This window comes from Ruegeria sp. YTSC199 (genome assembly GCF_059609725.1).
The window spans coordinates 1-56,038 of the sequence record NZ_JBXWMF010000018.1 but is presented as its reverse complement, the minus strand read 5'-3'; the positions used below and the strand labels follow the sequence as shown (position 1 = coordinate 56,038).

General features: G+C 59.2%; 54 protein-coding genes and 3 tRNA genes (1 of these 57 cut by a window edge). 33 read left to right on the top strand and 24 right to left on the bottom strand.

Features of this window, described 5'->3' with window-relative positions; all coding sequences use genetic code 11:
• On the top strand, positions 1–65 hold the 3' portion of the coding sequence (locus AC2FEE_RS17190) for a disulfide bond formation protein B (RefSeq protein WP_496866548.1). 403 nt of this gene lie to the left of the window's left edge; 65 of the gene's 468 nt are visible here — the last part of the coding sequence; its start codon lies beyond the left edge, outside the window; the stop codon is at positions 63–65.
• On the opposite strand, the gene AC2FEE_RS17185 is transcribed toward AC2FEE_RS17190, so the two are convergent.
• On the bottom strand, positions 62–649 hold the full coding sequence (locus tag AC2FEE_RS17185; RefSeq protein WP_496866547.1) for an HNH endonuclease: 588 nt from the start codon (positions 647–649) through the stop codon (positions 62–64). The genes AC2FEE_RS17190 and AC2FEE_RS17185 overlap by 4 nt on opposite strands.
• A 213-nt stretch (positions 650–862) precedes the next feature.
• Between AC2FEE_RS17185 and AC2FEE_RS17180 the strand changes: the two genes are divergently transcribed.
• Entirely contained in the window at positions 863–1,468 is a 606-nt protein-coding gene (locus AC2FEE_RS17180; protein WP_496866546.1) for a pseudouridine synthase, read from the top strand.
• A 31-nt stretch (positions 1,469–1,499) separates the two neighbouring features.
• Positions 1,500–1,925 carry a VOC family protein gene (locus AC2FEE_RS17175; RefSeq protein ID WP_496866545.1) on the top strand — a complete coding sequence of 142 codons (426 nt, stop codon included), beginning with the start codon at positions 1,500–1,502 and terminating at the stop codon, positions 1,923–1,925.
• 4 nt (positions 1,926–1,929) lie between these two features.
• Here the strand turns inward: AC2FEE_RS17175 and AC2FEE_RS17170 are convergent, their stop codons facing one another.
• Genes AC2FEE_RS17170 through AC2FEE_RS17155 form a run of 4 tightly spaced genes read right to left on the bottom strand, consistent with a single transcriptional unit; the run spans position 1,930 to position 4,026 of the window.
• Complete coding sequence (locus AC2FEE_RS17170; protein WP_496866544.1) at positions 1,930–2,232, bottom strand: putative quinol monooxygenase; 303 nt, start codon at positions 2,230–2,232, stop codon at positions 1,930–1,932.
• Positions 2,226–2,729, bottom strand: coding sequence for a GNAT family N-acetyltransferase (locus tag AC2FEE_RS17165; protein ID WP_496866543.1), 504 nt, complete (start codon positions 2,727–2,729; stop codon positions 2,226–2,228). Before AC2FEE_RS17165 ends, AC2FEE_RS17170 begins: the two co-directional genes overlap by 7 nt.
• A gap of 2 nt (positions 2,730–2,731) precedes the next feature.
• Entirely contained in the window at positions 2,732–3,397 is a 666-nt protein-coding gene (locus AC2FEE_RS17160; RefSeq protein WP_496866542.1) for an alpha/beta hydrolase, read from the bottom strand.
• Entirely contained in the window at positions 3,394–4,026 is a 633-nt protein-coding gene (locus AC2FEE_RS17155; protein WP_496866541.1) for a DNA-3-methyladenine glycosylase family protein, read from the bottom strand. Before AC2FEE_RS17155 ends, AC2FEE_RS17160 begins: the two co-directional genes overlap by 4 nt.
• Before the next feature lie 98 nt (positions 4,027–4,124).
• On the opposite strand from AC2FEE_RS17155, the gene AC2FEE_RS17150 reads away from it, so the two are divergent.
• The gene (locus AC2FEE_RS17150) at positions 4,125–5,351 is read left to right on the top strand and encodes an MFS transporter (protein ID WP_496866540.1); all 1,227 of its coding nucleotides are present in this window, start codon (positions 4,125–4,127) and stop codon (positions 5,349–5,351) included.
• Positions 5,352–5,354: 3 nt separating this feature from the next.
• On the opposite strand, the gene AC2FEE_RS17145 is transcribed toward AC2FEE_RS17150, so the two are convergent.
• From AC2FEE_RS17145 to cysS, 3 genes are read right to left on the bottom strand one after another with little or no spacing between them, the layout of a single operon-like run.
• The gene (locus AC2FEE_RS17145) at positions 5,355–6,131 is read right to left on the bottom strand and encodes a squalene/phytoene synthase family protein (protein ID WP_496866597.1); all 777 of its coding nucleotides are present in this window, start codon (positions 6,129–6,131) and stop codon (positions 5,355–5,357) included.
• Between the two features lie 2 nt (positions 6,132–6,133).
• Positions 6,134–7,768, bottom strand: a complete 1,635-nt coding sequence (gene cimA / locus AC2FEE_RS17140; RefSeq protein ID WP_496866539.1) for a citramalate synthase — start codon at positions 7,766–7,768, stop codon at positions 6,134–6,136.
• Positions 7,768–9,165 (bottom strand): cysteine--tRNA ligase, encoded by a 1,398-nt coding sequence (cysS, locus tag AC2FEE_RS17135; protein WP_496866538.1) that lies wholly within the window; start codon positions 9,163–9,165, stop codon positions 7,768–7,770. The genes cimA and cysS overlap by 1 nt, the downstream gene beginning before the upstream one ends.
• Positions 9,166–9,430: 265 nt before the next feature.
• Here cysS and AC2FEE_RS17130 point away from each other — a divergent pair, with 265 nt between their 5' ends.
• On the top strand, positions 9,431–10,621 hold the full coding sequence (locus AC2FEE_RS17130; protein ID WP_496866537.1) for a pyridoxal phosphate-dependent aminotransferase: 1,191 nt from the start codon (positions 9,431–9,433) through the stop codon (positions 10,619–10,621).
• A 6-nt stretch (positions 10,622–10,627) separates the two neighbouring features.
• On the opposite strand, the gene AC2FEE_RS17125 is transcribed toward AC2FEE_RS17130, so the two are convergent.
• Positions 10,628–11,146: an outer membrane protein gene (locus AC2FEE_RS17125; protein ID WP_496866536.1), complete on the bottom strand. Its 519-nt coding sequence runs from the start codon at positions 11,144–11,146 to the stop codon at positions 10,628–10,630.
• Between the two features lie 418 nt (positions 11,147–11,564).
• Here AC2FEE_RS17125 and AC2FEE_RS17120 point away from each other — a divergent pair, with 418 nt between their 5' ends.
• A complete protein-coding gene (locus AC2FEE_RS17120; RefSeq protein WP_496866535.1) occupies positions 11,565–13,106 on the top strand; it encodes a trimethylamine methyltransferase family protein in 1,542 nt (513 codons plus the stop codon).
• Between the two features lie 52 nt (positions 13,107–13,158).
• Here AC2FEE_RS17120 and AC2FEE_RS17115 read toward each other — a convergent pair whose 3' ends face one another.
• Both AC2FEE_RS17115 and AC2FEE_RS17110 read right to left on the bottom strand, forming a co-directional pair.
• Entirely contained in the window at positions 13,159–13,404 is a 246-nt protein-coding gene (locus AC2FEE_RS17115; RefSeq protein ID WP_496866534.1) for an EF-hand domain-containing protein, read from the bottom strand.
• Between the two features lie 543 nt (positions 13,405–13,947).
• Entirely contained in the window at positions 13,948–17,568 is a 3,621-nt protein-coding gene (locus tag AC2FEE_RS17110; RefSeq protein WP_496866533.1) for a vitamin B12-dependent ribonucleotide reductase, read from the bottom strand.
• A 534-nt stretch (positions 17,569–18,102) separates the two neighbouring features.
• Here AC2FEE_RS17110 and AC2FEE_RS17105 point away from each other — a divergent pair.
• Positions 18,103–18,537 (top strand): hypothetical protein, encoded by a 435-nt coding sequence (locus AC2FEE_RS17105; RefSeq protein WP_496866532.1) that lies wholly within the window; start codon positions 18,103–18,105, stop codon positions 18,535–18,537.
• Between the two features lie 10 nt (positions 18,538–18,547).
• Here the strand turns inward: AC2FEE_RS17105 and AC2FEE_RS17100 are convergent.
• The 4 genes from AC2FEE_RS17100 to pdxH form a co-directional block, all read right to left on the bottom strand.
• A tRNA-Pro gene (locus tag AC2FEE_RS17100) sits at positions 18,548–18,624 on the bottom strand.
• A gap of 43 nt (positions 18,625–18,667) precedes the next feature.
• The gene (locus AC2FEE_RS17095; protein WP_496866531.1) at positions 18,668–19,135 is read right to left on the bottom strand and encodes a DUF192 domain-containing protein; all 468 of its coding nucleotides are present in this window, start codon (positions 19,133–19,135) and stop codon (positions 18,668–18,670) included.
• 6 nt (positions 19,136–19,141) lie between these two features.
• A complete protein-coding gene (locus AC2FEE_RS17090) occupies positions 19,142–19,648 on the bottom strand; it encodes a cold-shock protein (protein ID WP_496866596.1) in 507 nt (168 codons plus the stop codon).
• 142 nt (positions 19,649–19,790) lie between these two features.
• On the bottom strand, positions 19,791–20,396 hold the full coding sequence (pdxH, locus tag AC2FEE_RS17085) for a pyridoxamine 5'-phosphate oxidase (RefSeq protein ID WP_496866530.1): 606 nt from the start codon (positions 20,394–20,396) through the stop codon (positions 19,791–19,793).
• A 135-nt stretch (positions 20,397–20,531) separates the two neighbouring features.
• Between pdxH and fabI the strand changes: the two genes are divergently transcribed.
• The 5 genes from fabI (at position 20,532) to trpE (ending at position 26,500) form a co-directional block, all read left to right on the top strand.
• Positions 20,532–21,338 (top strand): enoyl-ACP reductase FabI, encoded by an 807-nt coding sequence (gene fabI, locus AC2FEE_RS17080; protein WP_496866528.1) that lies wholly within the window; start codon positions 20,532–20,534, stop codon positions 21,336–21,338.
• Between the two features lie 5 nt (positions 21,339–21,343).
• Positions 21,344–21,853 (top strand): xanthine phosphoribosyltransferase, encoded by a 510-nt coding sequence (gpt, locus tag AC2FEE_RS17075; RefSeq protein WP_480589168.1) that lies wholly within the window; start codon positions 21,344–21,346, stop codon positions 21,851–21,853.
• A 27-nt stretch (positions 21,854–21,880) separates the two neighbouring features.
• The gene (locus tag AC2FEE_RS17070) at positions 21,881–23,056 is read left to right on the top strand and encodes an aminotransferase (RefSeq protein WP_496866526.1); all 1,176 of its coding nucleotides are present in this window, start codon (positions 21,881–21,883) and stop codon (positions 23,054–23,056) included.
• A gap of 79 nt (positions 23,057–23,135) precedes the next feature.
• The gene (locus AC2FEE_RS17065; protein WP_496866525.1) at positions 23,136–24,977 is read left to right on the top strand and encodes a SurA N-terminal domain-containing protein; all 1,842 of its coding nucleotides are present in this window, start codon (positions 23,136–23,138) and stop codon (positions 24,975–24,977) included.
• Positions 24,978–24,988: 11 nt separating this feature from the next.
• Positions 24,989–26,500, top strand: a complete 1,512-nt coding sequence (gene trpE / locus AC2FEE_RS17060) for an anthranilate synthase component I (RefSeq protein WP_496866524.1) — start codon at positions 24,989–24,991, stop codon at positions 26,498–26,500.
• Positions 26,501–26,545: 45 nt separating this feature from the next.
• Here the strand turns inward: trpE and AC2FEE_RS17055 are convergent, their stop codons facing one another.
• Positions 26,546–28,159 (bottom strand): divergent polysaccharide deacetylase family protein, encoded by a 1,614-nt coding sequence (locus AC2FEE_RS17055; protein WP_496866522.1) that lies wholly within the window; start codon positions 28,157–28,159, stop codon positions 26,546–26,548.
• Between the two features lie 75 nt (positions 28,160–28,234).
• On the opposite strand from AC2FEE_RS17055, the gene AC2FEE_RS17050 reads away from it, so the two are divergent.
• The 6 genes from AC2FEE_RS17050 (at position 28,235) to lexA (ending at position 33,060) form a co-directional block, all read left to right on the top strand.
• Positions 28,235–28,816 carry an anthranilate synthase component II gene (locus AC2FEE_RS17050; RefSeq protein WP_496866520.1) on the top strand — a complete coding sequence of 194 codons (582 nt, stop codon included), beginning with the start codon at positions 28,235–28,237 and terminating at the stop codon, positions 28,814–28,816.
• Positions 28,813–29,832, top strand: a complete 1,020-nt coding sequence (gene trpD, locus AC2FEE_RS17045) for an anthranilate phosphoribosyltransferase (RefSeq protein ID WP_496866519.1) — start codon at positions 28,813–28,815, stop codon at positions 29,830–29,832. The genes AC2FEE_RS17050 and trpD overlap by 4 nt, the downstream gene beginning before the upstream one ends.
• A complete protein-coding gene (trpC, locus tag AC2FEE_RS17040) occupies positions 29,829–30,641 on the top strand; it encodes an indole-3-glycerol phosphate synthase TrpC (protein ID WP_496866518.1) in 813 nt (270 codons plus the stop codon). The genes trpD and trpC overlap by 4 nt, the downstream gene beginning before the upstream one ends.
• On the top strand, positions 30,641–31,114 hold the full coding sequence (moaC, locus tag AC2FEE_RS17035) for a cyclic pyranopterin monophosphate synthase MoaC (RefSeq protein ID WP_496866516.1): 474 nt from the start codon (positions 30,641–30,643) through the stop codon (positions 31,112–31,114). The genes trpC and moaC overlap by 1 nt, the downstream gene beginning before the upstream one ends.
• Positions 31,111–32,283 carry a molybdopterin molybdotransferase MoeA gene (locus AC2FEE_RS17030; protein WP_496866514.1) on the top strand — a complete coding sequence of 391 codons (1,173 nt, stop codon included), beginning with the start codon at positions 31,111–31,113 and terminating at the stop codon, positions 32,281–32,283. The genes moaC and AC2FEE_RS17030 overlap by 4 nt, the downstream gene beginning before the upstream one ends.
• A 78-nt stretch (positions 32,284–32,361) precedes the next feature.
• The gene (gene lexA, locus AC2FEE_RS17025) at positions 32,362–33,060 is read left to right on the top strand and encodes a transcriptional repressor LexA (RefSeq protein WP_480589188.1); all 699 of its coding nucleotides are present in this window, start codon (positions 32,362–32,364) and stop codon (positions 33,058–33,060) included.
• On the opposite strand, the gene AC2FEE_RS17020 is transcribed toward lexA, so the two are convergent.
• Entirely contained in the window at positions 33,054–35,105 is a 2,052-nt protein-coding gene (locus tag AC2FEE_RS17020) for a ComEC/Rec2 family competence protein (protein WP_496866513.1), read from the bottom strand. The genes lexA and AC2FEE_RS17020 overlap by 7 nt on opposite strands.
• A gap of 78 nt (positions 35,106–35,183) precedes the next feature.
• Between AC2FEE_RS17020 and gltX the strand changes: the two genes are divergently transcribed.
• Positions 35,184–36,584: a glutamate--tRNA ligase gene (gene gltX, locus AC2FEE_RS17015; RefSeq protein ID WP_496866512.1), complete on the top strand. Its 1,401-nt coding sequence runs from the start codon at positions 35,184–35,186 to the stop codon at positions 36,582–36,584.
• Positions 36,585–36,705: 121 nt separating this feature from the next.
• Positions 36,706–37,998, top strand: a complete 1,293-nt coding sequence (gene gltA / locus AC2FEE_RS17010; RefSeq protein ID WP_496866511.1) for a citrate synthase — start codon at positions 36,706–36,708, stop codon at positions 37,996–37,998.
• 48 nt (positions 37,999–38,046) lie between these two features.
• Here gltA and AC2FEE_RS17005 read toward each other — a convergent pair whose 3' ends face one another.
• Positions 38,047–39,111: a PA0069 family radical SAM protein gene (locus tag AC2FEE_RS17005; RefSeq protein ID WP_496866510.1), complete on the bottom strand. Its 1,065-nt coding sequence runs from the start codon at positions 39,109–39,111 to the stop codon at positions 38,047–38,049.
• 300 nt (positions 39,112–39,411) lie between these two features.
• Here AC2FEE_RS17005 and AC2FEE_RS17000 point away from each other — a divergent pair, with 300 nt between their 5' ends.
• Positions 39,412–40,110 carry a corrinoid protein gene (locus AC2FEE_RS17000; protein WP_496866508.1) on the top strand — a complete coding sequence of 233 codons (699 nt, stop codon included), beginning with the start codon at positions 39,412–39,414 and terminating at the stop codon, positions 40,108–40,110.
• A gap of 102 nt (positions 40,111–40,212) precedes the next feature.
• Positions 40,213–40,878 (top strand): DUF1638 domain-containing protein, encoded by a 666-nt coding sequence (locus AC2FEE_RS16995; protein ID WP_496866507.1) that lies wholly within the window; start codon positions 40,213–40,215, stop codon positions 40,876–40,878.
• 6 nt (positions 40,879–40,884) lie between these two features.
• Here AC2FEE_RS16995 and AC2FEE_RS16990 read toward each other — a convergent pair whose 3' ends face one another.
• The gene (locus AC2FEE_RS16990) at positions 40,885–41,295 is read right to left on the bottom strand and encodes a SufE family protein (RefSeq protein WP_496866505.1); all 411 of its coding nucleotides are present in this window, start codon (positions 41,293–41,295) and stop codon (positions 40,885–40,887) included.
• A 139-nt stretch (positions 41,296–41,434) separates the two neighbouring features.
• Here AC2FEE_RS16990 and AC2FEE_RS16985 point away from each other — a divergent pair, with 139 nt between their 5' ends.
• The gene (locus AC2FEE_RS16985; protein WP_496866504.1) at positions 41,435–41,962 is read left to right on the top strand and encodes a hypothetical protein; all 528 of its coding nucleotides are present in this window, start codon (positions 41,435–41,437) and stop codon (positions 41,960–41,962) included.
• Positions 41,963–41,968: 6 nt separating this feature from the next.
• Here AC2FEE_RS16985 and rnd read toward each other — a convergent pair whose 3' ends face one another.
• The 3 genes from rnd to purM all read right to left on the bottom strand — a co-directional run bounded on the left by rnd (position 41,969) and on the right by purM (position 44,882).
• Positions 41,969–43,126, bottom strand: coding sequence for a ribonuclease D (rnd, locus tag AC2FEE_RS16980; protein ID WP_496866503.1), 1,158 nt, complete (start codon positions 43,124–43,126; stop codon positions 41,969–41,971).
• 116 nt (positions 43,127–43,242) lie between these two features.
• Positions 43,243–43,839, bottom strand: a complete 597-nt coding sequence (gene purN, locus AC2FEE_RS16975; RefSeq protein ID WP_496866502.1) for a phosphoribosylglycinamide formyltransferase — start codon at positions 43,837–43,839, stop codon at positions 43,243–43,245.
• On the bottom strand, positions 43,836–44,882 hold the full coding sequence (gene purM / locus AC2FEE_RS16970; protein ID WP_496866501.1) for a phosphoribosylformylglycinamidine cyclo-ligase: 1,047 nt from the start codon (positions 44,880–44,882) through the stop codon (positions 43,836–43,838). Before purM ends, purN begins: the two co-directional genes overlap by 4 nt.
• A gap of 107 nt (positions 44,883–44,989) precedes the next feature.
• Between purM and AC2FEE_RS16965 the strand changes: the two genes are divergently transcribed.
• Positions 44,990–45,066 (top strand) — tRNA-Ile (locus tag AC2FEE_RS16965).
• Positions 45,067–45,360: 294 nt separating this feature from the next.
• On the opposite strand, the gene AC2FEE_RS16960 is transcribed toward AC2FEE_RS16965, so the two are convergent.
• Positions 45,361–45,546: a hypothetical protein gene (locus tag AC2FEE_RS16960; protein WP_496866499.1), complete on the bottom strand. Its 186-nt coding sequence runs from the start codon at positions 45,544–45,546 to the stop codon at positions 45,361–45,363.
• Positions 45,547–45,874: 328 nt separating this feature from the next.
• On the opposite strand from AC2FEE_RS16960, the gene AC2FEE_RS16955 reads away from it, so the two are divergent.
• The 7 genes from AC2FEE_RS16955 to AC2FEE_RS16925 all read left to right on the top strand — a co-directional run bounded on the left by AC2FEE_RS16955 (position 45,875) and on the right by AC2FEE_RS16925 (position 53,596).
• The gene (locus AC2FEE_RS16955; protein ID WP_496866498.1) at positions 45,875–46,891 is read left to right on the top strand and encodes a GlxA family transcriptional regulator; all 1,017 of its coding nucleotides are present in this window, start codon (positions 45,875–45,877) and stop codon (positions 46,889–46,891) included.
• Positions 46,892–47,023: 132 nt separating this feature from the next.
• Positions 47,024–48,163: an aromatic ring-hydroxylating oxygenase subunit alpha gene (locus AC2FEE_RS16950; protein WP_496866497.1), complete on the top strand. Its 1,140-nt coding sequence runs from the start codon at positions 47,024–47,026 to the stop codon at positions 48,161–48,163.
• A complete protein-coding gene (gene betC / locus AC2FEE_RS16945) occupies positions 48,160–49,695 on the top strand; it encodes a choline-sulfatase (RefSeq protein WP_496866496.1) in 1,536 nt (511 codons plus the stop codon). Before AC2FEE_RS16950 ends, betC begins: the two co-directional genes overlap by 4 nt.
• Positions 49,692–50,486, top strand: a complete 795-nt coding sequence (locus tag AC2FEE_RS16940; protein WP_496866495.1) for an SDR family NAD(P)-dependent oxidoreductase — start codon at positions 49,692–49,694, stop codon at positions 50,484–50,486. Before betC ends, AC2FEE_RS16940 begins: the two co-directional genes overlap by 4 nt.
• Positions 50,487–50,511: 25 nt before the next feature.
• On the top strand, positions 50,512–51,930 hold the full coding sequence (locus tag AC2FEE_RS16935; RefSeq protein WP_496866494.1) for a gamma-aminobutyraldehyde dehydrogenase: 1,419 nt from the start codon (positions 50,512–50,514) through the stop codon (positions 51,928–51,930).
• Between the two features lie 26 nt (positions 51,931–51,956).
• On the top strand, positions 51,957–52,670 hold the full coding sequence (locus tag AC2FEE_RS16930; protein WP_496866493.1) for an SDR family NAD(P)-dependent oxidoreductase: 714 nt from the start codon (positions 51,957–51,959) through the stop codon (positions 52,668–52,670).
• On the top strand, positions 52,670–53,596 hold the full coding sequence (locus tag AC2FEE_RS16925) for a 3-hydroxyacyl-CoA dehydrogenase NAD-binding domain-containing protein (protein WP_496866492.1): 927 nt from the start codon (positions 52,670–52,672) through the stop codon (positions 53,594–53,596). Before AC2FEE_RS16930 ends, AC2FEE_RS16925 begins: the two co-directional genes overlap by 1 nt.
• Before the next feature lie 11 nt (positions 53,597–53,607).
• Here AC2FEE_RS16925 and AC2FEE_RS16920 read toward each other — a convergent pair whose 3' ends face one another.
• Positions 53,608–54,927 carry an ATP-binding protein gene (locus AC2FEE_RS16920; RefSeq protein ID WP_496866491.1) on the bottom strand — a complete coding sequence of 440 codons (1,320 nt, stop codon included), beginning with the start codon at positions 54,925–54,927 and terminating at the stop codon, positions 53,608–53,610.
• A 44-nt stretch (positions 54,928–54,971) separates the two neighbouring features.
• Here AC2FEE_RS16920 and AC2FEE_RS16915 point away from each other — a divergent pair, with 44 nt between their 5' ends.
• Positions 54,972–55,886, top strand: coding sequence for an MBL fold metallo-hydrolase (locus AC2FEE_RS16915; protein WP_496866490.1), 915 nt, complete (start codon positions 54,972–54,974; stop codon positions 55,884–55,886).
• Between the two features lie 77 nt (positions 55,887–55,963).
• Positions 55,964–56,038 (top strand) — tRNA-Asn (locus tag AC2FEE_RS16910).

Sequence of the window (56,038 nt, the reverse complement as noted above, 5' to 3'; positions counted from 1 at the left end):
GGAACGCCATACTGTCGGGCATTCTGGTGCTGGTCTGGATCGCTGCGTGGCGGGCGGGCCGTTAAAGCTCGTCCAACTCCGCATCCCAATAAAGAAAATCGATCCAACTTTCATGCAGGTGGTTCGGCGGGAACTTTCGCCCGACGTTCCGCAAAGCTTCTGCATCTGGCTGGCGCGGAGGCTTGCGCAATGTCATTCCTGCCTGCCGAAGCGACTTCGACCCTTTTTTCAGGTTGCAGGGACTGCAGGCCGCTACAACGTTTTGCCAGCTTGTGACACCTCCCGCAGCGCGCGGAACCACATGGTCAAAGGTCAAATTGTCGCGACAACCGCAGTACTGGCACCGGAATTCATCCCTCAAGAATAAATTAAAGCGCGTGAAGGCCACGCGCTTTCTGGGTTTTACATAGTCTTTCAGGACAACGACCGACGGTATTCGTATCTCGGTACTCGGGCTTCGGACGACCTCGTCGTACTCGGCCACAATATCCACCCTGTCCAGCCAGGCTGCCTTGATCGCCTCTTGCCACGGCCACAGGGACAACGGGTAATAGGACAAGGGGCGATAGTCGGCGTTCAAAACCAATGCCGGATGATGCTTGAGCGCACCGGGTTCCCTGACAAAATCGGTCCTGAAGTCTCCATCCATATCAGAATCGCTCCTCGCTCTGCTCTGCCCGTTTTTGACATCAGAGCGGGGAACACCCGCCCCGGCCTTAACTTAACTATATATCGTGTTAAAACTCTGACAAGCCCTGAGTTTCCACAATATCTCGGGTATTGGTTACGTCGGCTCCGTAACAATTGCGTGACAGTTATCCACAGGTTGCGCCAATGTGGCCTGCGGGCTATGGCGAGGGGCATGAGCTGGTTCATTCGATTCAACAAACCCTTCGACGTGCTGCCGCAATTTACCGACCGCGCCAATACGGATTCGCCGCGCAGCACTTTATCGGATTACATCGACCTGCCCGGGGTCTACCCGGCTGGACGTCTGGACCGGGATAGCGAAGGGCTGATGCTGCTGACCGACAACGGGCGGCTGCAGGCTCAGATATCCGATCCCAAGCACAAGATGGCCAAGACCTACTGGGTTCAGGTAGAGGGCCTGCCTGATGCCGCAGCCCTCAAAGCCCTGCGTGACGGTGTCGTACTGAAAGACGGCCTGACTCACCCCGCCAAGGCGCGCCTGATGGACGAACCTGAAGGGCTGTGGCCGCGAACCCCGCCGATCCGGGTCCGTCAGACGGTTCCGGATTGCTGGATCGAACTGACCCTTCGTGAGGGGAGAAACAGGCAGGTCCGGCGGATGACAGCGACCGTGGGACACCCGACATTGCGCCTGATCCGCGCCCGGATTGGCGACTGGTCGCTAGAGGGGCTGGAGCCCGGCCAGTGGGACAGTTTGCCAACTCCGGCGTTGAACTCGGCACCACAGCGGAAACGGGACCGCCGCCCACGGCGGTGACAAAAACCGCGTGTTGTGATACACTTAAGGAATGAAAGTCTCACCTGACATTCCTACCCCCGCCGGTGTTCTCGAAGCTGCGCTCTACGTCGATGATCTGGATGCGGCGGAACGGTTCTATGGCGAAATTCTGGCGCTGGAGAAAATTCAACGTGTTGCTGACCGGCACGTGTTTTTCAGGGTGGGCGGTTCGGTTTTGTTGCTGTTCAACGCGGAAGAGACCGAGAAACCGCCCGCACACCCCGACCTGCCCGTCCCACCCCATGGCGCGCGCGGGCCTGGTCATGTCTGCATGATCCTAACGCGCGATGAGATTGACGTGATGCGCAAACATCTTCTGGACTGGAACATCCCGGTGGATGCCGAGTTCGACTGGCCCGGTGGCGCACGCTCGCTTTACGTGCGCGACCCGTCCGGCAATTCAGTCGAATTCGCCGAAGGTCATCTGTGGGACTGACCGGTCACCGCAGAGGTTGCTTTTCTCCACCAACAACGCGGTAGATGTCGCTTGAGACGACACCAACCTCGGCCAAAACGGCCTGAAACGTCGCCATGTGCGGCGCGGCAAAATGAGCCTCCAATGCGGCCTGATCCTGCCATTCCTCATAGACTCGAAACCGTGTTGGATGCCCCAGAATCCGGCTGAACTCATAGACCAGGCAACCGGGTTCCCTCATTGTCTCGGCTACCATCGCCTGCGCGGCTTTGGATGCTTTTTCAACACCTTCGGGTGCAACTTCCACGGTTCCGGTCACGATCAGCATGAAGTGTCCTTTCTCAGATCAAACCGTTTGGTGAGTCTGTCGACTGGTCGTCCGTCCCGCAGCGGAACGCCATAAGCGACCGAATAGTCGCGGAACCCCATTTTGTCGTAATAGCTCAGCCCCATCCCGTTATCTGCGCGAATGGTGGCGCTGATTGCATTGAGTCCAACCCCGGCCGCATACTTGGCGGTTTCCGCGAACAGTGACCGCCCGGCCCCTTTAAGCACTGGCGCGCGTCGGGTGAATGTTGCGATATCGGCACAATCTTCGGGCATTGCTTCATGCGTCCCCAGCCATTGGAACCCTGCCACCTCACCCTGATCGTCCAAGGCAACGTGGCAGCAAATCACATCCGCTCCACCCAGGTAACTCTGCGCAAACAAGGCATCGGAAAACGGGATTTCAAACGCGGTCGAGCCTCCGATCTCGATGATATCGTTGAGGATTCGGCAGGCCGCGCTGACATCCTCGGGCATCATGGGGCGGACCGCGATCATGGCTAAAGGCTCAGCTTGTCGCGCATGAAGGCCAACGCGACGCTCAGGCCGTCAGGCGCGATTCCGTGGCCGGTGCCCTTCATGACATGCGCGTAGATTTCCTTGAAATCCGCGGCCTGCAAGGCTTCGGCGGCTTCGGGTAGCGATTGCGGCGGCACCACGTCGTCGGAATCTCCGTGCACCAACAGGATCGGCATCCGGCTGACCGTTTCATCAGGCAGCAGATCAGGTTCCAGCAAGCGGCCGGAAAACGCGACAATCCCAGCCACCGGGTCCTCGCGCCGCGGAGCAACATGTAGGCTTATCATCGTGCCTTGCGAGAATCCGAACAGGACCACCTGCTCGGGCAATACATCTTCGTCCACCATCAGCGCATCGAGAAAGGCGTTGAAATCGTCGGCGGCCATTTCCATGCCGCGCCGCGACTCTTCCTCGGACGAGCCGTCGATCCACGGGATCGGGAACCACTGGAACCCGTTGGGCATTCCGGGGATCTGTTCCGGGGCATCGGGGGCGACGAACAGCGTGTCCGGCAGATGTTCACCGAGCGGATCGGCCAGCCCAAGCAAATCGGCGCCATTGGCCCCATAGCCGTGCACGAACACCACGACTGAGCGTGCATCGCCCGAAACCGGCTCTTTTCGGAGCGCATTCAAAACCCGTGTCATCTGATACCTTCTCGTTCTTTCGCCACCCGGTAATAGGCCCACAGCACCCGTGCCGCAACCGACCGCCACGGCGACCAAGCAACGGCCATCTGTCGCAGTTCCTTATCCGTCGGACGTTTGGGTAAATCATAGAGGATGCGCGCGGCCTCTTGCAGCGCCAGATCACCCGGAGCGATCACGTCGGCGCGACCCAGCGAGAACATCGCGTAAATCTCGGCGGTCCAAACGCCGATGCCCGAAACTTCGGTCAATGTGGCAACAACTTCCGCATCGGTTGCATCACGCAACGCCTTGTAATCAATACGAGCATCGGCCAGCGCGCGGGCATATCGAATCTTCTGCCGGCTCAGCCCCACGGCCCGTAAATCATCATCGGTGGCCCACATGATCTTGCGTGGCCCGGTCAGTTTCGCATCCTGCAATCTCTTCCAGATCGCATTGGCCGAGGCGACGCTAACCTGCTGACTGACGATCGCACTGAGAAGCTGGGCAAACCCGTCCGGGCGACGGCGCAAGGGCAAAGACCCGGTTTGCTCCATCGCCCAAGCCATACGCGGGCAGGCTTCGGCCAGCCATGTGGCACCCTCAGCAACACAGTCGGGAGTCTCGATGATGCGTCCGACAGACATGGGTGCTCCGGGGTGGTTCGCTTTGCGCTCACGTTAGGTTGCTTTGTCGCAGATGCAACCCGCTTGTATGACCACCGTTTCAGAGATACGCATGGCCCATGACATTGACCGCCGCAAACCCGGACAACAGCCAGGCCAAACGCAACGTCGCCGTATTGGTGGCGGCACAGGCCGTGCTTGGGTCGCAGATGCCGATGATCTTCATCGTTGGCGGGCTTGCGGGGCAGTCTCTGGCGACAAACCCGTGTCTGGCCACCCTGCCCATTTCGCTGATCGTTCTGGGCTCGATGCTGGCAGCCACGCCGGTTTCGGCCATCATGCAGCGTTGGGGTCGACGTGCCGGGTTTTTGGTGGGTGCTACCGCAGGTGCCTGTGGCGGGTTCGTAGGTGCGTATGGTCTGTATCTGGGCTCGTTCCCGATCTTCCTGCTGGGCAGCCTGCTGACCGGCATCTACATGAGCGCCCACGGGTTCTATCGGTTTGCCGCCGCTGACACCGCATCGGACGCGTTCCGCCCCAAGGCGATCTCTTACGTTATGGCCGGCGGTCTGGCGGCGGCTATCATCGGGCCTCAGATCGTCAAGCTGACCTCGACCGCCTATGTGATCCCGTTCCTCGGCACCTATATGGCAGTTATTGCACTGAATGTACTTGGATCGGTGCTGTTCTTTTTCCTCGATATCCCGACGCCCGAGAAACCAAAGGAAAACGCGCCCCAAGGGCGGACCCGACTGGAAATGCTCAGGACCCCGCGCATCGCCGTGGCCATAATCTGCGCGATGGTGTCTTACGCGCTGATGAACCTTGTTATGACATCGACCCCGCTGGCGGTTGTGGGTTGTGGGTTCAGTGCGAATGACGCGGCTGACGTTGTCACCAGTCACGTTCTGGCGATGTACGTGCCCAGCTTTTTCACCGGCCAGCTCATTGCCCGTTTTGGGGTCGAAAAAATCGTGGCCCTCGGTCTGGCTATCCTGGCAGGCGCGGGCGTGGTTGCCCTGCAAGGCGTTGAGCTGGGCAATTTCTTCGTCGCCCTGATCCTGCTGGGGATCGGCTGGAACTTTGGCTTTATCGGTGCGACCACCATGCTGGCCGCCTCGCATGATGTGAACGAACGTGGTCGGATGCAGGGGCTGAACGACCTGCTGGTGTTTGGCGGTGTCACACTTGCGTCGCTGGCCTCGGGCGGGTTGATGAACTGCTCGGGTGGTTCGGCGGTCGAGGGCTGGACGGCGGTGAACCTCGCCATGATCCCGCTGCTGACATTGGCGGGCGGCGCGCTGCTTTGGCTGGTCCTGAAACCGTCCGAAGCGGAAACTATCTAAACCCTACCAGCGCCCGCTGGCCACGGTCCACATCAGTGATAATCTGCGCCGTATTTCACCTTGCGAAAGATCCCCCGCGGCCACCCGATCCGGGCGGGCAACGGCCTGACGCAAAACCCACTCTGCCTGCCACCCGGCGTAAAGTGCGGGCCGGGCATCTGCAGAAATAGCGGAGGCATTGGATCGCGCCCGCCGAAGCCTGTCCACCGCCTTCTGTGCAACGGCCCGGACGCCTTCCGGTGTGCCGTCCAGCAAAGGAATACGCCCCCGTGCCTCAAGATCGGGAATGGCACGCAACCAATTCGCCACGCCGACGCCATAGCCAAAGTCGCGCAGCACGGCCTCGTCCGCAGCGCCAACCACCTGTGCCGACGCAACCATCAGAGATCCGGCAGAATGGTTGATATAGGCGTCAAAATGCGCCTCATCCTCAAATGGATCGCGGTAAATGTCCCAACGCCTGACGGCCACATACTCGTCCAACATGGCGGCCAGGTGCGGCGACAGAACCTGTGACAACGGCGTCACGACCTCGTGCCTGCGCACGGGCTTGCCTTCGGCGATCTCCTGCAGCGCGTCACGCCACCATTGCAGCCGCATCTCGGCAATCATCGCTTCTTGCGTAACCCACGGCGCGCGCGCGACCTCGACATTCAGCGCATAAAGCGGAAACAACATCGGTCGCACGGAGACCGGCGCTGCCATGGCTGCCATGAACCGGTCAGGATCGGCGCGATGCACCAGTTCCGCGCAAGCCTTAACGTCGTCGTTGAATTTCACGGTCACTCAGCCACCGCCGTCCGCGATCCGCAATCGCGCACCAACTTCCACTGGATCGCGTCCAGCAGCGCCTCGAACGATGCATCAACTATGTTCGCGCTGACGCCCACGGTCGACCAGCGCCGACCCTGCCCGTCTTCGCTGTCGATGATCACGCGAGTCACCGCCTCGGTCCCGCCCTGCGTTATGCGGACCTTGAAGTCGACCAGCTTCATATCGGCCAGAACCTGAGAATACTGCCCCAAATCCTTGGCCAGCGCCTTGGCCAGTGCGTTCACAGGCCCCCGGTCGCTGCCGTTTTCATCCATGGACTCGCTGACAGAAAGTTTCTTTTCCCCGTCCACTTTCACGACAACCACGGCCTCGGACAGGCTGACCATCTTGTTGTATTTGTTCTTGCGACGCTCGACGGTGACCTTGTAGCGCTTGACCTCGAAAAACTCGGGCAACTGTCCCAGCTCATCCCGCGCCAGCAGCTCGAAACTGGCCTGGGCGGTGTCATAGGAATACCCCTCGGCCTCACGCTGTTTGATCTGATCCAAAATGCGCCCCAGCGCCGGGTCGTTTTTCTGCACAACCAGACCAGCCTCGGTCAGGCGTTTGCGCAGGTTCGACTGCCCCGCCTGGTTCGACATCGGAATGATCCGCGCATTCCCGACCGAGGCCGGGTCAACATGCTCATAAGTCGACGGGTCTTTGAGGATCGCGCTGGCGTGCAGCCCCGCCTTATGCGCAAAGGCCGAAGCGCCGACATAGGCCGATTGCTTGCTGGGCACCCGGTTCAGGATGTCGTCCAGCATCCGGCTGATGCGCGTAAGCCCGCCCAACGCCTGCAAGCTGACACCGGTCTCAAAGCCCGAAGCATAGGGTTCTTTCATCAACAATGTCGGGATCAGCGCCGTCAGGTTGGCATTACCGCAACGCTCACCCAATCCGTTCAACGTGCCCTGAATCTGCCGCGCCCCCGCATCCACGGCGGCCAGAGAACACGCCACCGCATTTTCGGTGTCGTTATGCGTGTGAATGCCCAAACGATCCCCGGGCAAACCGGCGGCGATCACCTCGGACACAATCCGCGACACTTCAGCCGGTAATGCGCCGCCATTGGTATCACACAGCACAATCCAACGCGCGCCCGCGTCCAGAGCAGCCCGGCAAACTTCGACCGCATAGTCAGGGTTGTCCTTATAGCCATCAAAAAAGTGCTCGGCATCGAACAGCGCCTCTCGCCCCTGCGCCACGATATGCGCGACCGAAGCGCGGACGTTCTCGACATTCTCCTCAAGCGAAACCCCAAGTGCGTGGGTGACGTGGTAATCATGTGACTTGCCGACCAGACACACCGCTTGCGTGCCCGCATTCATAACTGCGGCCAATACGTTGTCATTCTCAGCCGACCGGCCCGACCGCTTGGTCATCCCAAAGGCGGTCAACCGCGCCGAGGTCTTCGGCGCAACCTCGAAAAACGCGCTGTCCGTCGGGTTCGCGCCGGGCCAGCCGCCTTCGATATAGTCCACGCCTAACTCATCCAGAGCCTGCGCGATTTGCACTTTCTCGGCGGTCGAGAACTGGACGCCTTGCGTCTGCTGCCCGTCGCGCAAGGTCGTGTCGTAGAGGTAGAGGCGTTCCTTTGACATCACACGTCCTCCAGCTTGGCAGCGTCGAACCCTGCACCAGGCACCAGTTCAACACCATCCTTGCTCATGCGAACCTCCAGACCAGCGGCCAGATACGCGGCTTTCAGACGGTCCACTTCCGAGAAATCCTTGCTTTGCATCGCAACGACCCGCGCATCCGCCAACCGGTCCGCGTGCCCAGACAGGTCCACAGAAGCGGTATCCGCCCATGCACCCATCTCGGCAGACAAAAGACCCATCAACTGCGCACTCGCCAGCAAGCCCGCCGCATCCCCTTCCGCGGCCAGACGGTAGAGTTCGGCCAAAGCGCCCGCTGTATTCAGGTCGTCACTCAGCGCAGCGACAACTGCGGGCGCCGCGCTGGCGGCGGGCTCGATGCCCGCTGTCAGCGCCCGCCACTTGCGCAACGTCGCCTCGGCCTCGCGCGCCTTTTTCTCGGTCCAGTCCATCGGTTTGCGATAGTGGGTTTGCAGGAACACAAACCGAATGACCTCACCCGGAACGCCTTGCTCCAGCAAGTCGTGCACGGTGAAGAAATTGCCCAGCGATTTGGACATTTTCTTACCTTCCACCTGCAGCATCTCATTGTGCAGCCAGACTCGTGCGAATTCGCCTTCGGGATGTGCGCAGCTGCTTTGGGCGATCTCATTTTCATGGTGCGGAAACATCAGGTCATTGCCGCCGCCGTGAATGTCAAAACTCTCACCCAGCAATTCATAGCTCATGGCCGAGCACTCGATATGCCACCCCGGACGCCCCCGACCCCATGGGCTCTCCCATCCCGGCAGTTCGTCACTCGAGGGTTTCCACAGCACGAAATCCATCGGGTTCTTCTTGTATGGCGCAACCTCAACCCGAGCCCCTGCGATCATGTCGTCGACGGACCGGCCCGACAATTCGCCGTAATGCTCTTTCCAACTGTCCACGGCGAACAGAACGTGCCCTTCGGCTGCGTAGGCGTGACCCTTCGCAATCAAATCCTCAATCATCGCAACCATTTGCGCGATGTATTGCGTGGCGCGCGGCATCTCGTTGGGTTCCAGCGCGCCCAATGCACCCATGTCATGCAGATACCAGCCGATGGTTTCATCCGACCGCTCCTGCACCAACTGCTCCAGCGTGCCCTCGGCACCCGCCTTCTGACGCGCCAGCGCAGTCGCGTTGATCTTGTCATCCACGTCGGTGAAATTGCGCACATAGGTCACGTGGTCCGCGCCATAGACATGCCGCAACAACCGGTAGAGCACATCGAACACCACCACAGGCCGTGCGTTACCCAGATGGGCACGGTCATAGACGGTAGGCCCACAGACATACATCCGCACATTGTCGGCGCTGATCGGTACGAAATCCTCTTTCGTCCGCGTCCGGGTGTTGTGCAGTTTGATCGTCGTCATCAGTCGGCTCCTAAAAACAGCGTGGCTTCTCGCGTTGGCGCGGGCTTAGCAACTTGTCTCAGGGATGAAAACGAAAGAAACCGGCCCGCTTGATAAATCAGCAGGTAATGCAGCAGATAATGATGCAGGTCATCCGGTTCATACTGTCCCAGTAGCACGCAGATCGGCCTGCGCCAAGCCCCGAGTTCCGCGTCTCGGCGTTGCTGATTGACATTCCCGAACACCTCTGGCCCAGTCTGCGCAAGACACCAGACGGAGACGGGTCATGAACTTGTCGCAGCGCATCACGCATTTGACCGAAGGCGGCGGTGACGGCTGGAATGTTTTCTATCGCGCCCGCCAGATGATCAGCGACGGCTACGCGGTGACCGAGTTGACCATCGGCGAGCACGACATCCGCACCGATACGTCGATCCTTGAGGCGATGGACCTGTCCGCCCGCCAGGGCCACACCGGCTATGCCATGGTTCCCGGCACCGATCTGCTGCGCGACACGGTGGCTGCCCGGCTGCAAGCCCGCACCGGAGTGCCCACCACGCGCCACAACGTGCTGATCACACCCGGTGGCCAATCAGCGTTGTTCGCAGCCCATGTCGCAGTTTGTGATCCCGGTGATGTAGGGCTGTATCTCGACCCCTATTACGCCACCTACCCCGGTACGATCCGCGGCGCTGGAGCCGTGGCCCGATCGGTTCAAACCACGGCCGAAGACGCATTCCAGCCGCGCGCCGAACAGATCAACGCCGCTGCAGATGGCGCGGTGTCCTTGTTGATCAACACGCCGAACAACCCCACCGGAGTTGTGTATTCCCGCCAGACCCTCGGCGGGATCACCGAGGTTTGCCGCCAACGTGATCTCTGGCTGATTTCCGATGAGGTCTATGACACGCAGGTCTGGGAAGGGAAACATATCTCACCACGTACCCTACCGGACATGGCCGAGCGTACGCTGGTCGTCGGCTCGATGTCGAAATCCCACGCGATGACCGGGTCGCGTTGCGGCTGGATCGTTGGTCCCGAACAGGTGATCTCTCATCTGATCAACCTCGCAACGCACACAACCTACGGTGTCCCCGGTTTTATCCAGGACGCCGCCAGTTTCGCGCTGAATGCGGGCAGTGACTTGGAAGAGCAAATCGCCGAACCCTTCCGCAGGCGTCGCGCGCTTGCGGTTGGCATTCTCGAGGCTCAGAACACAATCGGGCTGGTTCCGGCACAGGGGGCGATGTACCTGATGCTGGATATCCGCGCCACCGGGCTCAACGGTGACGAGTTCGCGAACGCGCTTCTGGATACGCACGCTATCGCTGTGATGCCGGGTGAGAGCTTCGGGGCTGCAGCCGCAGGTCATATCCGCGTGGCGATGACGATTGACGACGACAGTTTCACGACCGCCCTTTCGACGATTTGCGCATTTGCTTTGGACTTGGCGGGAAATCACGCCACCGTCGGCTGAGGTGTGTCAGAATCGGAAGGATGTGCGCAGGTTGAAGACACTCGAATCCAACCCGCCATCGGTCCGGGTGACATCGTCAAAATCCTGCCGCAATGCTTCACCGCTGATCACAAAGCGGTCGTTGATGGGATAGGCCACACCGATCCCGTAGACGGCGGCAGTGTCGTTATCGACCGAGGCATCCAATCGGGCTGCGCCAACCACCACGTAACCCAAGGCACCACCGAAATCATAACCGCCACGCAACTTCAGGCGAGTCATGCTGTCCAGACTTCCCTCTCCGTCGCCCAGACTCAGGGACAGGCGATTATATTCCAGTTCACCACCCAGAACAAAGTTGCCGAATTCCCGGTCATAGCCGATATGAGTGCCAAAGGCCGTGTCATTGCCGCTTGATCCGTTCGGACCGTCGGCTTCTGCATATCCAAAGCTGAATCCGGCATAAGCCCCGGTCCAATCCTCAGCCATTGCGGGGGCTGCGATGCTCGCCACCAAAATGAGACTGAGGGCCTTATGGGCTTTCATTAAACTCTCCTAAAAAACCTATCGTCGGAACTTTGGTCTTTTGGGTCAACGTAACTTAGAAACCTGGTTTGCAATCATTAATATTCAATTGAGATCACGAACCACTCTTAAATAAGTGAAGGAACTATAACAGAATTCTGACTTAACAGAGAAAATTCTTTCAAAACCGAACAATCGCCGTGACACATGCGTCACAGCTTCGTTTTTGGACCCTCAGGTCGCAAACAGAACAGAAAGCACTGGTGCACACGGGAATACTGATCGCCAATATGTGAGGATCCAAATGCATAACGAAGTTTGGAAAATTCGGCTGATCAGTCGCACCATTGGTGCCGACCGTGGGCGCGCGGCGCGAGGGCGACCAATAAAGGCGTAAGAACACTCGCCTTCTGACGCCTTTTCTATTGGAAACTTACCCATGAACGATCAAACCCGAAACTCCTCCCGTAGCGGCGGACGCGCCGCGCGCCGTGCGGCCCGTGCGTCCGCACTGCCCGAACACCTGCGCCCCATCCGCCCCGGTATGGAGGGCGGCGCTCTCAATGTGCTGACCCAGGCACAGATCGAACGCATCCACGAGGCCGCGCTGACTGCATTGGAAACCATCGGCCTGGCCGACGCGCCGCAAAGCGGGATCGATTACCTGGTCGGCGCCGGCTGCGCATTGGGCGATGATGGCCGAATCCGCTTTCCCCGCGCCCTGGTCGAGGACACGATCGCCAAGGCAAACCGCTCGGTCACATTGTACAGCCGGGATGGCAAAACCGATCTGGACCTGTCCGGCACCAAGGTTCACTACGGAACGGCGGGCGCGGCCGTCAGCGTGGTTGATGTTCACGGCAATGAGTATCGGGACTCAACGGTGCAGGACCTTCATGACGCATCCCGTATTTGTGAACAGCTTGAAAACATTCACTTTGTTCAGCGACCGATGGTCTGCCGTGACATTTCCGACAACCTGGAAATGGATCTGAACACGATCTACGCCAGCTGCTCGGGCACGTTCAAACATATCGGCACATCCTTCACGGAACCCAGCCACGTCCCCCCCGCACTGGAGATGATCTACATGATCGCCGGTGGTGAGGATAAGTACCGAGAGCGTCCGTTCGTTTCGAATTCGAACTGCTTTGTCGTGCCACCGATGAAATTCGCCACCGAAAGCTGCGAAGTTATGGAGCTTTGCATAAAGGGTGGAATGCCCGTGTTGCTGCTTTCGGCCGGGATGGCGGGCGCAACCGCCCCTTCGACAATCGCCGGTGCGATCACTCAGGCCACGGCGGAATGCCTGGCCGGTCTGGTTTACGTAAACGCCGTAAGTCCCGGTGCCCCGGCGATTTTTGGCACTTGGCCCTTTGGTCTGGACCTGCGCACCGGCGCCATGTCGATAGGGTCCGGCGAACAGGCTCTACTGACTGCAGGCTGCGCCCAGATGCACCGGTTCTACGATCTGCCCGGCGGTGCCGCCGCTGGAGCATCCGACTCGAAGATGCCCGACATGCAGGCCGGATGGGAGCAGATGTGCTCGAACGTCATGGCCGGGCTGTCGGGTGTGAACATGGTGTACGAAGCGGCAGGTATGCACGCCTCATTGCTGGGCTTCTGCTTGGAAAGCCTTGTCCTCAGCGACGACCTGATCGGTCAGGCGCAGCGCTGTGTGCGGGGAATCGAAGTCAACGATGAAACGCTGGCGTTGGACCAGATCGCCGAGGTCTGCATGGGCGGGCCGGGACATTACCTGGGTACCGACGCAACGCTCAGCCGAATGCAGGCGGACTACGTCTACCCGGTCTTCGGAGACCGGACCTCGCCCAAAGAATGGGTGGAACTTGGTAAACCGGATCTGATCGAGAAAGCGATCAAGCGGAAAGAAGAGATTCTGTCATCCCCGTCTCCAGCCCGGTTTGACCCGCTGCTGGATGCCGAGATTCGCGCGAAGTTCGATATTCACCTCGCCTGATAAGGCATTGTAAAAGCGGCCAGAGTTTCTCTGGCCGCTTTCTATTTCAGGGTTAGCCGTCAGTCGCCGGCAGCAACCCGGCTTCCTGTGCCACGGCGATCTCGGCCTCATCCAGTGCGCCGTCACCGTTTGCGTCCATCGCCGAGAAACCGTCTGCGTCGACCTCAGGCAACACGGCCTGCACTTCTTCGATTGTCAGTACGCCATCGTCGTTGGCGTCAGCCGAGGATTGTGCGACGGCCAACGTCGGCAGTCCAAGTGCGAGAACAGAGATAGCGGTCAGAATTTGCGGTTTCATTGTGATGCCTCCTGATAGAGTTTTTGCGTTTTGCGTCCGGACAGCATCAGAAACACCGCAACGGGATACCATGTCACCTGCATTGAGGATTGTTTCCATTTTCGCGCCAATCTCCGCGTGTTTGACAGAGTCGCGTCTGCGGTCAACCGCCGGAAAAAACTAGTCAATCCGCTTTCGGCGGGTCTTGCCCGACGAGGCATGCACAATCCGGCAAAGCTCTGCTCAAATTCCCACCGAAGCCGCTGCTAAAAAGAAAGGGGGCCGAAGCCCCCTGTCAGTTTCGCCTTCCAGGCTCATTTCGTTGACCGCCCGGTGTTTTTTTGCCTGCGGCCTGGACTGCGCATGGGACGAGCGCACCCGCCCCGTGAGAGAGTGGGAAAGAGCAAATATTCCGCCCCACCCTGTTCCCGGCCAACACGGGCATGTCGGCCGAGTGGACCAAGGCATCGATGGTAAGTCTCAGCGCCTTGCTCCGTATTCGTCGGGGCCGGTTACTTAGGCAGCGTTCCGACCCCTGCGCCCCGGGTTGCCGGGGCGGTTGGCTTAGCTACACCCGCTGGTTGCACCGCAGGTGTTGCATTTCATGCAGGTGCCGTTGCGCACCAGCGTGTAGTTTCCGCATTCGCCGCAAGGGTCACCCTCATACCCCTGCATTTTGGCTTTGGTGCGTGCATCCATTCCGGTTGCAACTGCCGTTTCTGCGACCGGCGCCTCGAACGAGGCTGCGGTCTCAGACATACCGCTGACCTCGACATGACCGCCGTTGAATACGGCCAAATCCTGCGGCAGTCGTTTGCGGAGATAACCCGTCGAGCTGATTTGTTTCAGTACTTCCAGTGATTTGGAGGCCGCACTTTCACTGATCTCCGAGACATTGGACAAACCGTCTTCCTCGCCCCGACCGAGATCGTCGAAGGTTGCGCCTTCGGGTTTCACATGGGCCAGATCGGTTCGGTCCAGATAGGACACGGCCAGTTCGCGGAAGATGTAGTCCAGGATCGACGTCGCGTTTTTGATCGAGTCGTTGCCCTGCACCATGCCAGCCGGTTCGAACTTGGTGAAGGTAAAGGCGTCTACAAACTCTTCCAGTGGCACGCCATATTGCAGGCCGACCGAGACCGCAATGGCAAAGTTGTTCATCATCGCCCGGAAGCCAGCGCCTTCCTTGTGCATGTCGATGAAAATCTCGCCCAGCTTGCCGTCCTCAAACTCACCGGTCCGCAAGTACACTTTGTGGCCGCCAACGATCGCCTTCTGCGTGTATCCCTTGCGGCGATGCGGCAGTTTCTCGCGATGGCTGCGGATCATTTCCTTGACCACAACCTTCTCGATCACTTTTTCAGCCAGAACAACGGCTTTTTCCTGCGCCGATCCGCTTTCCAGCACCTCTGCCGCCTCGTCGTCGTCCTCGACCAGAGCCGCCGCCAGAGGTTGCGACAGTTTCGAGCCGTCGCGGTACAGCGCATTGGCCTTCACACCCAGCGACCAGCTGAGTTCATACGCCTTCTGGCAATCCTCGATGGTCGCATCATTCGGCATGTTGATCGTTTTCGAGATCGCACCCGAGATAAAGCTTTGCGCCGCCGCCATCATTGTGATGTGGCTATCAACTCCAAGGAAACGCTTGCCTTTCTTGCCGCACGGGTTGGCGCAGTCGAAGATCGAGTAGTGCTCTTCCTTCAGATGCGGAGCCCCTTCCAGCGTCATCGTCCCGCAGACATGGTCGTTAGCCGCGTCGATATCCGCCTTGGTAAAGCCAAGATGGCGCAACAGGTCGAAGGTCGGGTCATTCAGCTTTGTTGCCGGAATGCCCAGAACGCCGGTACAGAAATCCTCGCCCAGCGTCCACTGGTTGAAGACGAAACGAATGTCGAAGGCGCTCTCCAGCGCGGCGTCCACCTTGGCCAACTCATTCGGGCCAAAGCCGTGACCGGTCAGCGAGGTGTGGTTGATGCCCGGTGCGTTGCCGATGGTGCCGTGGCCAACGGCGTAGCCAACGATCTCTTCGATCTGAGACGAAGAGTAGCCCAGCTTTTCCAGCGCAGAAGGTACCGAGCGGTTGATGATCTTGAAGTAGCCACCACCGGCCAACTTCTTGAACTTCACCAGCGCAAAGTCAGGCTCGATCCCAGTGGTATCGCAATCCATAACCAGACCAATAGTACCGGTCGGCGCGATCACAGTGGCCTGCGCGTTGCGGTAACCGTTCTTTTCACCGAGGTTCAACGCTTCGTCCCAAGCCGACATCGCCAGATCGATCAGACGTTTGTCCGGGCAGTTGCCATGATCTAGGGGCACCGGTTTCACGGCCAGTTTCTCATAGCCATTGGTCACACCCTGTGACGCACGGCGATGGTTGCGGATGACGCGCAGCATGTGGTCGGCGTTGCGTTCGTAGCCCTTGAACGGGCCAAGCTCACCAGCAATCTCAGCCGATGTCGCATAAGCCACGCCGGTCATGATCGCGCTCAGCGCGCCACAGATCGCCCGGCCCTCATCCGAGTCATAGCTGTAGCCCATGTTCATCAGCAGGCCGCCGATGTTCGCGTAACCCAGACCCAAGGTACGGAAGTCATAGGACAGTTGCGCGATTTCCTTGGACGGGAATTGCGCCATCGTCACCGAGATTTCCAGCGTCAGGGTCCACAAACGCGAAGCGTGCATATAGTCCGCCGCCTGGAATTCGTCATCCTTGAGGAAGGTCAGCAGGTTCATCGACGCAAGGTTACAGGCCGTGTCATCGAGGAACATATACTCAGAGCACGGGTTCGAGCCGCGAATCTCGCCATCCTCGGGGCATGTGTGCCACTCGTTGACAGTGTCGTGGAACTGAATGCCCGGATCGGCACAGGCCCATGCGGCGTGACCAACCTTTTCCCACAGGTCCCGCGCCTTGACGGTTTTGGCAACCTTGCCATCGGTGCGGTTGATCAGTTCCCAATCTGCGTCTTTTTCGACAGCGGTCAGGAATGCGTTGGTCACGCGGATCGAGTTGTTCGAGTTCTGGCCCGAGACCGAGCTATACGCTTCCGAATCCCAGTCCGTATCGTAGGTTGGGAATTCGATGCTGTCGTGACCCTGCCTGGCGTAATCCAGCACGCGCTTGATGTAAGTCTCTGGGATCGCTACCTTTTTCGCTTCGCGAACCGCTTTCTTCAGGCTGTCATTCTTGTTGGGATCATACGCATCGTCCTGCGCACCATCCCATGAGCGGATGGCCTCGAAAATGCCGTTCAGCATCTTCTCGTGCATCTTCGATCCGGCAACGATCGAGGCCACCTTTTGCTCTTCGATCACCTTCCATTCGATGAATTTCTCGATGTCAGGGTGATCAGCATCGACGATTACCATCTTTGCTGCTCGACGGGTTGTTCCGCCTGATTTGATCGCGCCAGCGGCGCGGTCGCCGATCTTGAGAAAGCCCATGAGGCCCGAGGACTTGCCGCCACCCGATAACGCCTCGCCTTCTGCACGCAGATGGCTGAAGTTGGTCCCGGTGCCCGAGCCGTATTTGAACAGGCGCGCCTCACGCACCCACAGATCCATGATGCCGCCTTCGTTTACCAGATCATCATCGACCGACTGGATAAAGCACGCATGCGGCTGCGGATGCTCGTAAGCAGATTTCGACTTGGTCAGCTTGCCGGTCTTGTAGTCGACATAGTGGTGACCCTGTGCCGGGCCATCGATTCCATAGGCCCAGTGCAGACCTGTGTTGAACCACTGAGGTGAATTCGGCGCAGCGCGCTGCGTCGCCAGCATGTAACGCATCTCGTCAAAGTAGGCACGCGCGTCCTCCTCGGTCGAGAAGTAGCCGCCCTTCCAGCCCCAGTAAGCCCAAGCACCTGCTAGTCGGTCGAAGACCTGTTTCGAGGAGGTTTCGCCACCAAATTCAGCACCTTCCGCGGGAACCGAGCGCCACAGGAATTCAGGAACGTCCTTTTCCCTGACCCTTTTCAGAACGGAGGGGACGCCAGCCTTTCGGAAATACTTCTGCGCGATGACGTCGCTCGCCACCTGGCTCCACTTTGCGGGAACTTCGATTTCGTCGAGGCGAAACACAATGGTGCCGTCCGGGTTCCGGATTTCCGATGTCGCAGAGACAAAGTCAAGATCTGCGTATGCGTCCTGCCCCGATTTGGTGAATTTTCTGTCAATCTTCATGTCCGCAGCCCTAGCTTCAATCAACTTGTCCGTTGGCGTCAGGGGCAATTCAGCGCTCCGTCAGCCGTGCCAGAAATTTTGGACGCAAACGGCCGGGCGCTGCTTTTGACAGCGCGAAACCGTTCGTACGGTTGCACGTTTAATAGATGTGCTTTCCGACCCTCGCCCTATGCTCTTTTCTGGTTATTCTACCAGATTTAGTGGCATTCCTTTTGGCCCATACAACTTGGCGTATTCAGCCATAGATCGTCAATGTCATTTTTCAGTCATTTTCGAAATCTTTTTTATTGACCAAAGAGTTTCGGAGCGCTGTCTGCTGACGGATTGCGATTCCTCCACAGGTTCATCCACCGCCAGCCCGGTGTAGCGTGAAACTCTCACAGCGGAATTAACTGTTTTTCTCGGCACAGTTACCGGCATTTGATAAACCGGTAGTAAGGTGGGTAGGCTGAACAAGAATCATAACGCCACCCGTCGGTGGGGTGGACAAAGTGCATTTAGTTTAAAACGGTTGATCAAGGGAGGTCAGGTTCGATGTTGGTGTTTCGCTTGCTTCCCGTATTGGCGTTGACCGTGGCCTGCGCACCACAAGATGTGCCCCCTCCAACGCGCAGCGCGCAGTTCGACACATATCCCAAGCGGCTTTTCGATACGTTCGAAACGCAATGTGCCGGACCCGGTGAGCGGTTCCAGAAGATCGGGAATCGGGTCTATGAATGCACCGAGTTGCTGCCGCCCGACACAACCGCATTTCTGATTCTCAACTATGATGGATATCCGCAGAACCTTCCCAAAAGCGTCATGCGTATGACATCGACCAAGAACACCACGGGTTACCGCGTAGATGCAGAGCTGTTCTTTAATGTGCCTCAGAAGACTGGACCTGCGGTCAATGTTCCGGTGGAAAGCAAAACCCTGGATCAGGCGCTTGGCGCGCTGTTCCAGGTGATGGGTGGTTCACCCACGTAAAGGAAAGAAGTGGTCGGGGCGGCAGGATTCGAACCTACGACCCCCTGTACCCAAAACAGGTGCGCTACCAGACTGCGCCACGCCCCGGACCGTGCGCCTTCCTAAACGTGCCGTTCTGATTTGAAAAGCCCTAACAGGGCCAAATTGCAGGGCCCTGCAAAAAAATTTCGTGCTGCATCTGTGTTCCCGGCGTAATCAGGTAGCGGGCCGCCAGCCCACCATTGATTTCCAGAACCGCAAAGACCGAATCGCCGCCTTCAATCTGCGTCTCATCGCCGGGAATCGCATTTTCGTGCACGCGGGTCACGGTTCCGGTGCGGTCCAGAAAAATGATATCCAGGGGAATCAGAGTGTTCTTCATCCAGAACGCGACCCTCTGCGGCGGGTCGAACACGAACAACATTCCGGACCGCTGCGGCAACGACTCGCGAAACATCAGACCGCGTACCCTGTCCTGCGGGCTTATAGCCAGTTCAACATTGAAGGTAATTTGTGTCTTGTCGTTACGCAGACCGACACGGTCGTCCCGGCACGCGGCCAGAGCCTCTCCGGTCCACAGCATTGTTATACTTGCAAGAACCGCGATTAGTCTGGTCATGAAAAATCAGTCGTCCAATGCGGCTTCCCAGGCCAGGACCTGAGCCGCCATACGCCCGCGTTTGCCATCGATGACGCGCATCGCCAGCGCCTCGCCCGGTTGCAGGTCGGCAAGACCGGACCGGCGCAACACTTCGATATGCAGGAATACATCTTCGTTCCGGCCAAAAACATTGGCGAAACCAAACCCCTTGCCCTTATCGAACCATTTAACCCGTGCAGCCTCAAGCGGCGCTTCGGCTATCACAACAGGATCAAGCTCGGCAAAATCCGCCAGCATCATCGAGTCGGTCCGTACGGGTGGATCGACACTGATTACCTCGACCGCCTGAACACCGCGGTCGGTGCGGTGGGTCATGATCTCGATCCCGGCACCATCGGCGACAGAACTTTGCCCGAAATTACGTAACACATTTACATGCAACAGAATATCCGGACCGCCTTCGTCAGACACAACGAACCCGTACCCCTTGGCAGGGTCGAACCATTTTACGTGTCCACGGACGCGGTACATGTTGTTCAGATCTTCTGGCACGGTTTTCCCATCGCGAATTTTAACAGTTCGTTAAGGGTCCGATGTGTATGGGAATGACGCGCAAATTCAAGCTGAAAAAACCCTTTGTTTCCTGCTCGTTGCATTTCACGATACGCGAACGTCATGGATTCAACCTCTGTACTTCCCACGCCGAGCCCACTTGATCCCGGCGCCACTGGAACCTGTCATGCAGCCGGAAGGCACCATCGGCCCAAAATTCGATCTCGGTCGGTACCAGCCTGTATCCGCCCCAGAACGGCGGCCGCGGAGGATTCGGCCCCAGTTTCGCGGTCACCTTGGCAACCTCTGCCATCAGGGCAGACCGGCTGCTAAGGGGCTGGGACTGCTTTGAGGCCCATGCCCCAAGTCGACTCTTCAATGAGCGGGACGCATAATACTCATCGGCTTGCGGCCCGTTTTCCCTTGTGATTGTACCACGAACCCGGATTTGCCGCCGCAATGATTTCCAGTGCATGACAAATGCCGCTTTGCCTGCTGATTCAAGCTCGGTGGCTTTGGTGCTTTCGTAATTGGTGTAAAACACGAAGGCATCGGATTCGATCTCTTTTAACAGCACCATGCGCACATTGGGCATGCCATCCGGGTCCACGGTTGCCAACGCTATGGCGTTGGGATCATTCAATTCGCTGTCTTTGGCCTCTGACAGCCACCGATCCGAAATCTCAAACGGATCAGCGCCGGCAAAAATGCCACCACGCTCGGTCATTTCCATCCCCCGGAAACTTTTGTTAACCACCCTAGGGCGAGAACCCGCTGTGGGCAAGAGTTCGTGGCCTTGAAGCAGCGCATCCAATGGCATAAACCAACTCAACATTACGCGAAGACAGGCGGAGAACCGAACATGTCAAATCAGTTGATGGCCGGAAAGCGCGGCCTCATCATGGGACTGGCCAATGATAAATCGATCGCATGGGGAATTGCCCGCGCTTTATCCGAAGCCGGAGCCGAACTTGCCTTTTCCTATCAGGGCGATGCATTAAAAAAGCGAGTCGATCCGCTGGCAGCGCAGCTGGGCAGCGAAATCGTCCTGCCCTGCGATGTGAGCGATGAGGCGTCGATTGATGCGTTGTTCTCGTCACTGGAAGAAAACTGGGGCAAACTGGACTTCATCGTTCACGCGATTGGCTTCTCGGACAAGAACGAGCTACGCGGCCGTTACGTCGATACCAGCCGGGCGAATTTCAAGCTGACCATGGATGTGTCGGTTTACTCCTTCACGGCTGTAATGCAGCGGGCTGAAAAGATGATGTCCGAAGGCAGCAGCGCCATTACCCTGACCTACTACGGTGCCGAACAGGTGATGCCGCATTATAACGTGATGGGTGTGGCCAAGGCGGCGCTGGAAGCGTCCGTCAAATACTTGGCCGAGGATCTGGGCAAGGATGGTATCCGCGTCAATTCAATCTCGGCGGGTCCAATCAAGACACTGGCGGCCAGCGGCATTGGGGACTTCCGCTATATCATGAAGTGGAACGAATATAACTCGCCCCTGCGCCGCAACGTGACCATCGACGATGTAGGCAAGTCGGCGCTGTATCTGCTGTCCGATCTCAGCAGCGGCGTCACCGGTGAGAATCTGCACGTAGATTCGGGCTATCACATCGTCGGCATGAAGGCCGTCGACGCCCCGGACGTTGAAAAAGGTTAAGAACAATGAGCGCCAAAGACCGCCTGCCCCACGAAAAAGGCTTTCACATCAGCTGGGACCAGATTCACCGCGACTCGCGCGCTTTGGCGTGGCGGCTGGACGGTCAAGGCCCGGATGACGGCGCATGGCGCGCCGTTGTCGCCATCACACGCGGCGGCATGGCGCCCGCGATGATCGTCAGCCGTGAATTGGATATCCGTACCGTCGACACGGTCAGCGTACGCTCTTACCACCATCAGGCGCAGGGTGAAGCCGAGGTGCTGAAAGCCCCCGACGCTGACCTGATGGGTGATGGTGAGGGTATTCTGATAATCGACGATCTGGTCGACAGCGGTAAAACCCTGGAACTGGTCCGCGCGATGTACCCAAAGGCACATTTCGCAACGGTCTATGCCAAACCCAAAGGGCGCCCGATGGTGGACACGTTCATCACCGAGGTCAGCCAGGACACGTGGATCTTCTTCCCGTGGGATATGGCCCTGCAATATGTCGAGCCCTATCGCGGCACCGACTGATCTTCTGCTGAACATCCAGGACCACGCATGAACCGGACACGCACCGCCGCCACATTCGCCCCTCCGGTGATGGAGGCGCGACGTTGGCTGGAGGGCGTAGTGTTTCCCGAGTACCGGCCTCTGATCAATGTCAGCCAGGCCGCGCCGGTCGATCCGCCACCTTTGGCGCTGCGTCAGGCCATGGCCGAGTTTGCAGTGACCGAGGACAGCGCGCATTTGTATGGGCCGGTTCTGGGAAATCCCGAACTGCGCGCGGAGCTCGCGACACAGATCAGCCAGCATTACAACGCAGAAGTCACGGCGGATCAGGTCGCAATAACCTCAGGCTGCAATCAAGCCTTTGCGGCGGCGATCTCGGCAATCACAGACGAAGGCGACGAAGTCATCCTGCCAACCCCATGGTATTTCAACCACAAAATGTGGCTGGACATGGCGGGCGTACACGCCATCGATCTGAAAACCGGTGATGATCTGCTGCCCGATCCCGATGCGGCCCGCGCCTTAATCACCGACAAGACCCGCGCCATTGCGTTGGTCACCCCGAACAATCCGGGCGGCGTGGAATACCCGAGTGAACTGGTTCACGCCTTCTATGATCTTGCGCGCGAGACCGGTATTCGCCTGTTGGTCGATGAAACCTATCGCGACTTCGACAGCCGCAACGGCCCGCCGCATGATCTGTTCAGCCAACCGGGTTGGCAGGATACGCTGGTCCATCTCTATTCGTTTTCCAAAGCCTATCGACTGACCGGCCACCGCGTCGGCGCGATTGCAACCGGCGCGGACCTACTGGCGGAAATCGAGAAGTTTCTGGACACGGTAGCAATCTGCCCCAGCCAGATCGGCCAGTTCGCAGCGCTCTGGGGAATGAAGAATCTGTCGCAATGGGTAGCCGGAGAACGCGCAGAAATCCTCGACCGTCGTGCCGAGATTCAGGAAGAGCTGCCCCGTCTGGACAGCAAGGGTTGGCGCCTGTTGGGGCTTGGGGCCTATTTCGCCTATTTCGAGCACCCGTTTGATATTCCCTCGGACGAACTGGCGCGTCATCTGGTGCCCGAAGCCGGTATCCTGCTGCTGCCCGGTACGATGTTCATGCCCGCAAATGACCCAGAGGGAAAACGTCAGGTCCGCATCGCCTTTGCCAATCTCGACCGTGCCGGAATCGCTCAATTGTTTGACCGGCTGCAGGCCTTGTCCTTCTGAGCTTGCTCCCCGGCGGCGTGCATCGTATTCAGGGCCGCAATCGACAGGGCAGTAACTTGCCACAGAATAAGAGGGCACCATGGCCGCAGGCATGAAAAACCTATCGAAGACCTTTGTCTGGATTCTCATGGGCCTATTGATGCTGGGCCTTGCAGGCTTTGGCGCAACCAGCCTTACCGGCACCGTGCGCACCGTTGCGCAGGTGGGGAACGAAGAGGTTTCGATCAACGAGTATGTCCGTGAGCTGCAGCGCGAAATCCGCGCGGTCGAGAGCCAGACCGGCCAGCCGCTGCAAATGTCGCAGGCGCATGAGTTCGGGCTGGACCAATTGGCCTTGTCGCGCCTGACCGCTCTGGCCGCGTTGGACAACGAAGTTGGCGAGTTGGGCATTTCGATTGGAGACGAGAACCTGCAAAAGGAAATCGTTGCCATTCCGGCCTTTCAGGGTGTCGATGGTACGTTTGACCGTGACGCCTATCAGTTTCAGTTGGAACAGGTCGGGATGACGGATACCGAGTTCGAATCGGATCTGCGCAAGGAATCCTCGCGTACCATCGTGCAGAACGCAGTTGTCAGCGGCGTTGAAATGCCGTCGGTCCTGACGCAAGTCCTGACCGATTATGTCGGTGCCCGCCGCAGCTTTACCGTGGCCACCGTCGGGCCTGACGCCCTGACCACACCTGTCGCCGCGCCCACGGATGAGCAGATTCAGACCTACTATGACGAGAACACGGATCAATTCACCCTGCCCCGTACTAAACAACTGACCTATGCCATCCTTTCGCCCGAAATGCTGCTGGACAGCGTCGAGGTTGATGAGGACTCGGTGCGTCGGCTGTATGACCAGCGCGAGTCTGAGTTCCACCAGCCTGAACGTCGCCTGGTTGAACGCCTGACCTATCCCAGCGAGGAGGCCGCGAAAACCGCGATAGCTCAGCTTGAGGTCGGCGGCGCTACGTTTGAACAATTGGTACGCGATCGCCAGCTGGAACTCAGCGATATCGACCTTGGCGACGTGACCCGCGAGGATCTGGGCGAAGCAGCCGATGCCGTCTTTGCCGCCGATGTGGACACTGTTGTAGGTCCACTGCCCTCGACCTTTGGCCCCGCATTGTTCCGCATCAATGGCTCGCTGGCTGAAAGCAAAACCTTGTTCGAAGACGCCGCCCCCGCCCTGCGCGAGGAACTGGCCGCCGACCGTGCCCGCCGTCAGATCGAAGCACAGGCTGAAGACATCAATGACATGCTGGCCGGAGGTGCCACTCTGGAAGAATTGACCTCAGAGACTGAGATGGAACTGGGCCAGATCGACTGGACCCGTCAAAGCGACGATGGCGTTGCGGCCTATGACGGTTTCCGCACCGCCGCCGAGGCGGTGAAAGAAGGTGATTTCCCCGAGGTCGCGTTCCTGGAAGACGGTTCGATCTTTGCCCTGCGCCTAAACGAGGTTCTGCCTCAACGCCCCGAGCCGCTGGACAGCGCCCGTGAACGCGTGGTGGCTGCATGGACGCAGGCTGAGACAAATAAGGCACTGGAAGTACAGGCCAATGAGGTCCTGAAGCAATTGAAAGAGGATGGCGACTTCACCACCACCGGCTTGCCGTTTCGCGTAGAAAACGCCCTGACCCGCACCGCGTTTCTGGAGGATGTGCCTGCGGATTTCATGGTGCAGGTATTCGAAATGGAACCCGGCGAGTTGCGGACCGTTTCCGGTGAAGGTTCCGCGTTCATCGTCCGTCTGGAAGAGTTGCTGCCGCCCGCCGAAACCGACGAGCTGCGTCAGGCCCAGACCGCGCTTGAGGCTCAGTTGAATCAGGCGCTGGCCCAGAACATCTTTGACGCCTATGTGCGCGACGCGCAGGCCCGCGCCCGCCCGGTGATCGATCAGCGCGCGCTGAACGCCGTGCAATCGAGCTACTAGAAGAGACCGAGATGGCCCTGACACCCGAGTTTGACAGTTTCGCCCGCGCCTATGAGGCTGGTGAAAACCAGGTCGTTTATACCCGTCTGGCGGCTGATCTGGATACGCCCGTGTCCCTGATGCTCAAGCTGACCGGCGCGCATAAAGACGCGTTCATTCTGGAATCCGTGACCGGCGGAGAAATCCGGGGGCGCTACTCGATCATAGGATTGAAGCCGGACCTGATCTGGCGGTGTCGCGGGGAAACGTCCGAACTGAACCGCACGGCTCGCTTCGATGCCGAAGCGTTCGACGCTCAGGACGGCAACCCGATGGACAACTTTCGCGCGTTGTTGGCCGAAAGCCGGATCGCGCTGCCCGACGACCTGCCACAAGCGGCGGCGGGGCTGTTCGGTTATCTGGGCTATGACATGGTGCGGTTGGTGGAATACCTGCCGGACGTGAACCCCGACCCGCTGGGCCTGCCTGATGCGATCATGCTGCGCCCGTCGGTGATCGCCGTCCTGGACGGCGTCAAGGGAGAGGTCACGGTCGTCTCCCCCGCCTGGGTGGCCGAAGGGCAATCGGCCAAGGCCGCCTATGCGCAGGCCGCCGAGCGTGTGATGGACGCGGTGCGCGATCTGGAACGCGCCATGCCCGCTGAAACCCGCGATCTGGGGGACGCGTCCGAGATTGCGCCGCCGGTGTCGAACTTTACCAAGTCCGGCTATATGGAAGCGGTTGAAAAGGCCAAGGAATACATCCGCGCGGGCGACATCTTTCAGGTTGTCCCGGCGCAGCGCTGGACGCAGGACTTCCCGCTGCCGCCTTTTGCGCTTTATCGGTCTCTGCGGCGCACCAACCCATCGCCCTTCATGTTCTATTTCAACTTCGGCGGCTTTCAGGTCGTCGGTGCCAGCCCAGAGATTCTGGTGCGTGTCTTTGGCGATGAGGTCACGATCCGCCCGATCGCCGGCACCCGCCCCCGTGGCGCGACGCCCGAAGAAGATAAGGCCAACGAGGCCGACCTGCTGGCTGACAAGAAAGAACTGGCCGAGCATCTGATGTTGCTGGATCTGGGCCGCAATGACACGGGCCGGGTAGCCAAAATTGGTACCGTGCGCCCGACCGAAGAGTTCATCATCGAACGCTACAGCCATGTGATGCACATCGTCTCGAACGTGGTTGGCGAGCTGGCCGAAGACAAGGACGCGCTGGATGCGTTTTTTGCCGGGATGCCTGCGGGCACCGTCTCGGGCGCACCGAAAGTTCGCGCGATGGAGATCATCGACGAGCTGGAGCCCGAAAAGCGCGGTGTCTATGGCGGCGGCGTGGGGTATTTCAGCGCCGGTGGCGACATGGACATGTGTATCGCCCTGCGGACAGCCATCGTGAAGGATCACAAACTGTATATTCAGGCCGGTGGCGGTGTCGTTTACGACAGCGACCCCGAATACGAATACATGGAGACCGTCCACAAATCGAACGCCATCCGCCGCGCTGCAGCTGATGCCGCGCGGTTTACCGGTTCCGGCAACAGCTAAGAAAAACGGCTGACCGCTTCGGTCAGCCGTAAAAGCGTTCAGCGTTTACTGAACCTCTTTCATCATCACTGCGGAAATCGGTGCCATTGCGACGCGGTTGCCCCGATCCTCGAGTCCCCATAGCAGCAGCGCCGAGATTGTGTCGGGGCGCAGTCGACCCAACATCACGACGGTACCTTCCTGCCCGGCGCGGAATGCGGCCTGATCCAGGAAACGGCGCATGATCTTGGGATCCTGACGCGCGCCGTCGATATCACGGAAGATCACGCCCGACGGCACGCCATTCCGCGCCGCCAGCTTCTGCACGGTGTTCAGCCCATTATCCTGCGTGACCAAACCCCGCCCGGTACCGGCGGCAATTGCAGCCACCTGATCGGCCAGTTTACGATTGCCCTGAATGCCCGATTCCACGCCCTCAAGGATACCCACTGTCTCTGGCAGCGTATCGAGCCAAACGGCCAGCGAGACTTCGGCGTCTTGCGCGCTGGCGGCTTCGGGCAGATCAGCCAGCGCCAAAACTTCGAAACCGGCCTCGCGGTGCTTGTTCATCTTTTCGGCGGCTTCCGGATCAGAGGGGCTGACCGCAAAGGTCAACGGGTATGGGAAGTCCTGCAACGCTTCGGCGCCGAAAGCGCCCTCGTCGTCGATCAGGATTATTGACATCAAAGGCTTGGCTTCAGGGTTTTCAAAATCGGCGGCGTAGGCCTCGATCGGTTTGCCCGGAACAACCACATCAGTGGCCGTATCGGTAACCTGTTCAACATCATCACGTTCGGTCAGGGGCAAAACACGTCTACCAACGCTGGGAGCTGCGGCGACTTCACCTTCTCCTCCGATCTGGGGAACGGATGCTATCCGGGGCAAATCGCGCGGTGCTGCATCTTCGTCGCCTTCGACCGCAATCGGGCTATTCTCGAAGGGATTTGTTTCTGCTTCTGGCGCACTGGTGTCGGCCACCTCGGGTTCGGCATCCGGCGCAACATCGGTAACGGCAGGTTCTGTCTCCGGCGCAACTTCGGGTACGGGTTGAGATTCAACGTTAACGGTTTCGGGGACCGGCTGGGGTTCAACCTCGACGACCGGTTCAGGCTGAGCTTCGGGCGCATCCAGCGACACCTCGGGCAAAGCCTCGGCGTTGGGCGATACCTGCACCAATGGTGGTGCCTGCGGCGCAACAGGTGCCTCTGTCGACACGGAAACAGGCGTTGAACGGGCTGCGACGGGCTCATCAGCCTGTGCAGCGTGTTCATTCACCCGGGGCTGGGCCTCGGGCTGGATCTCGACATCCGCCAGTTCAGCCAACGTGTCGGTTTGGTCAAAGGTGGATTCGGGTTCGGTTGGCGGCAGGTCCAACACATCTGAATCGCCAACGGCGTCGGTCGCCTCTGCAGTGGTGTCGGGAACCTCTGCCGCTGCGGGTTCCGGAGCTGACACCGCCACTTCCGGTTTTTTCGTCAGAGGCGTGTTCAGAGACAACACTGCCCCCAATACAAGAACAACGACCGTTCCCACGATCATTCCACCGACAAATCCGCCCATAACAATTGCCTCTCGTCCTGGTCCTGCTTCGATCGCATGTTCGCCGTCTGCTGCGGCATTTGCTTGCCCAGACGCCAGGAACCGGATGTCCCCTTGACGCTGCCGCGCAAGCCTGAGCATGTATGTCCCGACATTATACCGTGGCCCGGGGCTGTATCGCCAGCCCGAAATGCCCAAGCCGAGACAAGTGCCCAAATGCTGCTGCTGATCGACAACTACGACTCGTTTACTTACAACCTCGTACACTATTTAGGCGAACTTGGCGCCGAAATGGTCATTCGGCGGAATGATGCTTTGGATGTTCAGGAAGCCATGGCCATGAACCCGGCGGGCATCCTGCTGAGCCCCGGTCCCTGTGATCCGGATCAGGCTGGCATATGCCTGGCCCTGACCGAGGCAGCGGCTGAAACGAAAACGCCACTGATGGGCGTTTGCCTCGGGCATCAGGCCATCGGACAGGCCTTTGGGGGAGACGTGATCCGCTGCCACGAAATCGTACACGGCAAAATGGGTACGATGCACCATACCGGCAAAGGTGTCTTCGCCGGGCTGCCCTCGCCCTTTGAGGCGACCCGCTATCATTCTTTGGTGGTTGATCCCAATACTCTGCCCGACTGTCTTGAGGTCACGGCCGAGCTGGAAGACGGCACCATCATGGGCTTGCAGCACAAAGAGCTGCCCATCCACGGCGTTCAGTTCCACCCGGAATCCATCGCCTCCGAGCACGGCCACGCCCTGCTCAAGAATTTCCTGTCCGAGATGAAAGTACCCGCATGAGCGACGCTCTGAAACCGCTGATCGGAGCCGCCGCCGACCGGTCTTTGACCCGCGACGAGGCCGAACAAGCCTTCGCAATCCTGTTTGAAGGTGAAGCCACCCCCAGCCAGATTGGCGGATTGCTGATGGCAATGCGCACCCGAGGTGAAACGGTCGAGGAGTACGCCGCTGCTGCCGCTGTGATGCGCGCAAAGTGCAACGCCGTCAGTGCGCCCACTGGTGCAATGGATATTGTCGGCACCGGGGGGGACGGCAAGGGAACGCTGAACATCTCGACCGCTACGGCCTTTGTTGTGGCCGGGGCCGGTGTCACCGTGGCAAAGCACGGCAATCGCAATCTCAGCTCGAAATCCGGCGCTGCGGACGCCTTGGGGCAGCTGGGAATAAACGTGATGGTTGGCCCGGAAACTGTTGAAAAGGCTTTGGAAGAAGTCGGCATCGGCTTCATGATGGCGCCGATGCACCACCCGGCTATCGCCCATGTTATGCCCTCTCGGCAGGAGCTTGGCACCCGCACGATTTTCAACATCCTCGGCCCGCTTACCAACCCGGCCGGTGTTAAACGCCAACTGACCGGAGCCTTCAGCCGCGATTTGATCCGCCCGATGGCAGAAACACTTGGCCTGTTGGGCTCGGACCACGCCTGGCTCGTACACGGGTCCGATGGCACCGATGAACTGACCATCACCGGCATCAGTTGGGTCGCCTCCCTTGAGGACGGCATTGTCAAAGAGGTCGAGCTTCACCCCGAGGACGCAGGCCTTCCAGTGCACCCGTTCGAGGATATCCTTGGCGGCACGCCCGAAGAAAACGCCGTTGCCTTCCGTGCCCTGCTGGATGGGCAGCCCTCGGCCTATCGCGATGCGGTGCTGCTGAACTCAGCCGCCGCACTGATCGTCGCAGACGCTGCCACCGACCTCAAGGACGGGGTAGCCAAGGCCGTCGAAAGTATCGACAGCGGAAAAGCCAAAGAAAAAATCGCCGCACTGGCCCGAATGACTCAGGAGGCCGCATGACAGAGACGGTACTGGACAAGATCAAAGCCTATAAACTGGAGGAGGTTGCCGCAGACAAGGCTGAGAAACCTCTGAACGTTCTGGAGGGCGAAGCCAGGTTCGCCCCTGAGATTCGTGGTTTTGCTGCTGCCCTGCAGACGGCCACGCGCAAGGGCTATGGTCTGATCGCAGAGGTCAAAAAAGCCAGCCCCTCCAAAGGGTTGATTCGTCCGGATTTTGACCCGCCCGTGCTGGCCAAAGCCTATGAGGAAGGCGGCGCGGCTTGTCTGTCGGTGCTGACCGACACGCCCAGCTTTCAGGGCGCCAAAGAGTATCTGACCGAAGCCCGCGCGGCCACGTCGCTGCCTGCCTTGCGCAAGGACTTCATGTACGACCCCTATCAGGTGATCGAAGCGCGCGCTTTGGGTGCGGACTGCATTCTGATTATCATGGCCTCGGTCGAGGACAGCCAGGCGGCTGAACTCGAACAAACCGCGTTCGACTGGGGCATGGACGTCCTGATCGAGGTTCATGACGAGGCCGAACTGGTGCGCGCAACACAGTTGAAAAGCCCTCTGATCGGGATAAACAACCGCAATCTCAAGACCTTCGAGACCTCGCTTGATACCACGCGCCGGTTGTCGAAACTGGTACCGGGTGACCGGACTATCGTATGTGAAAGCGGCCTGAGCACGCCCGCAGACCTGGCCGATATCGCCCGCTATGGCGCGCGTTGTTTCCTGATAGGTGAAAGCCTGATGCGTCAGGACGATGTCACCACTGCAACACGTCAATTGCTGGCAAACCCGCTGATCCCCGGAGTGATGTGATGCCACTGACCCATTTTGACGCTCAGGGACAGGCGCACATGGTCGATGTGTCAGACAAGGCTGTCACCGACCGGGTGGCAGTTGCAGCCGCCCACATCAAAATGGCGCAGGAAACCTTTGATCTGATTTCTGAAGGCCGCGCCAAAAAAGGTGACGTTCTGGGCGTTGCACGGCTGGCCGGTATCATGGGCGCAAAGAAAACGCCCGAACTGATTCCGCTGTGCCACCCTCTGCCGATCACCAAAGTGGCCGTCGAACTGACGCTGGACCCTGATCTGCCCGGTGTTCAGATCGAGGCAACCGTCAAGACGTCGGGCCAGACCGGGGTTGAGATGGAGGCCCTGACCGCCGCCTCAACCGCCGCGCTGACCGTCTATGACATGATCAAGGCCGTAGATAAGGCGATGGAAATCGGCGGCCTCCGGGTTTTATTAAAAGACGGTGGTAAATCAGGGCGTTACGAGGCGAAATGATTACGGTTGAAGACGCCCGGGCGCTGCTGTTTGATCTCGTTTCCCCACTGAGCGCTGAAGCTGTTCCGCTTGTCGATGCCTCCGGGCGCGTTCTGGCGCAAGACGTCAGCGCCACCCGCGATCAGCCGCCTTTTGCCGCATCTTCGATGGATGGCTATGCACTGAAAGCGACCGAGGTCGAACTGCACGCGATGTTCAAAGTCATCGGTGAGTCCGCGGCCGGTCGTCGTTTCGAAGGCACCGTCGGGCCAGGCCAGGCCGTGCGTATATTCACCGGCGCTCCGATACCAAATGGCGCAGATTTCGTTGTTATTCAAGAAGATACCGACCGTCGCGGCGATCTGCTGACGATCACAGACGAACCCGGCACCAAGTCCAACATCCGCCCGGCCGGTATCGATTTTCAAAGCGGCACGCAAATCTCGGCGCCGCGCGTACTGCGCCCCGAGGACATTGCGTTGATGGCGGCCATGAATATTCCAGTCGCACCGGTCACGCGCAAACCCGTCGTCGCGTTGATCTCGACCGGGGACGAACTGGTCATGCCGGGCGAAACCCCCGGCCCCGATCAGATCATCGCCTCGAATACCTTTGGCCTGAAAGCCCTGCTGGAAAACGCAGGCGCGCAGGTGCGTATCCTGCCGATTGCTCGCGACACCGTCGCCTCGCTTGAAACCGCCTTTGGGCTGGCAAAGGGTGCCGATCTGGTCGTTACCATCGGCGGCGCATCGGTCGGCGAATATGACCTTGTAGCGGATGTCTCGGAATCGCTGGGAATGGAGCGGTCCTTCTACAAAATCCGAATGCGGCCGGGGAAACCTCTGATGGCCGGTCGGCTAGGCACTGCCGCAATGGTCGGCCTGCCGGGAAATCCTGTGAGCGCAATGGTTTGCGGCTATCTCTTTCTGGTTCCGATGGTGCGTCGCATGTTGGGTATTGAACAGATTCTGGCGCCATTTCAACGTGCCCGTCTGGCCGAACCGATCACCGAAAACGGCCCGCGTGAACACTATATGCGCGCGATATTGGACGACAGCGGCATTCGCGCCTGCACCGATCAGGACAGCTCACTGCTAAGCGTTCTGGCGCAGGCAAACGCCTTGTTGGTACGAAAACCGCACGATCCCGCGCGCGCTGCCGGGGATGAAGTGCTGTACCTGCCGATTTAGGAGGCGTGCAAATCCGTTGACACAAAACGTGAACATGCGTAGAACAAAAGAAAACGCATGACCGACGAGGTGTGAGCAATGCTGACCAAGAAACAGTTGGATTTGTTGGAATTCATCCACAAACGCGTTCAGGCGGACGGCGTTCCGCCCAGTTTCGATGAAATGAAGGCTGCATTGGATCTGCGGTCGAAATCCGGCATCCATCGCCTGATTACGGCACTGGAAGAACGTGGCTTTATCCGACGCCTTGCCCACCGCGCCCGGGCGATTGAGATTGTCAAGTTACCGGAAAGCCTGGGTGGAGAACCTACGGTCGCCTTCAAACCGCGCGTCATCGAAGGCGACAAGCCCGAGGGACCACGCCCGGCGAATTTCGAACCGGTCACCGTGGACGCCATGGAACTGCCGGTTATGGGTCGCATCGCTGCAGGTGTCCCGATTGAAGCGATCAGTCACGTGTCGCACCGCGTTGCAGTTCCGGGCAGCATGGTTTCGGGCAAAGGTGATCATTATGCGTTGGAAGTCCGCGGGGATTCGATGATCGACGCGGGCATCAATGATGGTGACGTTGTAGTCATCCGCGAAACCAGAGTGGCGGATAACGGCGACATCGTGGTTGCTCTGGTCGAAGATCAGGAAGCTACCCTGAAACGGTTTTTCCGCCGCGGAAACGCCATTGCCCTTGAGGCCGCGAACCCCGCCTATGAAACCCGTGTTCTGCCTGAGGACAAGGTTAAGGTACAGGGGCGACTGGTCGGGCTGATCCGCAGCTATTGAGCCTTTTTTGAATAACGGTCCCCTGTCAACTCCGGGGACCACAAACGATGGCCGATGACCGCTCGGCTGGTTGTTATGCGACCGTTATACAAAGCCAGGCTTCCGGTCTCTTTCAGGCGGTCCGGGTCGAACAGGCCGCAATCCCCAGTGATATCCAAGGGAACAGCAGAAACAACAATCTGGTTTTCCCGGCATTCCCCGAAGCCCTGAGCGGCGCGTTTTCCGGTAACGTGGACCAGTTCCTTGCCCTGCCAGACATAACGTTGGATCGCGCCGGACGTATCGGGCCAGCGGCGGGCGGCGTTGGTCTGGTCCGCGCCATCGCCGTCGTTTTCAAGCCAAACGGTCGCAATAAACCCACTGCCCTTTTCCTTGCTGAGCGCCCGGCCCTTTTCGGTCATGACGCCCACCAATCCGCCAGAATCCGCTATCAGTACTTCGGGCCGTTGCCCTTGCCCCCAAAGCAAAAACGCCACTGCTACCGGAGCGACCCCGATCCATTTCGCCCGCCCGCGCCACAGCGCTATCCACAATGCACCGAGGGCAAATACCGGCAATACATAGTGCGGCGGACTAACGACATAGCCTTGGGCACCGTCCAGGCCAGAGACCTTGTCCGAGACATTCAGAATCCACTGCAGCCCCAACCCCATGACGTGCAGCGCCAGTGCCTCCAACCCGAACGGGGCCAACAGCGCCGCAACAAAGGCCGCTGGCACCACAACCATACCCATCACCGGTACCGAGAGCATGTTGGCCAGCAACCCGTAATGCGACATCGTGTTGAAATGCGCCGCCCCGATTGGCGCTGTCGCCAGACCGGCGATGGCTGATGACAATAACAGACCCGCAATAGGTTTCGTCCATTTCGGCCCCGGCAATGGACCATAGTCCCGCAATTGCCCGAACACTGCCACAAGCGCGGTCGTCGCTGCAAAAGACATCTGAAAACCGGGGCTCAGCAGAGATTCTGGGCGCAACACCAAGACGATCAAAGCGGCCACGGCAACAACGCGAAGAGAGATTGCTCGACGGTCGATCAGTATTGCCCCAAGCATGACGCTGGCCATGACAAAGGCCCGCTCGGTGGCGACGTTGCCACCGGACAGCATCAGATAGATGACAGCTGCGACAAGCGCGCAGAGTGCCGCCAGCTTGCGCACGGGCAGACGCAAGGCCACGGCGGGAATTGCGGACAGGGCCAGCCGGCAGACCAGAAACACGAACCCGGTCAGCAGCCCCATGTGCAGGCCGGATATCGCTAGCAAATGCGCAAGGTTAGATGCGCGCAACGATTTCAGCGTCTCCTGCCCCATACCACTGCGGTCACCTGTGGTAACCGCAGCGGCGAACCCACCGATCTCACCGGGCAGGATCGAACGGACCTGCTCAGAGATGGCCATCCTTATTGCCGTGACACGCACTCCTTCGGTCGCCTCTCCGGGCGGCGCAACCGTCATCACCGGAACGCGGGTGTATCCAACCGCGCCGAGACGCTGAAACCATGCGTGGCGGCGGAAATCAAACCCTCCGGGTTCGACCGGGCCTTGTGGTGGTGAAAGGTGCCCCGTGGTCATGATCCTTAGGCCCGGTGCCAGCGATGCCTGTTCGCCATGTAGTGAAAGCCGGACGCGCTGCGGGCGGCGGTCCTCGGGCACATCCCCTATGCGCACCTGGTCCAACGTCACCCGCAACGCGTCCGAGGCAGAGCGATCCATGGCCACGACCCGCCCCTCGACCGGGCCGTAATAGCGCCAAGACAGAACCGGCTCTGCGACCGAGTGGGCCCGCGCGCCGGCCAGTACAAAACCTGCCGCGATCAACGCGCCCCCCATTACCAACTCAGCCCAACCGGTTCGCATCCTGCGACCGGTCCAGACAAGGCCCAACATCAGCAACAACAGGCACAAATACACCTGCCAACCCGGTTCAAACCGGAGACTGAAGTACAGACCAATGCCGACGGCCAGACATACCGGTGACCACTGAAACAAATACCCTGTCTGGTTCAGCAATGCGGCCTCGACCCGTGCCAGAACACGCATGGTTGCCCCCGTCCTTCGGGCTCGTTAGACAGACGCCAATCTATGCCAGACACGGTTACCAAAAGGTTAATCCACACAATGTCCGATCAGGTCGTCACCCGTTTCGCCCCCTCGCCCACCGGTTTTCTGCATATCGGTGGTGCCCGAACCGCGCTGTTTAACTGGCTGTATGCCCGTGGGCGCGGCGGCAAGTTCCTGCTGCGGATCGAAGACACCGACCGTGAACGCTCGACCCCCGAGGCGACTGCGGCGATCCTGCAGGGCATGGAATGGCTGGGTTTGGATCATGATGGCGATGTGATCAGCCAGTTCGAAGGTGCCGCGCGTCACGCCGAAGTGGCCCACCAGCTGCTGGCCGAAGGCAAGGCGTACAAGTGCTTTTCGACTCAGGAGGAAATCGCCGAATTCCGCGAACAGGCCCGGGCCGCGGGAAAGTCGACCCTGTTCCGCAGCCCCTGGCGTGATGCTGACCCGGCGACCCACCCGGACGCTCCGTTCGCGATCCGTATCAAGGCCCCTCAAGACGGCACAACCGTGATCCGGGATCAGGTGCAGGGCGACGTGACCATCCGCAACGATCAGCTGGACGACATGATCCTGCTGCGCTCGGACGGCACGCCGGTCTATATGCTGGCCGTGGTTGTTGACGATCACGACATGGGCGTAACCCATGTGATCCGCGGTGACGACCACCTGAACAATGCCGCGCGCCAGATGATGATCTATGAGGCGATGGGCTGGGATGTCCCGGTCTGGGCACATATCCCGCTGATTCACGGACCCGATGGCAAGAAACTGTCGAAACGTCACGGCGCGTTGGGCGCCCAGGAATACCAGGCGATGGGCTACCCTGCGGCAGGTATGCGCAACTATCTGGCCCGTCTCGGCTGGAGCCATGGCGACGACGAGTTTTTTACCGACGAACAGGCGAAAGAGTGGTTCGATCTGGACGGAATTGGTAAAAGCCCGGCCCGCTTCGACTTGAAAAAGCTCGAAAATCTCTGCGGGCAACACATTGCTGTTTCGGATGACGCTGCACTGCGGCAGGAAATCGAAGCTTATCTGGACGCAGCGGAACTTCCCGGTCTGACTGCGACGCAATCAAGCGATCTTGAACGTGCGATGTATTGTCTTAAGGATCGCGCGCGAACATTCCCGGAACTGCTTGAAAAAGCACATTTTGTACTGGTTTCCCGCCCTATTGACCCAGATGAGAAAGCGGCCAAGACGCTGCAATCTGTATCCGACGGTATACTGAAAGAATTGACGCCGCACGTGCAAAATGCTAGCTGGTCGCGAAACGAACTGGAGGAGACCCTCAACGCCTTTGTAGAGGCACAGGGGACCAAGTTTGGCAAGCTGGCCGGCCCGCTTAGGGCGGCACTCGCAGGCCGCACTGTTACACCTTCGGTTTTTGACATGATGCTTGTGCTGGGGCGCGATGAGACCCTGGCGCGGCTTTCCGATGCAGCAAACTAATCCTGGGTTCATATTCAGGTAACGCTGCTCCGCTACGACCCGGTCAGCGCATCCGTGCGTGACCGCCGACCGCACAGCCGATTACTCTTTCGGCGCGCGCATGAACGAGGAAGGGACAAAAATGACCGACAACAAAACTGCCACTCTAAAAGTCCATGGTGAAACTTACGAGTTGCCGGTTCATTCGCCAACCGCGGGACCTGACGTAATCGATATCCGCAAGCTCTATGGCCAGGCTGGCGTGTTCACCTATGATCCCGGCTTTACGTCGACGGCCAGCTGCGACAGCACCATCACCTATATCGACGGTGAAAAGGGCGAGCTTCTGCACCGCGGTTACCCGATCGACCAACTGGCCGAGAAATCCCACTTCCTCGAAGTTTGCTACCTGCTGCTGTACGGAGAGTTGCCGGCCGCCAAGGATCTGGAAAAGTTCGAAACCACCATCACCCGTCACACTATGCTGCACGAACAGATGCAGTATTTCTATCGCGGTTTCCGCCGTGACGCGCATCCGATGGCGATCATGGTTGGCGTAGTTGGCGCAATGTCGGCCTTCTACCATGACTCGACCGACATTTCGGACCCACATCAGCGTGAGGTCGCCTCGCATCGCCTGATCGCCAAGATGCCGACCATCGCGGCCTGGGCCTTTAAGTACCACATCGGTCAGCCCTTCGTTTATCCGCGCAACGACCTGGACTATGCGTCGAACTTCCTGCGCATGTGCTTTGCTGTTCCGGCCGAAGATTATGAGGTCAACCCGATCCTCAGCCGCGCGATGGACCGGATTCTGACTTTGCACGCGGATCACGAACAGAACGCTTCGACATCGACCGTGCGTCTGGCCTCGTCTTCGGGCGCAAACCCGTTTGCCTGTATCGCTGCTGGCGTTGCCTGCCTCTGGGGCCCTGCCCATGGCGGCGCAAACCAGGCCTGCCTGGAGATGCTGGAAGAGATCGGCTCGGTTGATCGCATCCCCGAATATATTGCCCGCGCCAAGGATAAAAACGATCCGTTCCGCTTGATGGGCTTTGGTCACCGCGTCTACAAGAACTTCGACCCGCGCGCCAAGGTGATGAAGCAGTCGGCAGACGAAGTGCTGGACCTGTTGGGCATCGAAAACAACCCGAAATTGCAGGTTGCCAAAGAGCTTGAGAAAGAAGCGCTGGAAGATCCCTATTTCGCCGAGAAGAAGCTGTTCCCGAATGTCGATTTCTATTCAGGTATCATTCTCGAGGCGATGGGCTTCCCGACCTCGATGTTCACTCCGATCTTTGCGCTGTCGCGCACTGTTGGCTGGGTCAGCCAATGGAAAGAGATGATTGCCGATCCGCAGAACAAGATCGGTCGTCCACGCCAGCTGTATCTGGGCGAAACCATGCGCGACTACGTGGACATCGAGAACCGCTGATCGCCGCGATTAAATGCCAAAGCCCCGGACCTGTGTCCGGGGCTTTTTTTATAGCAGGCTCAATTGATCACCAATCTGAGCCGGGCGGGCAAACAAATCGCATCGCAAGGGTGGTGTGCGCGTCGCCAACCCCAGACGTTTGACCGCCAGCGCGAACCGCTTGGCAATCAGCCCTGCGTATTCTCCTTCACCGCGCATCCGGTGACCCCAGCGTGGGTCATAGTCCCTGCCCCCATGCATTTCGCGCAGCTTTGACATGATCTTTTCGGCGCGTGCTGGCTCGTGATCCTTCAGCCAACCCTGCCACAGTTCCGAAACTTCGCGCGGCAGGCGCAACATGATCCAGCTGGCGGCATCCGCGCCCGCGCCCCTGCCCGCCTCAAGCAGGTGTTCCAGTTCGTGATCCGTCAGCCCTGGAATCACCGGAGAGGTCATGACCCGCACCGGTACACCCGAATCGGTCAAACGACGAATGATGGCCAGCCTCCGCCGCGGTGACGGCGAGCGCGGCTCCATTCGGCGGGACAAATCCGCATCCAGTGTGGTCAGCGAAATCCCGACCCGGACCAACCCCTTCGCCGCCATCGGTGCCAGAATATCCAAATCCCGTTCGATCAATGCCCCTTTGGTGACAATGCCGACAGGATGGTTGAATTCCTGAAGAACCGAGAGGCAATCTCTCGTTATTTTACGGTTTTTCTCTATCGGCTGATACGGGTCCGTATTTGTTCCCAAAGCGATAGTCGCCACTTTATAGCCCTTGGCAGATAGTTCTTTGCGCAGGGTATCCGCCGCATTCGGTCGAGCAATCAGGCGGGTTTCAAAATCAAGACCCGGAGACATTCCCAGATAGGCGTGAGTCGGGCGCGCAAAGCAATAAACGCAGCCATGTTCGCACCCGCGATAAGGGTTGATCGAGCGGTCAAAAGGCAGGTCTGGCGAGCGGTTATACGTGATCAGGCTGCGCGCGATCTCATCCCTGACATCTGTCCGCAAAGGTGGGATATCCTCTTCAATCTCCCAGCCGTCGTCACAGGGCACGGTGTCAAATTGCTCGAACCGACCTGCTGTGTTTGAGGCGGCTCCCCGGCCTCGGATATGCGGTGCAGCCATTTTTGTTCCCGTTATGTTCCAATCTTGGTTATACAGGTGTTCATGGGACCCGGCAAGCAGGCCGCACAGTTTCGAGGATTTTTCAGCCACTTGATCCCGACGAGACCAGCAAGCAGGAAATTGAACAGAATGCAGGATCATCTTGCAGAAAATTCTGTCGAGCCGAGCAAGAATCTGACGTATAGGTCGGTCTCGAAACTACTGAGGTCGCAATCGTCACAGTAAAACTGCGGCGTTTTGGCCAAAACGGCAAAAATGCCACCACGGGCCGATGGTCCGCACAGCTCAGGGAAGCGCCCCATGTCCGACGAAGAAGACATCGTCCTGTCCGAACTCAACGACGAAGAACTTGTCGAACAGATGTTCGACGATCTTTACGACGGTCTGAAAGAAGAAATCGAAGAAGGCACGAACATCCTGCTGGAACGCGGATGGACTCCTTATGACATTCTGACCAAGGCTCTGGTCGGTGGCATGACCGTTGTTGGCCACGACTTCCGGGACGGCATCCTGTTCGTGCCCGAAGTTCTACTGGCCGCCAACGCGATGAAGGGCGGCATGTCGATCCTTAAGCCGCTGCTGGCCGAAACCGGTGCGCCGCGCGTCGGCAAGATGGTCATTGGCACCGTGAAGGGCGACATCCACGACATCGGCAAGAACCTTGTTTCGATGATGATGGAAGGCGCAGGTTTCGAGGTTGTCGATATCGGCATCAACAATCCTGTAGAGAACTATCTGGAAACGCTGGAGGCCGAACAGCCCGATATCCTGGGCATGTCGGCCCTGCTGACCACGACCATGCCCTACATGAAGGTCGTGATCGACACTTTGGTCGAGCAAGGCCTGCGCGAAGAATACATCGTTCTGGTTGGCGGTGCACCGCTGAACGAAGAGTTCGGCAAAGCGATCGGTGCAGACGGTTACTGCCGTGACGCAGCTGTGGCCGTGGAAATGGCCAAGGATTTCGTCTCGCGTAAGCACAACCAACTGGCCGGCTGATCGGACAAACTCGAGTGTTCAAGGGTCGTCCGGTTTTCGGGCGGCCCTTTTTTGTTTTCGCAAGCGGCACTATCTGTCGCATAGAATTCCGAGGGGTACCCGATGCAACAGGACAAATTACCGGACGATGCCAGCCTGACAACCAAGGGTTACGCCGCTGACACGCAGGGGCAAATTCTGCTGTTGGCCTGCGGCGCGCTTGCGCGCGAGATTCTTGATTTAAAACGTCGAAACGGCTGGGACCACATGGCGCTGACCTGTCTGCCCGCGATTCTGCATGTCCACCCTGAAAAGATCACTCAGGCGGTTCGGGAGGCGGTGGCAAAGCATCGCGATCACTATGATCAGATCTATGTTGTTTATGCCGACTGCGGCACTGGCGGCCTGCTGGAGAAAGCGTGCACGGAATTGGGCGTTGAAATGGTAAAAGGCCCCCACTGCTATTCCTTCTTCGAGGGAAATCAAGCCTTTGAAGCCCGGGGCGAGGACGAAACCACCGCCTTCTACCTGACCGACTTTCTGGCGCGTCAGTTCGATGCCTTTGTCTGGAAACCTCTCGGCCTCGACCGGCACCCTGAGCTGCGCGACATGTATTTCGGCAACTACACCAAGCTGGTCTATCAGGCGCAGATCGAAGATCCGGATCTGACCGCCCGCGCCCGTGAATGCGCCGAGCGGATGGGTTTGGAATTCGAACGTCGCTTTACCGGCTATGGCGATCTGGAATCCACGCTGACGGATTGGGCAAACCGCAAACCGGCTGATTGATCCGCGTCAGGCGTTTTCCTGCGCGACGTCGCGGATGCGTTCGATCATCGCGCGCAGCCCGTTTGAACGCTGCGCCGACAGGTGATCATTCAGACCAAGTCGCGCCAGTTCACCACCTGCGTCCACCTTGGGCACCTCACTGACCGGCAGACCGTTATACAGCGACCGCAAAACCGCGATCAACCCCCGCACGATCAGCGCGTCGCTGTCACCGTCAAATCGAAAGACACCACCTTCGATGATCGGGTGCAGCCAAACTTGACTGGCGCAGCCGTCAACTTTCGTGGCTGGCACCTTGAGCGCGTCGTCGAGCGGCTCCATCGCCTTGCCCTGATCAATGACATGGCGGTACCGGTCTTCCCAGTCCTCCAGAAATTCGAAGTCCTCGACGATTTCCTCAAAGGCAGGCGTGGCCATTTTGCGGCGGTCCTTTTGTTGCGATCACAATTGTGACCTATGCCGCCGACCTGCGCCTGTCCACCCCCTAGCGTGGCTTTTCAAACCGTGGAATTTGCGATAACCCATTGCTGGAATTACTGCTCTGGACGCCTGCACCATGCAAAAATCGTTTACTGTTCTCTTGGTCGCCACGCTGACCCTGACTGCCTGCAACAGCTGGCGCGATTCGCGGGTGAACCCGTCCAACTGGTTCGGCTCCAGCACGTCCGCTTCTCCGCAGGATTCCGCGACCTATGATGCCAATGCACTGGTGCCTGAGAAGAGAGAAGGCGGCGGCCTGCTTTCCAGACCAACACCCGAGGATACCAGCGTTCCGATCGCCAGAATTGACGAGTTGCGCATCGACCCAACCCCGGGCGGTGCAATTGTCTATGTGGCTGGCACCGCAGCCCGCCAGGGAGCCTACAACGCTCAGCTTGTTCGCGCGGAGAGTGAAGAGAATCAGAAGAATGGCGTTCTGGAATTCACGTTCCGCGTGGATTATCCGACCAAGGCGACCAATCAGGGCACCGAGCGGTCACGCATGGTGTCTGACGCCATCAATATCAGCCAGAAAGACCTGGAGAGCACGCGTTTAGTGCGGGTCGTAGGACAGCAGAACGCACTGGAGTCTCGACGCCGGTAACCGGCGTTACAGGGATACAACCTCGACGTTCTGTCCCTTTGCAGCCAGCGCGATCTTGCCGTCGCAAAGTTTCAGGGCGTCTTCGCCGAACACCTCGAATCGCCAGCCAGACATGGAGGGTAATTCCCGCTCGCCCGCTGCAATCTGATCCAGTTCCGAACTGGTGGCGATCAGCTTGGCAGCCACGCCCGAACTTTCGGTTTTCGACTTCAACAGCACCCGCAGCAAATCTGCCAACGCCGGGTTCACCTTTAATTTGTCACGGCTGTTGTCGACGCGCGGCAATCGATCCGAGGGGCAGTTCACCCCCTCTTTCACGGCCGCCAGAATGCCCTCGGCAATCGCACCTTTGCGCGCCTCGCGCAGCAGCAGGCGCGAGCCGCCCAGATCGGACGGAGACTTGGGTTTGGTCGAGGCCAGCTCGATCAATGCATCATCCTTGAACACCCGGCTGCGCGGGACGTTGTTTTCCTGCGCATAAGCCTCGCGGAACTGCGCCAACGCTCGAACCACGGCCAGAAACTTGGCCGAGTTCGTCCGGGTCTTTACCCGCTTCCACGCATCTTCGGGACGAATGTCATAGGTCGTGGGCTGAGTCAGAGTCCGCAATTCCTCGGCCACCCAATGACTGCGCCGCGATTTTTCCAGCTGGGCTGCAAGGTGTTCGTAGATCTGGCGCAGATGGGTCACGTCGGCCAACGCATAGGTCTTTTGTGCCTCGGTCAATGGGCGCCGGGACCAGTCGGTAAAGCGCGAGGTCTTGTCCACCCCCTGCTTGCAGATCTTGCGCACCAGGGTTTCATAGCCGACCTGCTCGCCAAAGCCACAAACCATCGCGGCAACCTGGGTGTCGAACAAGGGCGTAGGGAAGACACCCGCCTCTACCCAGAAAATCTCAAGATCCTGACGGGCAGCGTGGAAGACCTTGACCACGCTCTCGTTTCCGAACAGCTCATACAGCGGGTCAAGCGACAACCCATCCGCGAGCGGATCTACCAGAACCGCGCTGTCTTCGCCCTCGGTCGGCACAGCCAGCTGAACAAGGCAGAGTTTCGAATAGTAGGTCCGTTCGCGCAGAAACTCGGTATCTACGGTGACATAGTCATATTCCGCCGCGGCCTTGCAGAAATTGGCCAGCTCTTGCGTCGTTGTCAGGGTTTTCATTCGCGATACTATTCTTGCTATTTTTCTTCGTGGCGGCTTGTAAGTTTTTTGCCGTACCCAGCCGTGATCAAGACCATAGGCCGAACAATATACGCGTGTAAATCACCCTGAGGCGATCACGGCAGCAGCACCGGAGTCCGATCTCCACTGGCGTAACGACGCAACACTGCTGGATAGAGCTTGTGTTCCCACACCAACACTCGGGCGGCCAGAGCGTCGGGCTTGTCACCGGGTACAATGTTTACCCGCGCCTGTCCCAGGATCGGGCCATCATCCAGCGCCGCCGTCACCTCGTGGACCGAGCATCCATGTTCGGCATCCCCGGCCTCGATGGCGCGGGCGTGGGTGTTGAGGCCTTTATATTTCGGTAGCAACGAGGGGTGGATGTTCAGCATCCGCCCCTGAAAGCGCGATACGAAATCGCCGGTCAAAACCCGCATGAACCCAGCGAGACAAACGATATCGGGTTGCGCCTGCTCCAACGGTTTCAGAAGCTCGGCCTCGAACGCGGCGCGGTCGCCCTTGAAGGGGCGATGGTCCACCGACGCGGTCGGGATGCCGCGCGCGGCCGCCTTTTTCAGCCCGCCTGCCTCGGCGTCATTCGACAGGACCAGACAAGGCCACGCCGGGTGGTCTCCGACCATGCTGTCGACCAGCGACACCATGTTGGAGCCACCTCCTGAAATCAGGATGGCGACGCGTTTTTCACTCACAGCAGCTTGCCCGAATAGGCCATGCCGGGTGTGTCGATGACGGTGCCAAGACGTGAAACCGTCTCTCCCGCCTCGGCCAGAAGCACGGCCAGTTCATCGGCGTGATCTTCGTCGCAGACTACGATCATACCGATGCCGCAGTTGAAGGTCTTCAACATCTCGGCCTCGACGATACCGCCAGTTTCAGCCATCCAGCGGAAGACGGGCGGCAGGTCCCAGGCGTTCAGGTCGATCTCGGCGCCCAGCTCCTCGGGCAGAACACGGGGCAGGTTTTCGGTCAGGCCTCCGCCGGTGATATGGGCCAGTGCGTGCACGCCCCCTGTCCGGATCGCCTGAAGTGCGGGCTTCACATAGAGCCGCGTGGGGGTCAACAGTGCCTCACCCAGAGAACCTTCGCCAAAGGGCGACGCCGCATCCCAACCCAGGCCCGAAATCTCAACCAGTTTGCGCACCAGCGAGTAGCCGTTGGAATGTACGCCGTTCGAGGCGAGACCCAGCAGAACGTCACCTTTTTGCACTTCGGCAGGTAGATGCGCGCCCCGCTCCATCGCGCCGACCGAGAACCCGGCCAGATCAAAATCGCCATCGGGATACATGCCCGGCATCTCAGCTGTCTCACCGCCGATCAGGGCACAACCAGACTGCACACAGCCTTCGGCAATGCCTTCGATGATCCGCGCTGCGGTATCGGTGTCCAGCTTGCCGGTGGCGAAATAGTCGAGAAAGAAAAGTGGCTCGGCCCCCTGACAGATCAGGTCGTTGACACACATTGCCACCAGATCGATGCCCACGCCATCGACCACGCCAGTATCAATGGCGATCCGCAGCTTGGTGCCTACACCATCGGTCGCACCCACCAGAATCGGATCCTGATACCCTGCATCCTTCAGATCGAACAAGGCACCAAACCCGCCCAACCCACTCATCACACCCGAACGATTGGTCCGCTTGGCCGCAGGCTTGATCCGGTCGACCAGAGCGTTCCCTGCATCAATATCAACGCCTGCATCGGCATAGGTGATTCCGTTCTTGCCCGTCGTCATGGCCAGCCCCTCATGAATGGTTCCCGCGCGGGTTATTCGATTGTGCGTCCTGTTGCAACGGTCAGGCTTGACGCGGGCGTTCACCGTGATAGGCAAAGCGCTCAGGCGGGCCTGTAGCTCAATTGGTTAGAGCAGAGCGCTCATAACGCTTTGGTTGGGGGTTCGAGTCCCTCCGGGCCTACCAAAATCCGCAATGATACTTATAAAATAATGCGCAATATCCTTTCAGAATGCCGACGAGCTTTCCGAAGGGATTGAAGGCAAATGCTCCGCGAATCCGATTGCCTTTGTCCGATTCCGGTTCGAGCTGCCCATGTGGTGGAATTGGCACCGGCAGTTCTTGGTGCGCAGACCGTTCCCTGCAAAGCCCCCTTTTAGTTTTGGCTGCATGTTCTGACCTTTTCCCTAGGTCGAGCCCTCACGCTTCTGGATATGAGGAAGCCAAAGCCAAGCGGCAAGCGCGCTTGCTCACCGCACGTCAAACCAAAATCAGGATGAAGTACGCAGATATCGCTGCGAGCAATGCAAGCAGGCCTGCCGTCGTTGGACTTGTATCGGACCGCTTCTGCTCATGAAGAACGCCAGCAATGAAGGAGAAGAACGTCGATGCAACGATTAAACCCAGCGCAACTATTTTCAATAAAATCGCAAAAGAAACACTCATCTTACCCCCCTACCGCAACAAATCTCACGTTGATCCTTTGATAGCTAGCAATTTGTTAAAAATATGTTTTTTCATCCCGGTGTCTACTTGACCTTACGTTGCTACAAGGTTCCCACGTTGCCTGCTAATTCTGGCGGTTCCGCCCCGGCCCTACGTTTACAGGAGTATTTCCACTTGGTCTGATAGTCATCCCACTAGCCGACCTGTACCGAACAATGTCGATCCGTTGCTTTACGCCAGTCCATCCGAACACCTGCTTCTCACCTTGCTTCGTTTCTGGATTCGTTTTCTTCTGCATCCCCGAGGCTGATTGTGAGGTCACATCGACATGGTAGAAAAAATCCAGCCCACGACCCGTCTTGTTGTCATCGTCGCACCCAGCTTCAACATGTCGGCCACGATGGGATTTATTGATCCGCTCCGCGCGGCCAATTACTTGGACGGTCGCTCTTATTTCAGATGGGAATTCGTGTCGGAAACCGGAGGGATTTGTGTATCTAGCAATGGGGCTGGGGTTGAGACGCAGGCGCTGCGCAATCTCGACCCTGCCGCGCCCGACATTGCCATCGTCTCGACCAGTTGGAACCCTGAAAAGCATTTGACTGACAGGCTCGGTAGCGTTTTGCGCCAATGGGCGCGGTCTGGCGCCACGCTGGGCGCGTTGGACACGGGGGCCTTTGTTCTGGCGCAGGCTGGGTTACTGAACGGGCGACGCGCGACGGTCCATTACGAACATATCGACGCCTTTCAGGAGCTTTACCCAGACATTGAGGTGGTCGAGAACCTCTATGCGCTGGATGGCAACCGGATTACCTGCTGTGGTGGAGGCGCCTCGGTGGATTTCGCGCTGCAGATTGTTCAGGGAATCCATGGCAGCGCGCAGGCCAATGCCGCCGCGCGGTATATTTTCCATGACCGCCTCCGAGGCCCTGCCGCCATGCAACAGCCCGAAGGCAGCGAGCCGCTGGGCGCGCTGGTTCCGGCCACCCTGAAGACCGCCATTCAGGTGATGGAGTCGCATCTGGAAGACCCCCTGCCGATACCCGAGATTTGCGAAAAGTCCGGTGTCTCGCATCGCCAGCTCGACCGGTTGTTCGCCACCTATATCAAGAAGACACCGGCCCTGTATTATCGCGACATCCGGCTGGACCGGGCGCGTGGGTTGGTGACGCAGACCGAGTTGCCGATTGCTCAGGTCGCTATGGCGTCAGGCTTTGCTAGCCAGGTCCATTTCAGCCGCGCCTATAAGGATCGCTTCGGCCTGCCGCCCAGTCAGGATCGGACTGAAGGTCGCATTCCGTTCGAATACCGCGCTTGGCCGATGCACCGGAAGCCCAAAGCCTGACCCCAACTCGCGGCGCGAATAGTTAATTCTGTGGCGTAAAAAGTTAAGCGTATCTGCGCGTTTTTGGGGAACATACATTCAGCAAGCCAACCCTCCGGGCCAAACCCGGACGCGTTATGTGGAGCCCCGATTATGAGCGCGCTGCCGTCCAAAGAGCAATTCGACCGGATATCCGATGGGTTCAGCCCCGACCCGTTCAACACGCAATCCCTTAAGGCCGAAGCCTATGTGGACCCGGCCTGGCATCAGGTGGACCTGAACGAAGTACTCGCCAAGACGTGGCAATGGGTGTGTCATGTAGAAAAGCTCCGTGCGCCCGGATCCTATGTGACGGTTGAAATCGCAAACCGCCCCGTTGCGGTGGTGCGCGACCGCGAAGGCACGCTGCGCGCCTTCTACAACGTCTGCAAACACCGCGCCCATCATCTGCTGTCTGGTGAAGGCGAAACAACCCGCATCATGTGCCCCTACCACGCCTGGGTCTACAAGCTGGACGGTCAACTGGTGCGCGCACCCGAAACCGAGAGCCTGACCTCCTTCAACACCAAGGACATCTGCTTGGATCAGGTTCAGGTCGAGGAGTTCGCAGGCTTCATCTATGTCAATCTCGACCCCGACGCGCGGCCTTTGCGCGAGGTTTCCGGCAACCTGGAAACAGAAATTCGCCACTGGGCACCAGATATCGAGAACCTCACTTTCGGCCATCGTTTGACCTATGACATCAAGTCGAACTGGAAGAATGTCGTCGACAATTTTCTGGAATGCTACCACTGCCCGACCGCGCATAAGGATTTCTGCGATCTGGTGGACATGGACACCTACAAAGTCACCACCTACGGCATCTACTCCAGCCATATGGCCGAGGCGGGCAAAGGCGCGAACACCGCCTATGACGTGTCAAACGCGACCGTGCGCACCCATGCGGTTTGGTGGTTGTGGCCCACAACCTGCCTGATGCGCTATCCGGGACGGTCGTCGATGATCGTACTGAACATCATCCCGATTGGACCTGATCGTACGCTGGAAACTTATGATTTCTTCCTTGAAACACCCGAACCCGACGAGGCGGAGCTGGAAGCGATTCGCTATCTGGACGAGGTACTTCAACGCGAAGACATCGACATCGTCGAAAGCGTACAGCGCGGCATGAACACGCCTGCATTTACGCAAGGCCGTATCGTGCATGACCCGAACGGCTCGGGCAAATCAGAGCATGCGGTGCATCACTTTCACGGGCTGGTGTTGAACGCCTACGCGCAGGCTGCGCCGTGACACGGCCGAATATCGTTGTGGTCATGGCAGACCAACTGGCACCGCATTTCTGCGGTGCTTACGGTCATCCAACGGTGAAAACGCCCCACATCGATGTACTGGCCGCGCGCGGGATGCGGTTCGACGCAGCCTATTGCAATTCACCGCTCTGTGCTCCGTCGCGCTTTGCCTTCATGTCGGGGCAATTGATCAGTCGGATCGCGGCCTATGACAATGCCTGCGAGTTCCGCGCCTCAGTCCCAACCTTCGCGCATTACCTTCAGGCACTGGGCTATCGTACCTGCTTGTCGGGCAAGATGCATTTCATCGGCCCGGATCAGAAACATGGGTTTCAGGACCGGGTGACCACCGACATCTACCCCTCGGATTTTGCCTGGACCCCGGATTGGGAGGCCCCGGACGAGCGCATCGACAAGTGGTATCACAACATGGCAACCGTCAAGGAAAGCGGTGAGGCCATCGCGACCTTCCAGACCGATTACGATGACGAGGTCGAATTCGCCGCCCGCCGCTGGCTGATGGACCGAGGCCGAGATCGGGCTGCCGGAGATGAAGCTCCGTTCTGCTTGGTCGCAAGCTTTATCCACCCGCATGATCCCTATGTGGCCAAGCCGGAATGGTGGAACCAGTACTCCGACGCGGATGTACCGATGCCGGAATTCACCTTGACGCCCGTGGAGCAGGATCCGTTCTCGCGCCGGGTGATGGATGGGATCGAGGCAAGCTATGTCCCTCTGACCGAAGAGGAAGTCCGCCGCGCCCGACGCGCTTATCTGGCTAATGTCAGCTTTTTCGACAGCAAGCTCGGCGCGATGGTGAAGACGTTGGACGATATTGGAGAGTTGGACAACACCATCGTCATCGTCACCGCCGACCACGGTGACATGCTGGGCGAGCGCGGGCTTTGGTACAAGATGAACTTCTTCGAACACTCTGCCCGCGTGCCGCTGATCATGGCCGGTCCGGGCGTCACGCAGGGCACCGCATCGAACGCCTGCTCGCTGATCGACATGCTGCCGACCTTCGTAGAAATCGCCGGAGGCAGCGACGCTGCGTTCGGCGAACCCGTGGACGGTCGCTCCCTGATACCTCTGGCGCGCGGAGAGGCTGACTCAATCGATGAAGCCATTGGCGAGTATTGCGCCGAGATGACCCCCTACCCGGTGTTCATGATCCGCAGCGGGCCGTTGAAATACATCCACTGCGACCCTGACCCTCCGCAACTCTATGATCTGGCCATTGATCCGCAGGAAAAGGTGAACCGCGCGCGAGACCCGGATTACGCCGATCAAGTAGCGCAATTCGCGGCGCGTGTTTCTCAGCGTTGGGACAGCGAGAAACTGCGCGCAGATGTGATCTCTACACAAAAATCCCGCCGTGCCCTGCATGCAGCCATGGAAGCCAACCCGCTAGAGAGCTGGGACTACAACCCACCACGCGACGCCTCGCAAGATTACGTACGCAACCACATGGACTGGACGGTTGCGGCAACACGCTATCGCTTCCCGCCTTTGAAGGAGGTCAAGGAATGATGCTGAAAGGCAAAACCGCTCTGGTCACCGGCGGGCGCGGTGGGATCGGCCGTGCTATCGTCGCCCGATTCCTGCGCGAGGGTGCACGGGTCTATGCCGCTGACCTGACGCCCGAAGGGTCTTTGTCGGCGCATGACGACGACGGCAGCACCTTTTTCAAACTGGACGTGACACAGGAAGCGGACGCCATCGCGGCGGTGGAACAGATCGCCGAGGATGCAGGCCAGCTGGATATTCTGGTCAATGCGGCAGGGATCGAGATCGAAAAGACCATCGAGGAAACCTCGCTTGAGGAATGGAACCTGTCCTTTGCGGTCAACGTCACCGGCACCTTCCTAACTTCGAAACTCGCCCTGCCCCTGATGCGCAAAGCGGCTGCATCGGGCCGCACGGCCTCGATCATAAACTTCGGCAGCTATGACGGCTTTATTGCCGATCCTGGTCTTGCCGCCTATTGCGCGACCAAAGGCGCGGTCCATGCGTTGACCAAAGCGATGGCATGCGATCACGGGCCGGAAGGCATCCGTGTAAACGCAATCTGCCCCGGTTACGTCGACACGCCCATGTTGCAAAGCTTTTTCACCGGTGACGGCTCGGGCGGTGACGGCAAGACTATCGACCAATTGCAGCAGGCTGTACGCGATGTGCACCCGATGCGCACCTACGGAACGCCGGACGACATCGCCAATCTGGTAAACTGGCTGGCATCGGATGAGGCGCGCTATGCCAGCGGGCAGCTTTGGGTTCTGGACGGCGGGCTGAGCGCGCAGGTTCAGCAGATGAAGCTATGAGAATTGCGTGCTGATGGGGGAAAACATGCAGACACAGATGCTGATCAACAGAGAGCTGGTCACCGGCAATGGCGAGGCCCTGCCGATATTGAACCCGGCGACCGGAGAAACCGTCGCGCAGGTTCCCGAGGCCACGGCGGAGCAGATCGAGGACGCCACTCGCGCGGCGCATGAGGCGTTTGAAAGCTATCGCCTTACCACGCCCGCTGATCGTGCTGGGTACCTCAACGCAATTGCCGATTTGATCGAGGAGAACATCGAGGAATTAGCGGAACTGGAAACACTGGATGTTGGCAAACCCTGGCCGATGGCTCGCGATGAGGAAATGCCGCTGACCATCGACACGTTCCGGTTCATGGCCGGCGCCGCGCGCACGATGACCGGATCGGTCGCTGGGGAATATGCGACAGGCTATACCTCGATGATCCGCAAGGACCCGATTGGCCCGGTCGCCTCAATCGCTCCGTGGAACTACCCGCTTATGATGGCCGCGTGGAAGATTGCGGCACCTTTGGCGGCGGGGTGCACCATCGTAATGAAACCATCCGAGATTACCCCTCTGGCGACGTTGCGGCTGGCCGAACTGCTGGCCGATGTGCTGCCCAAAGGTGTGCTGAATGTTGTTCATGGCCGGGGAGCGTCGGTCGGCGACGCACTGATCAACGACCCGCAGATCGAGGGGATTTCGATCACTGGCTCACCCGCCACCGGAATGGCGGCGATGCGGGCAGCTTCAAATCAGATCCGCCACGTGCATCTGGAACTTGGAGGCAAGGCTCCGGTCATCGTGCTCGCCGATGCCAACATCGACGCAGTGGCGGAAACGATACGCTATGGTTCGTTTTTCAATGCGGGTCAGGATTGTGCCCAACCCTGCCGGGTGATGGTGCAGGACGGTATTTACGACAAGCTTGTCGCTGCCGTCTCGGATCAGGTCAGCCAGATCAGGATCGGCGCCCCCAAAGCAGACGGCACCGAAATGGGCCCCATCGTCTCGGCAAGCCAGAGGGACCGCGTTGCGGGGTATGTCGATAGCGCCCGCGGCAGTTGCGAGATCTCCGTCGGTGGACAGATCGCAGACGGCCCGGGATTTTTCTACCAGCCGACCGTTGTCGCCAATGTAGACAATGATGCCGAGATCGCGTGCAGAGAAGTCTTTGGCCCCGTCGTCACCCTGTCTCGCTTCTCCGAAGCCGAAGACGCCCTGCGGATTGCCAATGCCGGGCGCCATGGTCTGGCCTCGTCGGTCTGGACCAGAGACGTGTCGACCGCGATGAAAATGACCGCCCAGTTGCGCTATGGCATGACCTGGGTGAACACGCACGGGATGCCTGCAGCGGAAATGCCCTGGGCCGCCATGAAGGGCTCGGGCACCGGATGTGACATGTCGGTTTATGCGCTGGACGCCTATACATCCGTGCGGCATGTGATGGTGGCGCACTGATGCGGCTGGCGGGGAAAAGAGCACTGGTGACCGGCGGCCGCCAAGGTATCGGGCGCGGGATTGTCGAAGCATTCCAGCGCGAAGGTGCAGTTGTCACGACCTGCGGACGGGGGCCCCGTCCCGATGGGTTGGCGGACAGCGTGATCTGGTTTCCGTTGGACGTCACCGACGCCGCCGCTGTCGAAGAACTGGCCTACACGGCCGACGGCACTGATATACTGGTCAACAACGCAGGCGTTCAGGTCGAAAAGACTGTAACCGACAGCACGGATGCCGATTGGGATGCGGTGATCGGCACCAATTGCCAAGGCGTGTTCAACATGTGTCGCGCCTTCATTCCCCGAATGCCCGAAGGCGGATCGATCATCAATATCGGCTCGATCTCTGGCCAGGTCGCGGACCCATCTATGGCGCTGTATAACGCATCCAAAGCGTTTGTGCATGGGCTGACCCGGTCGATTGCCGTCGACCACGGCCCCAGAATACGCTGCAACGCGATCTGTCCCGGATGGATCGAAACGGGGATGTTGGATGCTGGTTTTGATCTGGCGACCAACCCCGAGGCCGCGCGGCAGGATGCTTTGGCCCGCCACGCAGCTCGCCGGTTTGGAAGGCCCGAGGATATCGCCAGCATTGCGGTCTGGCTGGCCTCGGACGAGGCCGGATTTGCTACCGGTCAGTTGTTCACCCTGGATGGCGGCCTGACGGCAGCCTCTCCGCTCAACCCGGGGCTGTTATGATGGAGTCCCCACACACTGCCTGCTTGGGCGGCGGCGTAATCGGTGCCAGTTGGGCGGCGCTGTTTCTAGCCTCAGGGCGTTCGGTTGCGATGTTCGACCCGGACCCAGACGTCGAACGCAAGGTGCGGACCTATATCGAAACCTCGTGGCCCACGATGACCGAACTGGGGCTGGCTGACCAAGGCACACCCGATGCCATCACATTTCACTCCAGAGCCGCCCATGCGGTCGAAGGTGCCACCTTCGTGCAGGAAAACGTTCCTGAACGATTGCCGATCAAACACGCCACTTTTGCTGAGATCGAGCCTGCTCTGGGGTGCGATGCCATTGTCGCCAGCTCCGCCTCGGGGCTGACCCTCAGCCAGATGCAGCCTGGGTGGAAAGACCCCTCGCGCTTTGTTCTGGGCCACCCGTTCAACCCACCGCACCTGATCCCTTTGGTCGAGGTACTGGGCAACGCGCATACCGCCGATGGCGTGGTTGATGCCGCTGAGCACTTCTATAAGTCGGTTGGCAAAACCACGATCCGCCTACACAAAGAAGTGCCCGGCCATGTTGCCAACCGCCTTCAGGCCGCGATCTGGCGCGAGGCGATCAGCCTTGTGGTCTCAGGCGTCGCCTCGGTCGAGGATGTGGACAAGGCCGTCTGGGCAGGGCCCGGCCTGCGATGGGCGGCCATGGGGCCAACCATGCTGTTCAACCTGGGCGCGGGTGAAGGTGGGTTACAGGCCTTCTGCGACCATTTCACGGATACCTTTAACGGCTGGTGGGATGATTTGGGCCAAATCCATCTGACCGATGAGGTCATCCGCGTTCTGACACAGGGTGTCGAGGCCGCAGCGGCGGGCAACTCCCCGTCCGAACTGTCCAGAACAAGGGACGCTCTGATCGTTGCCATGCAAAAATCGGTTGCCGGATTGCGGTGATCGCCGCGCCATCAACGCCCGATGATGATATCCGCGCAGAGGCCACCCAGCCGCTCGCTCCTGCTTAGGCGCAGAACGCCGCCATGGGCGCGTGCAATATCCGACACGATGGCAAGGCCCAGCCCGACACCGGTGCCCCGATTCTGATTGCGCGCCGGATCGAGGCGCGAAAAGGGTTTCACCGCTTCGAACCGCTGATTTGGCGGAATGCCCGGCCCATCATCCTCGACCCGAATACGTATGGATTTCGGAGAAATAGACAGGCTGACATCGGCGCGTTTGCCGTATCGCACAGCGTTCCCGATCAGGTTCTCAACCGCGCGTCGAATAGCGGTGGGGCGCAACATTGCGGTCCCTTCCCCGTCAACCGAGATCAGATCAGCCGCATACCCCGCCCGACCTGCATCCTTGACGATTTGTCGCAACAGGGTTTCGGGATCGACGGTCTCCGGCGCCCCTTCGGCCGCTCCGCGCGAAAACTCAAGGAAAGCGTCCAGCAGCAACTGCATCTCATCGACGTCCTGTTGCAACGGCGCGGCCTCATCCTCGGGCAGCATCGACAGGCCCAGTTTCAGGCGGGTCAGAGGGGTTCTTAGGTCGTGACTCACCCCTGACAGCATCATGGTGCGTTGCTCCATCTGGCGTTCGATACGGGCGCGCATGTCAAGAAAAGCACTGCCCGCCGCCCGAACCTCGATGGCGCCGCCGGGTGAATACGGCACCACCCGACCCCGGCCAAAGGCCTGCGCGGCCTCGGCCAGACGGGTGATCGGGCGCAATTGATTGCGCATGTAGAGAAACGAAATCGTGGTCATGATGATCGCGAAAAACAGCATCGTGACGATCAACTGATGTGGTGCCACCGGTGACAGGCGACGGCGATCAAAGGTCAACTGCAACTGGCCAAGATCGGTTTGCATATAGACGCGCACCTCTTGCCCACTGGGCAAAGCAACCGCCGCAAGGTCAGGCAAAAAGGCGCGCAGATCCGCTTCGACCTGCGGTGCGATGAAATCGTACCAGCGGCGGCGGCCGACCGTCGGCTCTTCGTTGATGTCCAGAAAGCGCGCCTTCATATCCAGCGCCTGCAGATCGGGTCGGACAGCCGCCAATGCCTGTTGTTGCGTTTCGGTTGCATTCACCTCATCAACCACCAGCATCACCTCGCGCGAGGCCGCCCGGGTCATCTGGGCGGTGACATCTTCAAGATGCTTTTGCAGGAATGCGACACCCACTACCAACAGCAGGACGACCACTGGCAGAACCAGTATCAGCGCAGCACGGGCATAGAGGCTGCGCGGCATATAGGGTTTGAGCCATTGCGCCGACATGCGCTAAACCTAACGGGCTGTTACGACAAGAGAAAGAGCACAGAATGCAGTCCCCGGACGATTTCAACCCAACCGCCGGTCCAGCGATCAAGCTGCAACCGGGGCTGCGCCGTATTCTGGCTCCGAATCCGTCGCCCATGACCTATCGTGGAACGAACACCTATCTGCTGGGCACTGGTGATCTTGCCGTGATTGACCCGGGGCCGCTCAGCGATGCCCATCTTGCGGCGATTCTGGACGCCGTGCAGCCCGGTCAGCGCATCAGCCACATTGTGGTCACCCACAGCCATTTGGACCACTCACCGCTGGCGCGCGCCCTGGCCGAGCGCACTGGTGCGCCTGTTCTCGCCTTTGGCGGGCCCGAGGCCGGGCGCAGTGCGGTGATGACCAAACTGGCGCACGGCGGAATGGCAGGCGGTGGCGAGGGCATCGACACCGGCTTCCGCCCGGATATTGAACTGCCTGATGGTGCGCAAATTACCGGTGATGACTGGCAGCTTGATGTGATTCACACCCCCGGGCATTTGGGCAACCACATCGCTTTGGGCTGGGGTGAGGTCTGTTTCACCGGGGATCACGTCATGGGATGGGCCAGCTCGCTGGTCTCGCCTCCGGACGGAGATCTGACGGATTTCATGGCCGCCTGCCATCGCCTGCGCGCGCGCGACTGGTCGGTGTTTCACTCCGGGCACGGCGCTCCGATTCCCGACCCCGCCGCGCGGCTGGAGTGGCTGATCAATCACCGCCTGACGCGCGAGGCTCAGATTCTGTCAGCGCTCGAGGACCGACCCGGCACGGCCCGGAACCTGGCCGAACGTATCTACGTGGAAACTCCGATCGCGCTGTTGCCAGCCGCCGAACGAAACGTATTCGCGCATCTTATTGATCTGCTTGGAAAATCAATGGTCACCACGGATGAGGCGCTATCCGCCACCGCTCGATTTAACAGGCAAGTTTGAGTGCGCGGAACTTTTTTGGGGAATCGTCGCATTCCCCTCTGGACGGCGAAAATCCGGGTTGTTATACGCCCCTCAGTTCCGGCGTAGCTCAGCGGTAGAGCAGTTGACTGTTAATCAATTGGTCGTAGGTTCGATCCCTACCGCCGGAGCCA

Excerpts from the sequence above, each read along its gene's own strand:
- AC2FEE_RS17185 (WP_496866547.1), bottom strand. The coding sequence starts at position 649 with ATGGATGGAGACTTCAGGACCGATTTTGTCAGGGAACCCGGTGCGCTC.
- AC2FEE_RS17180 (WP_496866546.1), top strand. The coding sequence starts at position 863 with ATGAGCTGGTTCATTCGATTCAACAAACCCTTCGACGTGCTGCCGCAA.
- AC2FEE_RS17175 (WP_496866545.1), top strand. The coding sequence starts at position 1,500 with ATGAAAGTCTCACCTGACATTCCTACCCCCGCCGGTGTTCTCGAAGCT.
- AC2FEE_RS17170 (WP_496866544.1), bottom strand. The coding sequence starts at position 2,232 with ATGCTGATCGTGACCGGAACCGTGGAAGTTGCACCCGAAGGTGTTGAA.
- AC2FEE_RS17165 (WP_496866543.1), bottom strand. The coding sequence starts at position 2,729 with ATGATCGCGGTCCGCCCCATGATGCCCGAGGATGTCAGCGCGGCCTGC.
- AC2FEE_RS17160 (WP_496866542.1), bottom strand. The coding sequence starts at position 3,397 with ATGACACGGGTTTTGAATGCGCTCCGAAAAGAGCCGGTTTCGGGCGAT.
- AC2FEE_RS17155 (WP_496866541.1), bottom strand. The coding sequence starts at position 4,026 with ATGTCTGTCGGACGCATCATCGAGACTCCCGACTGTGTTGCTGAGGGT.
- AC2FEE_RS17150 (WP_496866540.1), top strand. The coding sequence starts at position 4,125 with ATGACATTGACCGCCGCAAACCCGGACAACAGCCAGGCCAAACGCAAC.
- cimA (WP_496866539.1), bottom strand. The coding sequence starts at position 7,768 with ATGTCAAAGGAACGCCTCTACCTCTACGACACGACCTTGCGCGACGGG.
- cysS (WP_496866538.1), bottom strand. The coding sequence starts at position 9,165 with ATGACGACGATCAAACTGCACAACACCCGGACGCGGACGAAAGAGGAT.
- AC2FEE_RS17130 (WP_496866537.1), top strand. The coding sequence starts at position 9,431 with ATGAACTTGTCGCAGCGCATCACGCATTTGACCGAAGGCGGCGGTGAC.
- AC2FEE_RS17125 (WP_496866536.1), bottom strand. The coding sequence starts at position 11,146 with ATGAAAGCCCATAAGGCCCTCAGTCTCATTTTGGTGGCGAGCATCGCA.
- AC2FEE_RS17120 (WP_496866535.1), top strand. The coding sequence starts at position 11,565 with ATGAACGATCAAACCCGAAACTCCTCCCGTAGCGGCGGACGCGCCGCG.
- AC2FEE_RS17115 (WP_496866534.1), bottom strand. The coding sequence starts at position 13,404 with ATGAAACCGCAAATTCTGACCGCTATCTCTGTTCTCGCACTTGGACTG.
- AC2FEE_RS17110 (WP_496866533.1), bottom strand. The coding sequence starts at position 17,568 with ATGAAGATTGACAGAAAATTCACCAAATCGGGGCAGGACGCATACGCA.
- AC2FEE_RS17105 (WP_496866532.1), top strand. The coding sequence starts at position 18,103 with ATGTTGGTGTTTCGCTTGCTTCCCGTATTGGCGTTGACCGTGGCCTGC.
- AC2FEE_RS17095 (WP_496866531.1), bottom strand. The coding sequence starts at position 19,135 with ATGACCAGACTAATCGCGGTTCTTGCAAGTATAACAATGCTGTGGACC.
- AC2FEE_RS17090 (WP_496866596.1), bottom strand. The coding sequence starts at position 19,648 with ATGTACCGCGTCCGTGGACACGTAAAATGGTTCGACCCTGCCAAGGGG.
- pdxH (WP_496866530.1), bottom strand. The coding sequence starts at position 20,396 with ATGACCGAGCGTGGTGGCATTTTTGCCGGCGCTGATCCGTTTGAGATT.
- fabI (WP_496866528.1), top strand. The coding sequence starts at position 20,532 with ATGTCAAATCAGTTGATGGCCGGAAAGCGCGGCCTCATCATGGGACTG.
- gpt (WP_480589168.1), top strand. The coding sequence starts at position 21,344 with ATGAGCGCCAAAGACCGCCTGCCCCACGAAAAAGGCTTTCACATCAGC.
- AC2FEE_RS17070 (WP_496866526.1), top strand. The coding sequence starts at position 21,881 with ATGAACCGGACACGCACCGCCGCCACATTCGCCCCTCCGGTGATGGAG.
- AC2FEE_RS17065 (WP_496866525.1), top strand. The coding sequence starts at position 23,136 with ATGGCCGCAGGCATGAAAAACCTATCGAAGACCTTTGTCTGGATTCTC.
- trpE (WP_496866524.1), top strand. The coding sequence starts at position 24,989 with ATGGCCCTGACACCCGAGTTTGACAGTTTCGCCCGCGCCTATGAGGCT.
- AC2FEE_RS17055 (WP_496866522.1), bottom strand. The coding sequence starts at position 28,159 with ATGCTCAGGCTTGCGCGGCAGCGTCAAGGGGACATCCGGTTCCTGGCG.
- AC2FEE_RS17050 (WP_496866520.1), top strand. The coding sequence starts at position 28,235 with ATGCTGCTGCTGATCGACAACTACGACTCGTTTACTTACAACCTCGTA.
- trpD (WP_496866519.1), top strand. The coding sequence starts at position 28,813 with ATGAGCGACGCTCTGAAACCGCTGATCGGAGCCGCCGCCGACCGGTCT.
- trpC (WP_496866518.1), top strand. The coding sequence starts at position 29,829 with ATGACAGAGACGGTACTGGACAAGATCAAAGCCTATAAACTGGAGGAG.
- moaC (WP_496866516.1), top strand. The coding sequence starts at position 30,641 with ATGCCACTGACCCATTTTGACGCTCAGGGACAGGCGCACATGGTCGAT.
- AC2FEE_RS17030 (WP_496866514.1), top strand. The coding sequence starts at position 31,111 with ATGATTACGGTTGAAGACGCCCGGGCGCTGCTGTTTGATCTCGTTTCC.
- lexA (WP_480589188.1), top strand. The coding sequence starts at position 32,362 with ATGCTGACCAAGAAACAGTTGGATTTGTTGGAATTCATCCACAAACGC.
- AC2FEE_RS17020 (WP_496866513.1), bottom strand. The coding sequence starts at position 35,105 with ATGCGTGTTCTGGCACGGGTCGAGGCCGCATTGCTGAACCAGACAGGG.
- gltX (WP_496866512.1), top strand. The coding sequence starts at position 35,184 with ATGTCCGATCAGGTCGTCACCCGTTTCGCCCCCTCGCCCACCGGTTTT.
- gltA (WP_496866511.1), top strand. The coding sequence starts at position 36,706 with ATGACCGACAACAAAACTGCCACTCTAAAAGTCCATGGTGAAACTTAC.
- AC2FEE_RS17005 (WP_496866510.1), bottom strand. The coding sequence starts at position 39,111 with ATGGCTGCACCGCATATCCGAGGCCGGGGAGCCGCCTCAAACACAGCA.
- AC2FEE_RS17000 (WP_496866508.1), top strand. The coding sequence starts at position 39,412 with ATGTCCGACGAAGAAGACATCGTCCTGTCCGAACTCAACGACGAAGAA.
- AC2FEE_RS16995 (WP_496866507.1), top strand. The coding sequence starts at position 40,213 with ATGCAACAGGACAAATTACCGGACGATGCCAGCCTGACAACCAAGGGT.
- AC2FEE_RS16990 (WP_496866505.1), bottom strand. The coding sequence starts at position 41,295 with ATGGCCACGCCTGCCTTTGAGGAAATCGTCGAGGACTTCGAATTTCTG.
- AC2FEE_RS16985 (WP_496866504.1), top strand. The coding sequence starts at position 41,435 with ATGCAAAAATCGTTTACTGTTCTCTTGGTCGCCACGCTGACCCTGACT.
- rnd (WP_496866503.1), bottom strand. The coding sequence starts at position 43,126 with ATGAAAACCCTGACAACGACGCAAGAGCTGGCCAATTTCTGCAAGGCC.
- purM (WP_496866501.1), bottom strand. The coding sequence starts at position 44,882 with ATGACGACGGGCAAGAACGGAATCACCTATGCCGATGCAGGCGTTGAT.
- AC2FEE_RS16960 (WP_496866499.1), bottom strand. The coding sequence starts at position 45,546 with ATGAGTGTTTCTTTTGCGATTTTATTGAAAATAGTTGCGCTGGGTTTA.
- AC2FEE_RS16955 (WP_496866498.1), top strand. The coding sequence starts at position 45,875 with ATGGTAGAAAAAATCCAGCCCACGACCCGTCTTGTTGTCATCGTCGCA.
- AC2FEE_RS16950 (WP_496866497.1), top strand. The coding sequence starts at position 47,024 with ATGAGCGCGCTGCCGTCCAAAGAGCAATTCGACCGGATATCCGATGGG.
- AC2FEE_RS16940 (WP_496866495.1), top strand. The coding sequence starts at position 49,692 with ATGATGCTGAAAGGCAAAACCGCTCTGGTCACCGGCGGGCGCGGTGGG.
- AC2FEE_RS16935 (WP_496866494.1), top strand. The coding sequence starts at position 50,512 with ATGCAGACACAGATGCTGATCAACAGAGAGCTGGTCACCGGCAATGGC.
- AC2FEE_RS16925 (WP_496866492.1), top strand. The coding sequence starts at position 52,670 with ATGGAGTCCCCACACACTGCCTGCTTGGGCGGCGGCGTAATCGGTGCC.
- AC2FEE_RS16920 (WP_496866491.1), bottom strand. The coding sequence starts at position 54,927 with ATGTCGGCGCAATGGCTCAAACCCTATATGCCGCGCAGCCTCTATGCC.
- AC2FEE_RS16915 (WP_496866490.1), top strand. The coding sequence starts at position 54,972 with ATGCAGTCCCCGGACGATTTCAACCCAACCGCCGGTCCAGCGATCAAG.